Genomic DNA, 56,541 nt, shown 5'->3' on the forward strand with positions numbered 1-56,541 from the left:
GACAAGAACGAACAAGAACATGACGCGAACTCGATTGCTGCTGGCGCTTTGCGCCAGCTTTCTGCTCGCTGCCTGCGCGCAGGTCCCACCATCCGCGCCGCAGCAGCCGCATCAGGACGGACTCATCGACAAGACTTGCCCGCCGGCGATGGCGACCAAGGGGCTCTGCTGAGCGCGCGCAATGCGCTTGGGTCGTTGCTGCTGACGCCTTGTATCAGGACGCTTCGTAGCGTTTCAGGTCTTCCAGGGTGTTGATGTTGCGGAACGCGGCTTCATCATCGAAGCGCACCTGCGCCGCGTTTTCCTGCCTGAACCAGGCTTCAATCTTGCGCCCGCCTGCGCGCAGGTAAGCTTCAAGGCTGCGGTTGAGTGTGGCGCGCATCAGGCAGAACACTGGGTGCGATTGCTGCGTTTCACCTTCCCCGGTAACCGCATACGCCAGGTCCACGCGCGCATCCTCAAGCCCTTCGGCCAGTCGAGAGACCAGGTCTTCCGGCAGAAACGGGCTGTCGCAGGGGGCTGTGACCATGTACTCGGTCTCGCAATGCACCAGCCCGGTCTGCATGCCCGCCAGCGGGCCTTCGAAGCCGCCAATCTCATCGGGCCATACCGGCAGGCCGAAGGATTCATACGGCCCCAGGTTCTGGTTGGCGTTGATCATCATCTGGCCCACTTGCGGCTGCAGGCGCATCAGCACATGCAGCGCCATCGGCGCGCCGCGGAAAATCTGCAATCCCTTGTCCACGTGCCCCATCCGGGAACCGCGGCCGCCGGCCAGGATCAGGCCGGTGATTTCTGCGCTATCCATCTTGTCTTCCATCTCCAGTGCGAGGCATTGCCGTCATCGGATGACGGCGCGTGATTGTAATGCCACGCAGGCGACAGCCGATGGGGAATACCCAAGCGATGCGTATTTGCCGTACATAAGCGTGATGCGTCTGACGAATCAGGCAGTCGCTGGCGCAGGCTGTGTCGCACTCGTCGGCGGTCGTGCTGCTCCTGGCCAAGCGCTCAGCAATAGCATTTGCCTTTCGGCTCGCTGGCGGCGCGTCGCCTTTGCGCTGGCGCCTTCTGCGATAGCTCGATGCGCATCTCGCCAACGGAAACCGATTCGCCTTTTGGGTAGTTGGCGCCATTGATGCGCACGAAGGATACGGCGAAGGCATCCAGTTCGGCCTGCTCCAGCCCCGCCAGCACATGACTGGCGTCGAAGCGCAAGACCGCCTTGCCATGATGCTTTGCGCCAGCAATCTCAAACGGTCCGACCGTGCCGAGGAAATGCCGTTCGGGCGACGACGTCCCGCTTTCCGGAAGATTCAGGAACACCTGATAGAAGTAGCCGCCGAAACTGCCGAGATTGATCAGCGCGAGATCGTCGAGCACGACATGCATCGATCGATAGCCTTCCTTGCGCGATGGGTTCTCTTCGTCGATAAGCGCCGCGTGCAGCGCCCGAAGCGCATGGCGATGGCTGCCTCCCGGCGCGATGCCGGCGCTGAACGAGTCATCGCGCAAAGCGAAGCGCGCGCAGCCGCCGAGCGACAGGGCACCCGCCGAAAGCGCGCGCGGTGCGCTGCGTGGGAGCGCGGCCAGTGGCGGTCTTGCCTGCATGGCGGTAAGGGCTCCATTCGCTTCATGCGCAGGGCTGCTCACCTTGCGCAGCGTGGCCGACCTGGCCAATGGCGGCAGAGCGCTCGGCATCGACACGTCGCTGTAGTCATAGCCCAGCCTTCCGGGGTAATAGGTTTGGTCGCGTGGAATGCTCACACCGGCGCCATAGCGATGGCTGCCCGACCAATACGGATCAGTAGTCCAGGGCATGCCGCGGCCGTCGGGCAAGGCCCATGCATGCCAGAGGCGGTCGATGTTGCAGTGAAAGAGGTAGAAGATCGGGTCCAGCGGCGCGGACATGGTGATCATCGCGCCGCCAATGAAGTTGTGGCAGGTGTCGTGCGGCGCGGATTCCATCAGCGCTTCGAACGCATAGGCGGTGCCGCGGCCGAAGTTGTAGATGCGCGCTTCGAAGGGCATCAGCGACAGGGCGCCGCGAATGTCGAGGTTCACACGGCGTGTATACAGCGGGTTGCCGCTGGCCGGGTCGGTAAATTCGGAAGGCAATGTCGGCGACGCATACAAATCCCAGTACGGCAGCATCAGGGCATCGTTGCCGGAAATGATGCGCAGCTGCTGTTCAAACAGCGCGATGAAGCCGCGGTGCCAGGCGAGGAAGTACGGTACGCCATGCGGACAGAGCTGCGCATGCGCATTCGCCCAGAAGGCCAGTGAATTCGGGTCGTTCTGGTCGGACGAGGCGCGCATGCGGGCGATGGCGTCGATGTACGAGGCATAGCCTGAGGTATTGCGAAACTGTTGCCATTCGAGTCGCAGGCCGGGCGAGCTTTGCGCGAACGCTGGGCGGACCATCGTGCCCAGCGCGCCAAGTGCCAACCCGGATGCTGCGCCCTGCAGAAAGCGGCGTCTGCCGCACGGTGTAAGCGTGTCCGATGCCATGATTGCTCCCTGTTGTCGAGTTCCATGTTTTCCAGCGGGCACAAGGTAGCCGATTGGCGTGCCGGCCCAGGCACGGAAGGGAGGACTGTTGAGCTGCGCCAAGAAGCTGGAAAAAAGTGTGCGGCAGGCGCATTGCATGTTGAGGTCGCGCCACGCATGCGTGCTGGAAAATCTCCTCCCGGCCATAAAGTTTCCGTCGCTGGCGTCGTTAACCGTTCGTTCCGCGCGAGCCGGAAGCACTCACGGGCAGGAATGGCCACTACGGGCCGATGCCGTTTGGTTTAGACTTGCGGGATTCCATTCAGGAGAGTCAATTGAGCATCACTATCGAAGCGGTGAAGGCCGCGCTGTCGGGCGTCGTCGATCCCAATACCGGCCGCGATCTGGTCACTGGCAAGTCGGTCAAGAATATTCAGCTCGACGGCAATGACGTCAGCTTCGACATCGAGCTCGGCTACCCGGCGAAAAGCCAGATCGACGGCCTGCGCAAGAGCGCGATCGCCGCGGTGCGCACATTGCCGGGCGCCGGCAATGTCAGCGTGAACGCCTACAGTCGCATCGTTGCGCATGCGGTGCAGCGCGGCGTGAAGCTGATGGCCAATGTGAAGAACATCATCGCCGTCGCCTCGGGCAAGGGCGGCGTCGGCAAGTCCACCACCGCGGTCAATCTGGCGCTGGCGCTGGCGGCCGAAGGCGCGAAGGTTGGCGTGCTCGATGCCGATATCTATGGCCCGTCGCAACCGATGATGCTCGGCATCTCGGGTCGCCCGGAAACCCTGGACGGCAAGACCATGGAGCCGCTGGAAAACCACGGCGTGCAGGTGTCTTCGATCGGCTTCATGATCGATGCCGACGAGCCGATGGTCTGGCGCGGTCCGATCGTCACGCAGGCCTTGCAGCAATTGCTCGAGCAGACCAACTGGCGCGAACTCGATTACCTCGTCGTCGACATGCCGCCGGGCACGGGCGACGTGCAACTGACCCTGTCGCAGAAGGTGCCGGTCACCGGCGCCGTCATTGTCACCACGCCGCAGGACATCGCGCTGCTCGATGCGCGCAAGGGTTTGAAGATGTTCGAGAAGGTCGGCATCCCGATTCTCGGCGTGGTCGAGAACATGAGCATTCACATCTGCAGCAATTGCGGTCATGCCGAGCACATCTTCGGCACCGGCGGCGGCGAGAAGATCTGCCGCGACTATGGCGTGGACTTCCTCGGCGCGCTGCCGCTGACGATGGCTATCCGCGAGCAGGCCGACAGCGGCATGCCGACCGTGGTCGCCGATCCCGATGGCCAGGTGGCGCAGATCTATCGCGACATCGCGCGCAAGGTCGCGGTGAAGATCGCGGAAAAGGCGAAGGATATGTCGAGCAAGTTCCCCACCATCGTGGTCAAGAACGACTGAGCACAATGTCTGCATTTAACGCGATGCGAGCGGCAGCGGCGAGGGCCTGAACGGCTGGAAATCATGCAGACCGAATTTCTGATCGTCGGCGTCGTCATGCAGCGCCGGCTGCTGAACAATCCCTGGCAGCCGCATGCATGGCGGCCGATGGCGGTGCTCACTGACGCCGATCCCGCTGCCGGCATGCAGCACCTGCTGGACGAAGAGGCGGACGCGCGCTGGCTGCATCGCGGTTTCGAGGTGGGACTGTATCGCGATGAAGCCGAGGGCTATCACCTGAACGCGACGGCCCCGGCGCCATGCTGGTTCATCATGTGGCGCATCGAGGAAGTCGACGGCGCTGACATCGCGGTGCCCAAGCGCGTCACGCTGTCGTACAACGAAGCCGCGCGAATGATGGATGGCGGCGAGCAGGTCGACACGCTGCCGCTTGATACCGATACCCTGGCCGCGCTGTCGGACTTCGCCGCTGCGCATTACCGACCCGAGCCCAAAGGCAAGCGCCGTCGTCCTTCGTTCGAAGGCGGCGCCGCGGTGCAGCGCATGGCCGCGGATGGAGGGAACGATGAGCGCTGAGGACTTCTTCAGCCGCTGGTCGCGCAAGAAGCGCGAAGCAGCGCAGGACGAATCGCTTTCCGAGCAGGCACCCGCCAGGCCGGCAGATGCCGAGGCAGCTGCCGGCGCCGCGCTGCAGCCGGAACTCCCGCCGCCGACGATGGACGATGTCGACAAGCTCGATCGCGATTCCGATTTCTCGCGCTTCATGCGCCGCGACGTTGATGAATCGGTCAAGCGCAGCGCGATGAAGAAGCTGTTCGCCGATCCGCATTTCAACGTGATGGATGGGCTTGATATCTACATCGACGACTACAACAAGTTTGAACCGCTGCCAGCGGCAATGGTCGCGCTGCTCGAGCATGCGAAGCCGATTCTGAATCCACCGGCAGACCTGCGGCAGAGCGCGATGGCGATGCTTGATGCGCCCGGCGAAACGCTGGAGCCGGCGCCGCAGCCCAATGCGGCCGAAGCCTCTCAGGCTGCGGAAGAGCTTGCGGCGGACGAGGCAAAGGGGGGCAAAGCATCGTTTGCGGTGCAGGAGCCCGAGGCACAAGCGAGCGCAGACGAGCAGCCGCAAGACCAGGAGCAAGCCGACGCCATGGACCGTGTCCAGCCCGACGCACAGCACAACGCGGCGCAAGCCGCAAACCAATCACCAGCAGCACCCGAAGATGGCAACCCAATTCAAAGTCTGTAATTGCAATCGCACGATGCCGCTCGATCTGCGCGCCGGCGAACGCCTGGGCGCAGCGCTCGGCGACAAACCCTTGGCCGTAGCAACCGAGCTGTGCCGGCGCGAAGCCGGGCAGTTTCTGTCGGCGGTGGACGGCGTGGATGATGTCGTCGTCGCCTGTACCCAGGAGCGCGCGCTTTTTACCGAACTCGCCGAGACGCGCAACTCGGTCGCGCCGCTGCGCTTCGTCAATATCCGCGAAACCGGCGGCTGGGGCGCTGAATCAAAGGCAGCGCTGCCGAAGATGGCGGCGCTGCTTGCGGCCGCCGCGCTGCCCGATCCGGAACCGGTGCCTACCGTCAGCTACAAGTCGAACGGCCATGTGCTGGTCATCGGCCCGGCCGCGCGCGCGCTGCCCTGGGCGCGCCGGCTTGCCGATAACCTCGATGTCAGCGTGCTGCTGACCTCCGGCGGCGCGGCACTGCCCGACGAGCGCAGCTTCCCGACCTATTCCGGCAGCGGCATCAACATCGACGGCTGGCTTGGCGCCTTCCAGGTGAAATGGAAGCAGGCCAATCCGATCGATCTTGAGGTTTGCACCCGCTGCAATGCCTGTGTATCCGTGTGCCCGGAAGGCGCGATCGATTTGTCCTACCAGATCGACATGTCGCGCTGCACCTCGCATCGCGATTGCGTCAAGGCGTGCGGCGCGGTCGGCGCCATCGATTTCGCGCGCGACGATGTCGAACGCACCGGCGACTTCGACCTGGTGTTCGATTTGTCGGATGCGCCGATACTCACGCTGCATCAGCCGCCGCAAGGCTATTTCGCGCCGGGCGCCGATGCGATGCGCCAGGCCGAGGAGGCGCTGCGCTTGTCGCAGATGGTCGGCGAATTCGAGAAGCCGAAGTTCTTCCTGTACAAGGAAAAGCTCTGCGCCCATGGCCGCAACGGCAAGACCGGTTGCACTGCCTGCATCGATGTCTGCTCGGCCGAGGCGGTAAGCCATAACGGCAACGGCATCCGCGTCAATCCGAACCTGTGTGTGGGCTGCGGCGCCTGCACTACGGTGTGCCCGTCGGGCGCGCTCGGCTATGCGTATCCGCGCGCACCGGAAACCGGACGGCGCATCAAGACGCTGCTTTCCACCTATTTCAAGGCAGGCGGCAGCGAGCCTGCGCTCCTGATGCATGGCGAGGAACGCGGCGCCGAGGTGATCAACCGGCTGGGCCGTGCTGCGCGCGCAGGCGAGCGTCTGGCCGGCGTACCGGCGCGGGTGATCCCGGTGTCGCTGCATCATGCGGCAGCGACCGGCCTGGACCTGTGGCTGTCGGCACTGGCCTATGGCGCGACCAATGTCGCGGTGCTGATCACGGACCAGGAAGCGCCGCAGTATGCCGAGGCGCTGGCCGCGCAACTGGCGATCGCGCAGACCATTGCCTCGGGCCTGGGCTATGCCGGCACGCATTTCACGCTGCTACGCGCGCAAAGCGAGGCGGAACTGGACGCGCAGCTTGCGCAGTTGCGTCCGGGCCAGGCGCCACAGAACCGCGCGGCCTTCAACGTCGCCACGGAAAAGCGGGTGGCAATGGACTATGCGCTCGAGCACTTGCTGCGCCATGCGCCGCAGCGGCCTGAAAGCATCGCGCTGCCGCAGCGCGCGCCCTTCGGCGCCGTTAGAGTCAACAAGGATGCGTGCACGCTGTGCATGTCCTGCGTCGGTGCTTGCCCGGAATCGGCGCTGCAGGACAATCCCAGCCATCCGCAGCTGCGCTTTGTCGAGCGCAATTGCGTGCAGTGCGGCCTGTGTGAAAAGACTTGCCCGGAAAACGCGATCAGCCTGGAGCCGCGGCTGTTGCTGACCGAGAGCGCGAAACAGCCGCTTGTGCTGAACGAGGCCCAGCCTTTCCACTGCATCCGCTGCAGCAAGCCCTTCGGCACGTTGCAGATGATCGAAAACATGGTGAGCAAGCTGTCCTTGCACGGCGCCTTCGCCGGCAACATCGAACGGCTGAAGATGTGCGGCGATTGCCGTGTGATCGACATGATGGAAAACAAGCGCGAGATGACGGTCACGGACATCAAGCGCGTGCAATAAGCGCTCGTAGGTTGGGCTGGCAAGCCCAATATGGTCGCGGGCCGCGGACTTTCGATGTTGGGCTTGTCAGCCCAACCTACGCGGCCGCACAACACCGTAGGGTGGGCACAGCCCACGCGTCCCGGTTGATTGATGGCGCGCGTGGGCTGCGCCCACCCTACATGTATTCGCCATAAAAATTGAAACACCAGGGATTCCACCAATGAGCACTCCCCTCAAATTCGAAACCCCCGACAACGGCGAGGAAACCGCGCGCGCCGATCTCTACGGCCTGCTCGCCACGCTGTATGCCGCGCCGCCGTCGCAGGCGCTGCTCGACACCATCGGCAGCGCCGCCGCGGAAGGCGAGGGCATACTGCAGCAGGCCTGGGCCGATCTCGTCAAAGCCTGCCGGGGTGCGCGCGCCGAAGCGCTGAGCACCGAATACGACAGCCTGTTCATCGGCGTCGGCAAGCCGGAAGTGCTGCTGTATGGCTCCTACTACCTGGCTGGCTTCCTGATGGAAAAGCCGCTGGCCGAGCTGCGTGCCGACCTGGCGCGCCTGGGGCTCGAGCGGGCCGATGACATCAGCGAACCCGAAGACCATATCGCGATGCTGTTCGAAGTAATGCGCTACCTGATCGCCTCGCAAGACATCGAGCACGCCAGCATCCCCACCCAGCAAGCCTTCTTCTCGACCCATATCGCGCCCTGGGCAGCGCAACTGTTCGATGCAATCGACACGCACCGGCATGCCGCCTTCTATGCCACGGTGACCCGGCTCGCACGCGCCTTCATCGACGTGGAGACCCAGGCTTTCGACATGGCTTGAGATGCTGCCTACGATGCTGTCCAGGGAAGATGCGCGAGGCCGCGTGCATTGATAGACAACTATTGGGGAATTGATTAAAAAATTTCATTTCCACTCTTTAAAGTTTCTTCACTACAATGCCGAGCATTGCTCGTCCGTAACATTTGCTGTGCCGTTTCACCGATCGCCCGAAGGCCAAAGACGCATCCAATAACAAAGGCCGATCCACCTACCAGGGATTCAACATGTCAGAACAACAGAAAAAGGCTCGCCGGGGCTTCTTTGCCGGCATGGGCTTGCTGGCCGCTGCCGGCGTGGCCGTCAAGCTCTCTGCCAATGTGCAGACCGAAGCGCCGCAACAGGCGCAGGCGCAGGAGCCGGAAGGCAATGGTTATCGCCTGACCGAGCACATCAAGAAGTACTACCGCACCACCACCATTTAATTCTCGAGGTTCCCCATGCTCTTGACTCGCAAAAGCCAGTCAGGCGAGCGCTCGCGCACGCGTTTTTCCTCCAGCCTGGCAGATACCCTGTCGCGCGCCTTGCCGACCATGGACCGCCGCGCCTTCCTGAAGCGCTCCGGCATCGGCGTCGGCGCCGGCATCGCCGCCGCACAGCTAGGCATGATCCGCAAGTCGGCCGCCGCTGACGCTGGCGCGGCCAAGGATGGCCGCAAGATTGATGTGCGCCGTACCGTCTGCACGCATTGCTCGGTGGGATGTGCGGTGGACGCGGTGGTGGAAAACGGCGTGTGGGTGCGCCAGGAACCCGTGTTCGATTCGCCGATCAACATGGGCGCGCACTGCGCCAAGGGCGCGGCGCTGCGCGAGCATGGTCACGGCGAGTACCGCCTGAAGTACCCGATGAAGCTGGTCAACGGCAAATACCAGCGCATCTCCTGGGATGTGGCGCTGAACGAGATCTCCGCGCGCCTGCTCGAGCTGCGCAAGAGCAGCGGCCCGGACTCGGTGTTCTGGGTCGGCTCTTCCAAGCACAACAACGAGCAGGCGCAATTGCTGCGCAAGTTCGTCTCCTACTTCGGCTCCAACAACTGCGACCACCAGGCGCGCATCTGTCATTCGACCACTGTCGCAGGCGTAGCCAACACCTGGGGCTATGGCGCGATGACCAACAGCTACAACGACATGCAGAACGCCAAGGCGGCGCTGTATATCGGCTCGAACGCGGCAGAAGCGCATCCGGTGTCGATGCTGCACCTGCTGCATGCCAAGGAAAACGGGCTGAAGATGATCGTCGCCGATCCGCGCTTCACCCGCACCGCGGCCAAGGCCGATCAGTACGTTCGCATCCGTTCCGGCACCGACATCCCGTTCCTGTACGGCATGCTGTACCACATCTTCAAGAACGGCTGGGAAGACAAGCGCTACATCCATGACCGCGTCTACGGCATGGAAGCGGTGAAGGAAGAAGTGATGCAGTGGACGCCGGACAAGGTGGAAGAGGCCTGCGGCGTGCCCGAAGCCGAGGTCTACAAGGCCGCAGAGACGATGGCGCTGAACCGTCCTTCCACCGTGGTCTGGTGCATGGGCCAGACGCAGCACTCGATCGGCAATGCGATTGTGCGCGCCTCGTGCATCCTGCAGCTGGCGCTGGGCAATGTCGGTGTGTCCGGCGGCGGCACCAACATCTTCCGCGGCCATGACAATGTGCAGGGCGCGACCGACGTCGGTCCGAACCCGGATTCGCTGCCCGGTTATTACGGCTTGGCCACCGGCGCCTGGAAGCATTGGGCCAATGTCTGGGGCGTGGACTATGAATGGCTCAAGGGCCGTTTCGCCTCGCAGGCAATGATGGAAAAGAGCGGCACCACGGTGTCGCGCTGGATCGATGCGGTGCTCGAGAACAATGAGCTGATCGACCAGGACAGCAACGTGAAAGGCATGGTGTTCTGGGGCCACGCGCCGAACTCGCAGACCCGCGGCCTGGAAATGAAGAAGGCCTTCGACAGGCTCGACCTGCTGGTGGTGATCGACCCGTATCCGTCGGCGACCGCCGCAATGGCCGCAATGAAGGTTGAAGGCCAGGACTTGAATCCGAACCGCGCGGTGTACCTGCTGCCGGCCGCGACCCAGTTCGAAACCTCAGGCTCCTGCACTGCCTCGAACCGCTCGGTGCAATGGCGCGAGAAGGTGATCGAGCCGCTGTTTGAATCGCGCACCGATCACATGATCATGTATCAGCTGGCCGAGAAGCTGGGCTTCGGCAAGGAACTGGTCGCGCGACTGAAGCTGGTGCCGGGCAAGGGCGGCATGATGGAGCCCGAGGCCGAATCGATGCTCGAGGAAATCAACCGCGGCAACTGGACCATCGGCTATACCGGCCAATCGCCGCTGCGTCTGAAGGCGCACATGCGCAACATGCATCGCTTCGATGTGAAGACGCTGCGCTGCACCGCCGGCAAGGATGAACAAACCGGCTATGACCTGTCCGGCGATTACTTCGGCCTGCCATGGCCGTGCTATGGCACGCCGGAGATGAAGCATCCGGGCTCGCCGAACCTGTACGACACCAGCCGCCACGTGATGGATGGCGGCGGCAACTTCCGCGCCAACTTCGGCGTCGAGCGCGAGGGCGTGAGCCTGCTGGCGGAAGATGGTTCGCATTCGCAGGGCGCGGACATCACCACCGGCTATCCCGAGTTCGACCATGTGCTCCTGAAGAAGCTGGGCTGGTGGGACGACCTCACGGATGCCGAGAAGAAGGCGGCCGAAGGCAAGAACTGGAAGACCGACCTGTCCGGCGGCATACAGCGCGTGGTGATGAAGGTCCACGGCTGCCATCCGTTCGGCAATGCCAAGGCGCGCGCCGTGGTCTGGAACTTCCCGGACCCGGTGCCGAAGCACCGCGAGCCGCTGTACGGCACCCGCCCGGACATGGTGGCGAAGTATCCGACCCACGAAGACAAGAAGGCCTTCTGGCGCATGCCGACGCTGTACAAGACCGTGCAGCAGAAGAACGTGGAGAACAAGCTGTACGAGAAGTTCCCGATCATCCTGACCTCGGGCCGTCTGACCGAGTACGAAGGCGGCGGCGAGGAAACCCGCTCGAATCCGTGGCTGGCCGAGCTGCAGCAGGAGAACTTCGTCGAGATCAATCCGAAAGCGGCAACGGATCGCGGCATCCGCAACGGCGAATTCGTGATCGTGTCCACGCCGACCGGCGCGCGCCTGAAGGTCAAGGCGCTGGTCACCCCGCGTGTCGGTCCGGACACCGCTTTCATCCCGTTCCATTTCTCGGGCTGGTGGCAGGGCAAGGATATGAAGGAGTACTACCCGGAAGGCGCGCATCCGATTGTGCGCGGCGAGGCGGTCAACACCGCTACGACTTATGGCTATGACGTGGTGACGATGATGCAGGAAACGAAGACCACGATCTGCAACATCGAGAAGTTCGTGGCCTGAGGCCTTCGAGCGAGAGAGGAATACAAATGGCAAGAATGAAATTCATCTGCGACGCCGAGCGCTGCATCGAATGCAACAGCTGTGCGACCGCCTGCAAGAACGAGCATGAAGTGCCCTGGGGCGTGAATCGCCGCCGCGTCATCACCGTCAATGACGGCGTGATCGGCCAGGAAAAGACCATCTCGGTGGCCTGCATGCATTGCTCGGACGCGCCCTGCATGGCGGTGTGCCCGGTCGACTGCTTCTACCGCACCGACGAAGGCGTGGTGCTGCATGACAAGGACATCTGCATCGGCTGCGGCTATTGCTCGTATGCCTGCCCGTTCGGCGCGCCGCAGTTCCCGTCCAACGGCACCTTTGGCCTGCGCGGCAAGATGGACAAGTGCACCTTCTGCTCGGGCGGCCCGGAAGAACATGGCTCCAAGGCCGAGTTCGAGAAATACGGCCGCAACCGCCTGGCCGAAGGCAAGCTGCCGCTGTGCGCCGAGATGTGCTCGACCAAGGCGCTGCTCGGCGGCGACGGCGACGTGATCGCCGACATCTTCCGCAACCGCGTGATCAAGCGCGGCAAGGGTAGCGAAGTCTGGGGTTGGGGCACGGCCTACGGCAAGCCGAGCGCGCCACAGCCGATTTCCGCCACCACCGGGAAGAAATCATGATGCGCGCCACATCCTGCCTGGCGGCCCTCGCTGCCTGCGCCATGCTTGCCGGCTGCGGCGAGCGCGATCAGTCGCTGGCCACTGGCGCGCGCGGCGAGCCGCTGTACAAGGGCGCGAAGAACGAGTTCGTTGCCAAGGGCTACACGCCGGGCACCAGGGAAGCATGGGAAGCCCAGCTGCGCAGCCGGGCGCTGACGCAGAACGAGTACAACAAGACCAACTGATGTCGCCAGCGGGAGAGTCATCATGAAACGATGGATAGCCAGCCTCGGCCTTGGCCTGACCCTGGCCTTGCCGCTGGCCGCGAGCATGGCCGCGCCGCCGGACGCAGCCGATCTCGACGGCCAGATCAAGACCATGAATGGCGGCGTGGTAGTGAACCGCGCGCCGCAATCGCCGCCCGGCATCACCTCGGCGCCTAGTCCGGCGATCCCGGGCGTAGAGTCGGTCGACATCCTGAAGCAGGATCAGGCCGAACGTACCAGGGTCCAGCCCGGCAACATGGCGCCGACCTGGCGCGTGGTGAAGGAGGGCGTGAACAATTACTCGAGCCTGCCGGCGCCGGAAGCCGGCGTGCTGATCCAGCCGAAGGCGCAGTTTCCCGGCCAGGAGCGCGCTGTGACCGCCGGCCATGCGTGGCGTCAATTCCGTAATGGTCCGCTGACGCAGATCGGCGGCTGGCTGCTGGTGGCCGCGCTGCTTGGTCTGGCGATCGTGTACAAGGTCTTCGGTCAGATCCGGTTGAAGAAGGCGCCGACCGGTCGCAAGATCGAGCGCTTCACCGGCGTCGAGCGTTTCGTGCACTGGACCTGCGCGCTGAGCTTCGTGACGCTGGCGGCAACGGGCCTGGCGATTTTGTTCGGCAAATATGTGGTGCTGCCCGTGTTCGGTCATACCCTGTTCGGCTGGATTGCCTATGCTGGCAAAAACATCCACAACTTCGTCGGGCCGGTGTTCGCGGTCTCGGTGGTGGCGATGTTCTTTACCTTCGTCAAGGACAATATTCCGAAGGCGGTTGACCTGGTGTGGCTGCTGCGCCTGGGCGGTCTGCTCGGAAAGGACCATGCCAGCTCGCACCGTTTCAATGGCGGCGAGAAAGTCTGGTTCTGGGGCGGTGTTATACTCCTCGGCCTCATCGTCAGCGCCTCGGGCTTCGTGCTCGACAAGCTGGTTCCCGGCATGGCGTATTTCCGCGGCGACATGCAGATCGCCAACGTGATTCACGTTGTTGGCGCGGTGCTGGTGATGGCGGCGTCCCTTGGTCATATCTACATGGGCACGATCGGCATGGAAGGCGCGTATGACGCCATGCGCACCGGTTATGTCGACGATACCTGGGCCGAGGAACATCACGACCTGTGGTATCAGGATGTAGCGAGCGGCAAGATTCCCCGGGTACGCAGCCCGGAAGGCGCGGCCGGAGTCGGCGCGCAGACGAACACGCAAGGAGCGGCAGGATGAAGAAGGTATGGATTGCGATCGCAGGCATCGCATTTGCAGGCACGGCGCTGGCGAAATTGCCGGAGCCGAGCCCGGAAGCCAAGGCCAAGGCCGCTGAAGCCAAGGAAAAGGCCGCATGGACCGACAAGGTCGCCGCCTACCAGTTGTGCAAGGCGCAGGACCGCACCGCCGTCTACTACCGCAAGGACAAGAACGTGCAGCCGAAGGCCGATGCGCCGGCTTCGGCTCCCTGCCAGGATCCTGGCCCGTTCGTACCCGCGGCCGCGGCAACAGCAGCCGCTCCCGCAGCATCCGCGACTGCTGCAGCAACCACACCCACGACATCCGCCGCCAAGCCCGTCGTCGAAGCGAAGAAGTAAGCGGCCCCGCCGCTTTGCAGTCATGGCTTATCGTCCCGAGCTTTCCTCATCCAGCGCCGCGCTCACCCGTGAAGTCGAAGTCATGGATGAGCGCGGCCGCGTTTCCACGATCAACATCCCGGCCGAGCGGCCGCTGACGGTCTACGTCGACAAGCGCGAGCTTGTCACCCTGATGACCCTGGGTGGCGCGCCGGAGGCGCTCACGCTCGGCTACCTGCGCAACCAGCGCCTGGTGCGGTCGCTGGAAGACATCGTCTCGGTGCAGGTGGACTGGAGCGTGGACGCGGTTGCAGTCAAGACCAGGAATGGCATCGCGGATGTGGAAGAGCGCACCGCCAAGCGTGTGGTCACTACCGGCTGCGGGCAGGGCTCGGTATTCGGCGGGCTGATGGATGAGGTCGACAGCATCGTGCTCGATCCCGATGCGCGCCTTACGCAATCGGTGCTGTATCGCATCGTCGACACCATCCGCGTGCAGCAATCGGTGTACAAGCAGGCCGGCTCGGTGCATGGCTGCGCGCTGTTCTCCAAGGACGGCGAGATGATCTACTTCGTCGAGGATGTCGGCCGGCACAACGCGGTCGACGCGATCGCCGGCAAGATGTGGCTCGACGGCCTCGATGGCCATGACAAGGTGTTCTACACCACCGGCCGCCTGACTTCCGAGATGGTGATCAAGGGCGCGCAGATGGGCATTCCCTTCCTGCTGTCGCGCTCGGGCACCACGCAGATGGGCCATATGGTGGCCGAGAAGCTCGGCATGTCGCTCCTGGCGCGCTGCACCGGCAAGCACTTTCTGCTGTTGACCGGCAAGGAGCGGCTGATCTATGAACCCGGCCTCTTCGACGATGCGCGCCGCATCGCGTGAAGCCTGCGCGGCGGGCGCCGCGCGCTTTTCCTCCTGACTTTCGATGGCGCTGCTGGACGCCACCCGCGACGCATTCGTGTTGCTCTTCACCGGCGATGCCACGCTGTGGCAGGTCGTCTGGGTCTCGGTGAAGACGACCATCCTCGCGCTGGCCCTGGCCGCGCCGCTGGCCGTCGTCATCGGTTATGCGATCGCGACGCGGCACTTCTTCGGCCGCCGCCTGCTGATCTGGCTGGCGCAGGTCTCGCTATCCTTTCCCACCGTGCTGATCGGCCTCTTGCTGTACCTGATGCTGTCGCGCGCCGGTCCGCTCGGCACGCTCGGCTGGTTGTTCACGCAGACCGGCATCGTCGCCGGACAAATGCTGCTCGGCCTGCCGGTGCTGACCGCCTTCACCATCGCAGCCTTGCAGGCACTCGATCCGCGCCTTGCCGAAACCGCGATCACCCTTGGCGCGTCGCCCCGGCGGCTGATGCTCACGTTGCTGCACGAAGCGCGCTTCGGCGTGATGGCCGCGGTGATCAGTGGCTTCGGCCGCATCATCTCTGAGGTCGGCTGCGCGATGATGGTCGGCGGCAATATCGCCGGCTACACCCGCACTATCACCACAGCGATCGCGCTGGAAACCAGTAAGGGCGAATTTGCGCAGGGCATCGCGCTGGGCATCGTGCTGGTGGCCATTGCGCTGGTCATCAATGGCGGCATGATGCTGTTGCAGGGCGACGCGCACGCGGCGCCGGCGGCCCGATGACGATGCTGCTGCGGATCGACGGCCTGAAGAAGCGCTTCGGCGACAGGCTGCTTTTATCGCTTGATCGCTTTGTGATCGAGGCGGGCGCCGCTTATGTGCTGACCGGCGCGAACGGCGTCGGCAAGAGCACGCTGCTGCGCATCCTCGGCGGCCTGGAGCCGGCCGAGGCAGCGCGCTTGGCGTTCATGGAGCGCGAGCTGCCGCTGCATCCGTATCCGCAGGCGTTGCGCCGGGAAATCGTCTACGTGCATCAGCATCCGGTAATGTTCTCGACGAGCGTGGCAGCCAACATCGCCTATGGATTGAAGGCGCACCGCTTGCCGCGCGACGAGGTGCACACCCGTGTGGAGGAAGCGATGTCCTGGGCCAATATCGCAGCCTTGCGCGACAGCCCGACGGCCACTTTGTCTGGCGGCGAAAAGCAGCGCGTGGCACTCGCGCGCGCGCGGGTGCTGCGGCCGAAGCTGCTACTGCTCGACGAGCCGACCGCAAACCTCGATGGCGAGGCGCGGGAAGCGGTGATGGCGCTGATCCCGACATTGACCCATGCAGGCGCCAGCGTAGTGATGGCTTGCCATGATCGGGATCTGATCGGCTTGCCGGGAGTTCAGAGGATCAAGCTGCGCGAGGGAAGGCTGGAGATGCGCTGAACCGGGAAGGCTGCCCGGCCCGCGTCACGGACCTTGAGCTGCGGTACTTTTCGCGCTTGCGGACCGTGCAGTTCGCAGCGGCATGCGCAGCATCGTTGCCATTGCGCGCAGGCATCCCTAAGACATACGCTTTCTTTTTTGTCTATCTTGGGGTGTCCGATGCAAGTTTCAAAATGGGGAAACAGTCTCGCGATAAGGTTGCCGGCCGCAGTGGTGGAGGCGCTGGATCTGAAAGAGGGCGACGATGTCCAGATTCGCGTCGCTGGCGATCGCAGTGTCGAAATCGAGCGCACTCCGTCGCGGGCAGACATCATCATGCGGCTCAGGTCATTGCGCGGTTCCATACCCTCCGACTTCAAATTCGACCGGGCGGAGGCAACTGAGCGCTAGGACTTTTTTCGATACCAATGTGCTCGTCTACATCCTTCAAGGCAGCCAGCCGCGAAAGCAAGCGCCCGTGGCATCCTCCGAGCAGATGTGAACCTCGAGGCCGAGCTGATTCTTTCCCTCCTTGAGCGCAGTCGGGTCGGGCTCGGCGTCCAAGTCTTCAATGCATTGTGTAATGTGAGCCTGCGTCGCAGCTTCTCATGGACGGCGACCATGGCGCTGTTGCAAGGACTGGAAGAGCTGAGCAAGGAAATCGCGCCGCTCACGCATGCGACGCATCGGTTCGGCCTTGCGCTACGCCAGAAATACCGCCTGCAACCGTATGACAGCATGCTGCTGGCCGCGGCGCTGGAGGCGGGATGTTCGCTGTTCCTGTCCGAGGATATGCAGGATGGTCAGGCGATCGAAGGCACGCTGACGATACGCAATCCGTTCGCAAGCGGCAGCAGCCTGATGCCATGAATCGACGACAACTACCTGCGCGCGGCCACAGCGGAAGTCCGTTCAACCAGAGCCAGGTATAGCTGCTCCAGTTGCGGATCGCTTTGGCCCAGTGCCGCCGCATGCCGCGCCACGGTCTCCATGTCGCCGCGCGCCACCGGCCCGGACAGCGCCGCTTCCGGCCCATGCGCGAGCAGGTTGGCGAGCGTGTTTTGCATCAGCGGCGCAATCAACTGCAAGGCGTCTTCACGCGCGATGCCCGCGCCGGCATAGGCGGCGAGCGCGGCGTCTCCCAGAGTCACCAGATAGTTCGACGCGAACACCGCAGCAGCGTGATACAGGGTCTTGGCTTCGGGACGTATCGAAACGAGCTTCGCGCCCAGCCTCTCGAACAAGGGCGCGATTACGGCCAGCGCCACTTCGTCGCCTTCGATGCCGCACCAGGTACCGGCAAAGTTCTGCAGCACCTGCTCCGGCTGCGCAAAGCTTCGGATCGGATGGATGCTGGCTGTCTGCGCACCCACGACGCGAGCGGCGTCAAGAGCGCTTGAAGTCAGCGCACCGCTGCAATGAAACACGACGCTGTCGGGACCGAAGGCGCCATGTGCGGCGAGCGCGGCACAGGTCGATGGCAATGCGCCATCGGGCGTGGCGAGCAAGAAGAGATCGGCCTTGGCCAGCTTCTCGATCGCGCTGACTGGTCGGCCGGCGCCGATGAACGCTGCCGCTTCCTCGGCGCTGGCATCGCTGCGCGTGACGACATCACCGATGCGCAGCAGGCCGGCATCATGCCACAGCCGTCCCATCGTCCTTCCCAGGTGCCCGGCGCCGATGATGGCAAGCGTCTTCCTGCCGGCAGAATCTACGCGATCTGCTCCAGCGCTTCCTGCTGCTCCAGCCATGCCATCTCCACTTCTTCCAGTTCGCGGCCGCATGCGCCTTGCTCGGCGATCAGCGTCTTCAGCTCGTCCTTGTTCGCGGACTCATAGATCGCCGGCTCGGCCAGCTTCGCATCGATCTCGGCCTTCCTCGCCTGCAGCTTGCCCATGCGCTCCTCGAGCTTTTTGATGCGGGACTCGATCGGCTTCTTCAGCGTGGACAGCCGCTGACGTTCTTCGGCCTCGATCCGCTTCTGTTCGCGGCGGTCCACCTGTGGCGCAGAAGGCGCCGCGTTGGCCGTTGCTGCGGCCTGCGTTTCCTTCGCTGGCGACAGTCGCGTCTTGAACAGCCAGTCGCGGTAATCGTCGAGGTCGCCGTCGAAGGGCATCAGCTTGCCGTCGGCCACGATGAGGAAGGTATCGGTGGTCGCGCGCAGCAGGTGCCGGTCATGCGATACCAGCACCAGCGTGCCGTCGAATTGGGCCAGCGCATCGGTCAGGGCTTCCCGGGTTTCGAGGTCGAGATGGTTGGTCGGCTCGTCCAGCAGCAGCAGGTTGGGCCGCTGCCAGACGATCAGCGCCAGCGCCAGCCGCGCCTTTTCGCCGCCGGAGAAGGGCGCGATTGAACTGGTGGCCATCTCGCCGGGAAAGTTGAAGCTGCCAAGGAAATTGCGCAGGTCCTGCTCGCGTACGTCCGGCGCGAGCTTGGCCAGATGCCATAGCGGCGATTCATCGTGGCGCAGCATCTCCACCTGGTGCTGGGCGAAGTAGCCGATGACCAGCCCCTTGCCGAAGCGGGCCACGCCCGACAGTGGATCAAGCTCGGTGGCAATGGTCTTGATCAGCGTCGATTTGCCCGCGCCATTCACGCCCAGAAGGCCGATGCGCTGGCCAGTCTGCAGCGAGAAGTTGATGTGCTTGACGATAGTCCTTTCCGTGCTCGCACCGGTTGCTTCGTCTTCGACGCGATAGCCGGCGTTCACCGCCTCCAGCACCAGCAAGGGATTCGGCGCGCTCGCCGGCTCGCGGAATTCGAAGGAGAACTCGGCGGCAGCGCGCAGCGGCGCGGTTTCTTCCATGCGCGCCAGCGCCTTCATGCGGCTTTGCGCCTGGCGCGCCTTCGTGGCCTTGGCCTTGAAGCGGTCGATGAAGGATTGCAGGTGCGCGCGCTCGCGGGTCTGCTTCTCGATCATGGCTTGCGTCAACACCATCTGCGCCGCGCGCTGGCGTTCGAAGGAAGAGTAGTTGCCGCTGTAGCGCTTCAGTTTCCTGTCATCGATATGCACGATCACATTGACCACGCCATCGAGGAAGTCGCGGTCATGCGAGATCACCACCAGCGTGCCGGGATAGCGCTTCAACCAGTCTTCCAGCCACAGGATCGCGTCGAGGTCGAGGTGATTGGTCGGTTCGTCCAGCAGCAGCAGGTCCGAAGGGCACATCAGCGCCTGCGCGAGATTCAGGCGCATGCGCCAGCCGCCGGAAAAGCTGGATACCGGCCGGTTCATCTGCTGCTGCGAAAAGCCCAGGCCGGTGAGCAGGGTTTCGGCGCGCGAGCGCACGGTATAGGCATCGGCATCGGCAAGGGCCGCATGCAACTCGCCGATGCGATGGCCTTGCGCCGCATGATCGGGATGCGCCTCGGCCTCTTCGAGTTCGACCTGCAGGCGGCGCAGCGTCGCATCGCCATCGATGGCGTAATCGAGCGCGCTGCGTTCCAGCGCCGGCGTTTCCTGCGCCACGTGGGCCACGCGCCAGGCCGAGGGAAAATCGACATCGCCGCCATCGGCATGCAGCTCGCTGCGCAACAGCGCAAACAAGGTCGACTTGCCGGCGCCGTTCGCGCCGATCAGACCGATGCGCTCGCCGGGGTTCAGGGTCAGGTCGGCGTCTTCAAACAGCGGCTTGGTGCCGCGCATCAGGGACAAATGCTGGATGCGTATCATGACGGGCTTGCGCTCACTCCTGGGCCAGCTGTTCCGCGGTCAGCAGGAACACCATGTCGTCGCCGGCGCTGGTGGACAGCCAGGTCAGCTCCATGTCGGGGAAAGCCGCTTCGGCATGCTCGCGCTCGTTGCCTATCTCCACGATCAGCACGCCGCCCGGGTTCAATCGATCACGCGCGCCTTCAACGATTTTCCGCACCAGGTCCATGCCATCCGTGCCCCCGGCCAGCGCCAGTTCCGGCTCGTGCCGGTATTCCTGCGGCAGCCGCGCCATCGAATCGGCGTTGACATACGGCGGATTGGTGATGATCAGGTCATAGGTCTTGTTCGGAAGTGCAGAGTACAAGTCCGAGCGGACCAGGTTGATGCGGTGGGCGAGCGCATAGTCGTCGACGTTGCGCCGGGCAACTTCCAGCGCATCGGTGGAGATATCGACCGCGTCGATGCTTGCCGCTTCGAAGGCATCAGCCATCAGGATCGCCAGGCAGCCGGAGCCGGTGCACAGTTCGAGGATGTCAGTGACGTTGTCCGGGTCCGCGACCCAGGGCGCGAAATGCTCGGGAATGAGCTCGGCAATGAAGGAGCGCGGCACGATCACGCGCTCGTCGACATAAAACTTGTAGCCCGCGAGCCAGGCTTCTTTGGCGATATAGGCCGCCGGCACGCGCTCGACGGCGCGCCGCTCGATGATCTTCAGCAGCGCATCGATTTCTTCCGGCAGCAAGCGCGCATCGAGGAAGGGATCGAGCGCATCCAGCGGCAGCTTCAATGCCTGCAGCAGCAGGAAAGCGGCTTCGTCATAGGCATTACCGCTGCCATGGCCGAAGAAAAGGCCGGCGCCGTTGAAACGGGTGATGGCATGGCGCAGCAGATCGCGCAGTGTGAGGAATGGGGTTTGCATCGGGAAAGGACGGCCGCATCAACGCGCGGTCCGGGTGGTGGTTCGGAGTAGGCCGAAGGATACGCGAAAAAATGCCGCCGCGCCTCTTCAGCGACGGCTGACGCAGCGGCCTTTAGGAAGCAGGGCACGCGGAACCGGATTCGCGCGGCATGTGCTGCCCGGCCTGCGGCGGCACGCTCTGCGCTCGGGATGCGTCGATGACAAGGGATGGCGGGACATATTGAATAAGGCCGGACAGGACATTGACCGCGAGAGGCAGGCCATCGTCAGCGCGAATGCCGCAAGCGCAGTTCCGGTTGCGGCAGGCCAGGGGCGCAAAGCGGTGGCGCCTGTCGGCGGCAACGGCGCCGTCGCCGCGGCAACGCCGGCATGCTTGCGGCGACGCATCGCTTCATGGCCCTACTGCGCCGAGTCGCGGGTTTCGTTCTGCGACCCGCTCGGATGCGGCGGGTGCGTCAGTTCAGGCTCTTGCGTGGGAGAGGAAGACCGGCGAACAGGTGTTGGCGACGTGTTCGCCGCTTCAAGTGCCAATGCCAGGATGGATGGCGACACATGGACTTCAGGCAGCGACAGATAAGTCTGATTCAGCGCCGGCGTGCGGCTGGTGTCGCCATTGCGTAAGCGTTGTTGCGGATGCGCCATCGTGATTCTCCTGTTGGAGAGTTGACCAGCGCATAGGTATGCAAGCCGCGCCGGTCTGCCTGTGTTGATGGCTGCCGATGACGGTTTCGGATTCCTGCCGCGTATCAATCCGCAAGGCTGGGTTTGCTGATGCGGCGCAAGGGAACATACATCAGCGGCTGCCAATTGTGCGAGGTGCGCTCTGATTCGTACGTCAGCCGACATGAGGTTCTCTACCCCGCAGGAAGGCCGGCAACGCAAGCCTGTTTTTCATTCATGCGGCAAGGCAAGCGTGGACGGGTGGCGCTGTGAACCGACATGCGCAGGCGCCACGGTATTGTCCTATCCACGGCATTCGTGTAGCGGCTCTGTGCCAGCCGAGCCGAGCCGAAAAACTCAGAGCAGCAGGTTTTCCAGCGTGCGGCGATAGATGTTCTTCAGCGGCTCGACCTCGCCCACCGGGATGTTTTCATCGACCTTGTGGATCGTGGCATTGGTCGGCCCGAACTCGACTACCTGCGGGCAGATGCGCGCGATGAAGCGGCCGTCCGAGGTGCCGCCGGTGGTGGAGAGCTCGGTGTCGACGCCGGTCTCGGCGGCGATCGCGGCCGACAGCGCGTTGCTGAGCTCGCCGCGTGGCGTCAGGAATGGATGCCCGCTGATGGACCAGTCGAGCTGGTAGTCCAGGCCATGCCTGTCGAGGATCGCATGTACGCGCTGCTGCAGGCCTTCGACGGTGCTGGCGGTGGAAAAGCGGAAGTTGAAATCGATGACGACTGCGCCGGGAATCACGTTCGACGCGCCAGTGCCGCCATGGATGTTCGACATCTGCCAAGAGGTCGGCGAATAGTATTCGTTGCCTTCGTCCCAGACCTCGGCAGCAAGCTCGGTCAGGGCCGGCACGGCCAGGTGGATCGGATTTTTCGCCAGGTGCGGATAGGCGATATGGCCCTGCACGCCGCGCACCGTGAGCCGGCCGGACATGCTGCCGCGCCGGCCGTTCTTGATGGTGTCGCCGAGCGACTTTACCGAGGTCGGTTCGCCGACGATGCAGTAGTCGAGTTTCTCGCCGCGCCGCTGCAGTTCGTTGCAGACGATCACGGTGCCGTCGGTGGCCGGACCTTCCTCGTCGCTGGTGACAAGGAAGGCGATCGAGCCCTTGTGGTCGGGGTGCGCCGCGACGAATTCCTCGCAGGCCACGACCATCGCGGCCAGCGAGGTTTTCATGTCGGCCGCGCCGCGGCCATACAGACGGCCGTCGCGTACCACGGGTTCGAAGGGCGGCGTGGTCCATTGCTCGAGCGGACCGGTCGGCACCACGTCGGTGTGGCCGGCAAAGACCACGCATGGCGACGCGGTGCCGCGCCGCGCCCACAAGTTGGTGACCGCGCCAGACGCCATCGTTTCGCAGGCAAAGCCCAGCGGCCCAAGCATTTCGGCCATGCGCTGCTGGCAGCCGTTGTCTTCGGGGGTGACGGAGGAAAGCGCGATCAGGTCGCAGGTGAGGGTGAGGGTCTTGTTGTCGGTCATGGCGGCGTGATCCTGGCATGCGCGCTTTGCGCGGTATGGCATCGTCGTTCGGGAAAGACCGGGATTCTAATACGAGTCGCAGCACGCTTATGAACTCATGCCTCCGTTTTGTCACGAAGCGCCCGCCAAGGCCGGCACATCGAACAATTCTGCAGGAGCATGCATGCCCAAGGAAGCATCCACGGATCACGAGCCGGCGCGCGCCGCTGTTGTCGCTACCAGGATCGCGGCACTGCGCCTGGGCGCCGGATTCCTGCAGGGCCTGGCCCTGTCCTGGCTGTACCGGGCCGCCAGCGCTCATGTCTGGCCGGCGGACACGCCTTACCTGTTCCAGCCGCTGCTGCTCACGCTGTTCATCGTGCCGCTGCTGTTCATCACCGGGCTGGGTTATCTGCGCACCAGGCAACTGCTGCTGTGGCTGTCTGCTGCTACCGCCGTGCTCGTCCTGCTTGCGCTGTACGGACACTGGCGCGCAGGCGCGTCGAGCGCTCCTGCGATACCGGCATGGTCCGGCGGGCAGTTCCTGCTAACGCTGCTGACCACGGCATGCGCGGGCATGTTTGTCGCGCAGGCGCTCGTGCTGGCCGGCGCATGCCGCGGTAAGCAGCGCCGGCTGCTTGCGGATTACTGCAGCTATTTCGATGCATCCTGGAAGCTTGCAATCCAGGTCGCCGCGTCAGCCGTGTTCGCGCTGGCGTTCTGGCTGTTGCTGGTGTTGGGTGGGCAATTGCTGAAGCTGGTGAATATCGAATTTCTCCAGCGTCTCACCGGGCTATCCTGGTTCAACATACCGGCGTTCACCGCGGCCTTCGGCTGCGCGCTGCATGTGACAGATGTGCGTCCGGGCATTGTGCGCGGCATACGCAGTCTCGCGTTGTCGCTGCTGGCCTGGCTGCTGCCGATGGTGGCGCTGATCGTTGTCGGCTTTCTGCTGTGCCTGCCGTGGACCGGGCTGACGCCGTTGTGGGCTACGGGGCATGCGTCCCTGGTGCTGATCGGCGTGGCCTCGGCCTTGCTCCTGCTGATCAATGCCGCATACCAGGATGGCGATATGGACACGCGCTTGCCGCTGCTCATGCGCGTTTGTGTGCGGGCCGCAGCGCTGTGCCTGCCGCCGCTGGTGGCCATCGCCGCGCATGCCCTGTTTCTGCGGGTGCGGCAGTACGGCTGGACGACCGACAGGATTGCCCTCGCATGCTGCGTGCTGATGCTGGCGCTGCACGCTGCCGGCTATGCATACGGCGCGATGCGCGCGCGGGGCATGCGCGAGATCGCGCAAGTCAATGTGTTTTGCGCATTCGTTTTTCTCGGCCTGCTGCTTGCGCTGCTGTCGCCGCTGGCGGACCCGGCGCGCTTAGCGGTGGCGAGCCAGGTCGCGCGGCTCGAGGCGGGCAAGGTCGAGCCGGAGCGCTTCGACTTTGCTTATCTGCGCACGCATGGCGCACGCTTCGGCGTGGCGGCGCTGGAGGCATTGAGCCATCGGGAAGGCAGTGCGAAGGCAGCGCGCATTCGGCAGCGCGCCGAATCCGCGCTACAGGGCCCGTGCTGCGGCGCGCAGGCAGGCTCGGCCAAGTCCGGCAAGTTCGATGTCGCGGCGAACCTGCACCTTCTTCCCGAAGGGGCCAGCCTGCCGGCTTCCTTTCTTGCACAGAACTGGGCAGCGCTGCCGAGTGCCGCGCTGCTGCCGCAGTGTCTGACCCGGACCGATGCCAGTTGCGACGCCTTCCTGATCGATGTCAACGGCGACGGCAAGCCGGAAGTGCTGCTGCTGGGCACGCGGCACAATACGGGCAGCGGCGTGCTCGCCGAGGCTGCTGACGGGCGCTGGCGCCTGGCATTCACGCTGCCTTCGCAAGCCGCCGGCTGCAAGGCGCTGCGTGATGCCTTGGCGGCCGGCGACTTCAGCTTGCAGTCGAGCGCCTGGCGCAATCTTGAAGCGCTTGGCAGCCGTATTCCGCTGAAGGCGTTCGATGCCGACGAAGAGTTCCGTTGTCCGGACCCGGTGAAGTGAAGCGCGGTTTTCAGCGCGCGAAGATTTGCAGATATTGGTCCGCGGAGAAGCCGACATGCATGGCGCCATCCTTGTCGAGCACCGGCCGCTTGATTAACGACGGCGCCTCCATCATCAGCGCAATCGCGCTCGCGTCATCCACTACCGCATCCCTCCTTTCCTGCGGCAAGGCGCGCCAGGTCGTGCCGCGACGGTTGAGCAGGTCATCGCGGTCGAGCGTATGCAGCCACGCCTGCAGCAATTCGCGGCTCACGCCGGCCTTCTTGAAATCGTGAAAGTCGTAGGCGATGCCTTGCTCGGTCAGCCAGGTGCGCGCTTTTTTCACGGTGTCGCAATTCGGTATGCCGTAGAGGGTGATGCTCATCGATGCGCCTTGTCTCGCGGAAAAGCGCGGAGCATAGCATGCGCGGTTTCAGCGCCGGAACAGCCACAACAGCAACGACAGCACGATGGAGACGACGATGCAGGTGACGATGGGAAAGTGAAAGCTGAAGCCTTCGCGCACGATGCGGATGTCGCCCGGCAGCCGGCCCAATGGCAGGCGCGATAGCCAGGGCCAGAAAAGCCCGGCAAGAAGCAGAACGATGCCGGCGGTGATGAGCAGTCTTTGCATGAATCGAAGCGAAGGGACGCTGCAAGGGAGATGGGGTGCATGCTGCCGCAAATGCGCCGCGACGTCATCCGGCATGCGCCGTGTCGGCAGCGACCTTCACGAGACCCTTGTGCAAACCGTGGCGGTTTTCGCTGCCGCGCAACTTTCCCGCGGCGGCCGGATCACAACTCCTCCCTCTGGCCTGGCGCGCCGCTGTGCCCGCTTCGCCGAGCAACGCTAGGAGATTCGTCATGGCAAGAATTTCGCAGTCCGTTGAAATCAAGGCCCCGGTGCATGTGGCCTACAACCAGTTGACCCAGTTCGAGGACTATCCGCGCTTCATGGAAGAGGTCGAGTCCGCGCGTCAGACCGACGACACCCATGTGCACTGGACCACCCGCGCCGGCGGCGCCTCGCACGACTGGGACTCGGAAATCGTCGAGCAGCAACCCGACCGTTGCATTGCCTGGCGCAACACGGGCGGGCCGGTGTCCACCGGCCGCATGGAAGTCGAGCAGACCGGCGCGGATGCCTCGCGCGTGACTTTCACCATTGAAGCCGCTGTGGACGGTGCCGCGCAGGGAGCCGAGCAGGCGCTGGCGCAACAGATCGGCAGCGATCTGCAGCGTTTGAAGCAGATGCTTGAATCCAGCGGCGGCGATATCCAGGGCAACAGCGCTGGCACCGGTGAAGCGACCGAGTACGGTACTGCGCGCGTCGAGGGGGGGAGTGCGAACCCGGGTGCCAGCGCCGAAGGCTATGGAGACAGTCGGCTGACCAATACGCAGGGCGGGAAGTAGTAAACGAACGGTTCGCTGCAATCCATCGTGATGCGGATTGCGGCGCATGCTGGCCGGGCAGTTTTTTGTGACGGCGTGGCTTGTGCGTAGAGGCATGGACTCGCCGGGTGTGCAGCGCCTTGGTGCGAGCGATGAGCCGCGTGGACTGGCGCCCACCCTACGAGTCGCTGCGAGTCCCGATGATCAAGCCGTGATAACGGCCCCGCGCATGCTTTGCCAGCGTCGGCCGGCAGGCGGCCACCGCTACGCTCACAGGTTGAGCGTGAACTCGGTGAAGGTCGGCTCCTGCGGGTTTTCCTGCTTCTGCTGCTGCTCTTCCTGTTCCTTCTCGGCGTTGTGCAGCAGCCAGTACAGGTTGCTGGCCGAATCGGCATGGGCAAGCGCTTCCTCTTCCCCGATCACGCCTTCGCGAATCATCTGCATGAGCGCCATCTCGAACGTCTGCGAGCCGGCCGACAGGCTCTTTTCAATCGCCTCACGCACCTGCGTGAGCTCGGCGGCTTCGATCAGCTCGGCGACGTGGCGGGTGTTGAGCATGACCTCCACCGCAGGACGGCGGCCGCCGTGGGTCGCCGGTATCAGCCGCTGCGACACGATGGCCCGCAGCGTCGCCGCCAGATCCGGGTACAGCGCCTGGCGGCTTTCAATCGGATAGAAGCTGATGATGCGGTTCAGCGCCTGGTAGGAATTGTTCGCATGCAGCGTCGCCACCACCAGGTGACCGGATTGCGCATACGACAGCGCAGCCGACATGGTGTCGCGGTCGCGGATCTCGCCGATCAGGATGCAGTCCGGCGCCTGGCGCAGCGCGTTCTTCAATGCGATGTTGAGGCTTTCGGCATCGGTGCCGATCTCGCGCTGGTTGATCACCGAGCGGCGCGCGGTGAACTGGTATTCGATCGGGTCTTCCAGCGTCAGGATGTGGCCGGTGCTCATCGCATTGCGATGGTCCAGCATGGCGGCGATCGTGGTCGACTTGCCCGAGCCGGTCGAGCCGACCACCAGCAGCAGCCCGCGCTTTTCCATGATCAGCGAAGACAGCACCGGCGGCAGATACAGATCGTCGATCGCGGGAATCTGGTCCGGCACATAACGGAACACCGCCGAGATCGTGCCGCGCTGGATGAAGGCGGACAACCGCATGCGGCCCACGCCGGCAACCGGGATGCCCATGTTCAGTTCGCGCTCGCGCCGCAGCTCATCGATGCGCTGCAGCGGCACCACTTCGCGCAGCAAGGCTTCGATGTTCTGCGCATCGAGCCGCTGCTGGTTCACCGGCACCAGCACGCCGCCGATCTTGATGTGTATCGGCGAATCGACGGTCAGGAACAGGTCGGATGCGGCCTTGTCCTTCATCAGGCGGAACAGGCGGTCCATGGGCATGGCAGGTCTCCGAAGGGAAGCGCAGGGTGGGCGCAGCCCGCGCGCAGCATCGCTCACGCGCGAGCCGCGTGGGCTGCGCCCACCCTACAAGGCGCGATCAGGCGTCGCGCAGCAGTTCGTTGATGCCGGTCTTTGCGCGGGTCTTGGCGTCGACGCGCTTGACGATCACGGCGCAGTACAGGCTGTACTTGCCATCGGCCGAGGGCAGGTTGCCGGACACCACCACCGAGCCGGCCGGGATGCGGCCATAGCTGACTTCGCCGGTGGCGCGGTCGTAGATCTTGGTCGACTGGCCGATGTACACGCCCATCGAGATCACCGAGTTCTCTTCGACGATCACGCCTTCGACGATCTCGGAGCGCGCGCCGATGAAGCAGTTGTCTTCGATGATGGTCGGGTTGGCCTGCATCGGCTCGAGCACGCCGCCGATGCCGACGCCGCCGGACAGATGCACATTCTTGCCGATCTGGGCGCAGGAACCGACGGTGGCCCAGGTGTCGACCATCGTGCCTTCATCGACATAGGCGCCGATGTTCACATACGACGGCATCAGGATCACGTTCCTGGCGATGAAGCTGCCGCGGCGGGCTACGGCCGGCGGCACGACGCGAAAGCCGCCTTTGGCGAAGTCGTCGGCGCTGTAGTTCGCGAACTTGGTCGGCACCTTGTCGTAGAACTGCATGCTGCCGGATTCCATGGGCACGTTGTCTTCCAGGCGGAAGGACAGCAGCACCGCCTTCTTGATCCACTGGTTCACATTCCATGCGCCGTTCTGCTTTTCGGCCACGCGCAGGGTGCCGGCGTCGAGCTCGGCCAGCACATGGGTCACCGCGTCGCGCACTTCGGCGGGAGCGGACTTCGAGGAAATGGCGGCGCGGTCTTCCCAGGCCTGGTCGATGATTTGCTGCAGTTGTTGGCTCATGATCTTCCGGTTAACAAGTTGAGATTTGCGTAGGGTGGCCGCAGCCCACGCGTCCGGCCGTTCAACGACAGGCCGCGTGGGCTGCGCCCACCCTGCGGGGATTTATTTCAGGTTTCTGGTGAATTCGACGATGCGGCGCGCCGCTTCCAGGCACTCCTCGGTTTGCGCGACCAGGGCCATGCGGATGCGACGCGCGCCGGGATTGATGCCCTGCGCTTGGCGCGCCAGGTAACTGCCGGGTAGCACGGTGACGCCGGTTTCGGCATACAGGCGCCTGGCGAATTCGGTGTCGTCGATGTCGGCCAGCCGGTCCACGCGCGCCCACAGGTAGAAGCCGGCATCCGGCAAGGCCACATCCAGCACTTCCTGCAGCAGCGGCGTGACCGCGTTGAACTTGGCGATGTACTGGGCGCGGTTTTCGATGACATGGGTTTCATCGTTCCAGGCCGCGATCGACGCCGCCTGCACCGTCGGACTCATCGCGCCGCCGTGATAGGTGCGGTACAGCAGGAAGCGCTCGATGATCTTCGCGTCGCCGGCGACGAAGCCGGAGCGCATGCCCGGTACGTTGGAGCGCTTGGACAGACTGGAGAACGCGATCAGGCGTGGAAACCCGTCGCGGCCGAGCCGGTGCGCGGCTTCCAGGCCGCCGAGCGGCGGCGTGTCACCGAAATAGATCTCGGAATAGCATTCATCGGCGGCAATCACGAAGCCATAGCGGTCGGACAGGTCGAACAGCTCCTTCCAGTCTTCCAGGGACAGCACCGCGCCGGTCGGATTGCCCGGCGAGCAGATGTACAGCAATTGCACCCGCGGCCAGGCGTCGGCCGGGATGCTCTTGAAATCCGGCGCGAAATTGCGCGCAGGATTGGAATTGGCAAAGACGGGCGTCGCGCCAGCCAGCAGCGCCGCGCCTTCGTAGATCTGGTAGAACGGGTTCGGGCACACCACCAGCGCATCGGCTTTCGGGTCGATCACGGCCTGCGCCAGCGCAAACAGCGCTTCGCGCGAACCGTTGACCGGCAGCACCTGCCGCGCGGGATCGACGGCCGGCAGATCGTAGCGGCGCATCAGCCAGTTGGCGATCGCGCTGCGCAGCGCGTCCGAGCCATTGGTGGCGGGATAGACGGCCAACCCGTCCAGGTTCTGCGCCAGCGCTTCCTTGATCAGGGCCGGCGTCGGATGCTTGGGTTCGCCGATGCCGAGGCTGATTGGCGGAAAAGCCGGGTTCGGCGTCACGCCCGCGAACAGCTGCTTCAGCTTGGCGAACGGATAGGGCTGGAGTTTGTCGAGGAGCGGATTCACGGTGGCGGCGGTGGAATGCGAAACGGAGGCGGCATTATAGCTTGCCTGCAGGTCCCGCCGTCGAGGATGTATCTATACGGCAATGCTGCGCCGGGGCGCGCCGGTCAGGATGGTATGATTGCCGCCTTTTCGCGCGGCATGTTTCGTTTTTCCGCGCGGGCTCTCCATCGTGTTCGTGTAACGGTTCCATCGTGCGTCTAACTTCGATCAAACTCTCCGGCTTCAAATCCTTCGTCGATCCTGCCAACTTCCAGGTGCCCGGCAGCCTGGTCGGCGTGGTTGGCCCGAACGGCTGCGGCAAGTCCAACATCATCGACGCGGTGCGCTGGGTGCTGGGCGAATCGAAAGCCTCGGAATTGCGCGGCGAATCGATGCAGGACGTGATCTTCAACGGCACCACCAATCGCAAGCCCGCCGGCCGGGCCTCGGTCGAGCTGGTGTTCGATAACGGTGATGGCAAGGCCGCCGGGCAGTGGAGCCAGTACGCCGAACTCGCCGTCAAGCGCACGCTCACGCGCGACGGCACCTCGAGCTATTACATCAACAACCAGCCGGTGCGCCGGCGCGATATTCAGGACATCTTCCTCGGCACCGGCCTTGGTCCGCGCGCCTACGCGATCATCGGACAGGGCATGATTTCCCGCATCATCGAAGCGCGGCCGGAAGACCTGCGCATCTTTCTCGAGGAAGCGGCCGGCGTATCGAAATACAAGGAACGGCGCCGCGAAACCGAAAACAGGCTGTCCGACACGCGCGAAAATCTGCAGCGCATCGACGATATCCTGCGCGAGCTGAACGCCAATCTGGAAAAGCTGCAGGCACAGGCCACCGTGGCACGGCAATACCATGCGCTGCATGCCGAGCAGGGCGAAAAGCAGAAGCTGCTCTGGCTGGTGCGCCGCAACGAAGCGCGCGCCGAGCAGCAGAAGCTGTTCCGCGATATCGAACTGGCCCAGGCCGAGATGGAAGAGCAGGCCGGCAAGCTGCAAGAACTCGAGCAGCAGCTCGAAGGCATGCGCCAGCAGCACTATGCCGCCGGCGACAAATTGCATGGGGCGCAGGGTCACCTGTATCAGACCAATTCCGAGATCGGCGGGCTGGAAGCGCAGATCCGCTTCGTCGCCGAAACCCGCAACCGGCTGCAGACGCAGCTGATCACCCTGCGCGCGCAGCGCGAAAACTGGCAGGGCCAGCACGACCGGGCGCAGGAAGACCTGGCCGAAGCGGAAATCGGCCTGGAAGAGATGGCCGCCAAGGTGGGGGAGGCCGAGGAAGCGGCGCAGCGCCAGCAGGAATTGCTGCCAGGGCTCGAGAGCGCCTGGCGCGACGCGCAGACGCAGAGCGCCGAATCGAAGAGCCGCATCATGGCCGCGCGTCAGGGCATCGAACTCGAAGCGGCGCACCAGCGCAATGCATCGAACCAGCTTTCGAATCTGGCCGCGCGGCGCGAGCGGCTGAGTCAGGAAAAGAGCGGCCTGCAGGCGCCGGATGCGCAGGAGCTGGAAGAGGCGCGCTTGCAGCTCGAGGAAATCAATGCCGAGCTGGACGAGGCGCGCCAGCGTGCCGACGAAGCGCAGGAACGCCAGCCGCAGCTGGAAGCGGCGCAGCGCGAGAAGCAGGCGAAGGTGCAGTCCGAGGCGGCCGAAGCGGCGCGGCTGGAAGCGCGCCTGGGCGCACTGAAGCAATTGCAGGAGCGGGTGCAGGCGCAAGGCAAGGTCGCGCCCTGGTTGAAGAAGCATGGGCTGGATGGCTTGCCGCGGCTGTGGCAACGGCTTGATATCGAAGACGGCTGGGAAACCGCGTTCGAAGCGCTGCTGCGCGAACGCGCAAGCGCGCTCGAAGTGTCGAACATCGAATTGGCGCGCGGCTTTCTGGCCGATGCGCCACCGGGCAAGATGGCGCTCTACAGCCCTTCGGCTGCAGCAGGAACGGCGCTCGCGCCAGCGGCACCAGCCGGGTTGACGCCTGCAATTTCGCTGCTGCACGGCGGCGACGCCGGTCTGCGCGCGCTGATGACCGACTGGCTGGCCCATGCCTATCTCGCCGAGGATGTCGATGCCGCATTGGCGCAGCGCGCGGCCTTGCCGGTTGGGGGAGTCTTCCTGACCCGCGCCGGCCACATCGTCAGCGCGCACAGCGTGTCCTTCCATGCCGCCGATTCCGAACAGGATGGCATGCTTGCGCGTCAGCACGAGATCGACAGCATCGTCCGGCAGCTGAAAGCGCAGGCGATGCTGGCCGAAGAAGCGCGCGCCGCGGCGGTGGCCGCGGATGCGGCGCGCGGCGAGGGCGCGCGCGCGCTGCAGGAATGGCGGCAAAAGGTGCAGACGCTGACGCAAAAGGCGCATGCGCTGCAGATCGAAACCATGAAGGCTGCCGAGCTGCAGGAGCGCTTCCGGCAGCGCAGCGAACGCATCGCCGACGACCTGGCGGAAATCGCCGAGCAGGAAGCCGAGCAGAGCGCGATCAAGGCCGAGTCCGAAGCGCGGCTGGAAGAACTGGATCTGGAACTGGCCGAGCTGCAGGAGCGCGACGAAGACAGCCGCACCGGCCTGGAAACCGCTGAAGGCCGCTTGAATGATGCCCGCCAGCGGCTGCGCGAACTCGAGCGCGCGGCACAGGCGGCCGGCTTCGCCGAGCGTGCCGAGCGCAGTCGTATCGAAGAATTGCGGCGCGGCATCGCCACCGCGTCCGAGCAGCTGACGCAGCTTGCCGAAGCGATGCGCCAGGGCGAAAGCGAGCTGTCAGGGCTGGACGACGATGCCGCGCGAGAAGGCATGCAGGCGCTGCTGGACAGGCGCAGCGAGCAGGAACATCTGCTTGCCGACGCGCGCCATGAACTCGACGCGCTGACGCAGAAGCTGCGCCATCTCGAGGAAGCGCGCATGCGCATCGAGCGCGGCCTGCAGCCGCAGCGCGAGCGCATCACGGAACTGCAATTGAAGGAACAGGCGGCGCGGCTGGCGCAGGAGCAGTTTGCGCAGCAGCTGCTCGAAGCTGAAGCCGACGAGGCGGCCTTGTCGGAAAAGCTGGTCAACGAACCGAAGCCGTCCTGGCTGCAGGGCGAGGTAACGCGATTGACGAATGCGATCACCGCCCTCGGCCCGGTCAACCTCGCGGCGCTGGAAGAGCTGGAGCAGGCCACCGAGCGCAAGACCTTCCTTGATGCGCAGGTGGCGGATTTGTCCGAGGCGATTGCCACGCTGGAAGATGCGATCCACAAGATCGACCGCGAAACCCGCGAACTGCTGCAGGACACTTTCGACAAGGTCAACCATCACTTCGGCCTGCTGTTCCCGGCACTGTTCGGCGGCGGCAATGCGCGCCTGAACATGACCGGCGACGAGATCCTGGATGCGGGCGTGCAGGTGATGGCGCAGCCGCCGGGCAAGAAGAACGCGACCATCCACCTGCTCTCAGGCGGCGAAAAGGCGCTGACCGCGACTGCCCTGGTATTCGCGATGTTCCAGCTCAATCCGGCGCCGTTCTGCCTGCTCGACGAAGTCGACGCGCCGCTGGACGATGCGAACACCGAGCGCTTCTGCAACATGGTCAAGCGCATGTCGGCGCAGACCCAGTTCCTGTTCATCTCGCACAACCGCATTGCCATGGAGATGGCCGAGCAGTTGATCGGCGTGACGATGCAGGAGCAGGGCGTATCGCGCATCGTGGCGGTCGACCTGAAATCGGCCGCCAGTTTCGCGGATGAAGCCCGCGCCGCCTGAGCCCGATTGAGCCCGATCGGCCTGGTTTATGCGTTGCCGATGCGCTGCGACCTGGCCAGCGCCGCCTGCTTCTGATAGTAGGCGGCATTCTGTTGCGCTTCGCGGGCGCGGGACTGCTCGACATCGGCGCAGATCAGGTAGTGCGCCTCGGCGCGGCTCCACCACCATTTGCGCACCATGCTGACCACGGGATGAATCGTGAGCATCGTCAAGTCGTGCAGCTTGAAGGTTTTGGCATCAGACATGATCAACTCCCTTACCGTGCGGGAAAATTTCCCGGTCGCTCGTATGGACTTCTACGTATGACTGTTTTTTGCAGCGCCGGCATGCCGACGCTGCAAAAAACATTTTATGGTCAAAATGGCAAATAGTGTTGATGTTCGTCAACCTTGCGCACGCTCGGTGCGAAGGCTTGTCAAGCGCTTTAGCCAGACTGGCGACGAACGGTGGGGGCGGGTGTCTCGGCTTGACAACTTTACATGCGAGCACTTACGCTACCGCGGTTGACGATACGCCGCCCGGCGCGGCGCCTCTGGCCAGGAAAGCAGGTCCAATAACATCACGCAGCCCGTCAACTATCTGGAATCTACGATGACCCGAACCGTATCCCCCATCAGGGACGCACACCGCTACTGCCCGGCGCAAGCGGCGCTGGCCGCTGCCATCTCCTTCGGGGCGCATGCATGACTGATTTACAAGCCAGCCTGATCGCCATCGGCGGCGCAATCGTCGTCGGGGTGTTTTCCTATAACAAGTGGCAGGAATACAAGACGCGCAAGACGGTCGAACGCGCATTTTCGGACGACCAGCACGATGTGCTGATGCAGCCGGAACGGCCGAGCGGCGCGCGCATCGAGCCAGGCTTCGGCGAGGCGCTTGGTGCCCGCGCATCGGCCACGGCCACGGATGACGCGGACTTGGCTCCCGCGGCTGGCGCAGCGTTCACGGATACGCCGCATATGGAACACGTGCAGACTGCACCGGCCGCGCCGGCCACACCAGCGCGCGCCGAGGATAGCCATCCATCGCATCACCATTACCCGGATCTGCCTGTCGACCAGCTCATCGATTGCGCCATCCCGCTGCAGCTCGAGACGCCAATGCGCGGCGACCGCGTCCTGCCGGTGATTCAGCGCCTGCGCCACGTCGGCAACAAGCCGGTGCATTTCATCGGCCTGGCCGACGATGGCCGCTGGGAATCGGTAGCGCATGGCCGGCTGTACTCGATGCTGCAGGCCGGCGTGCAACTGGCCAACCGCGTTACCGCGCTCAATGAAATCGAATACTCGGAATTCGTCGCGCGGCTGCGCCAGGTCGCCGATGAACTCAATGCCGAATGTGATGTGCCGGACATGGGGCGCGTGGTGGCAATTGCGCGTGGCCTGCATCAATTCGTCAATGAATACGGTGCGCAGCTGTCGGTCAGCGTGCAGTCGAACCGCGCGCCGTGGCAGATTGGCACCCTGCTGGCCGCACTGGAACGCCAGGGTTTCGATCTGCGCCCGGATGGCCGGTTGGTCATGCCCGATGGCGACGGTGGCGTGCTGTTTTCGATCAGCACCAATGTCAACCAGGCGTCGGAAACCACCACCTCGCGCCTGACGCTGCTGTTGGACGTGGCGCTGGTGGCGGCGGCGCGCGATGGTTACGGCGCGATGATCGCCTGCGCCAAATCGCTTGCGGCGCGGCTGGACGGCACTGTGGTCGATGATTCCAATCAACCCCTGTCCGAAGCCACCCTGGCCGAGATTGCGACCCAGGTGCAGGCGTTTTACGCCGACATGGAAAGTTCGGAAATCCCGGCAGGTTCGACGCGGGCGCAACGCCTGTTTGCCTGATCGGCTCTCAGGCCCAATTCTTCCGACGCATGCCTCCCCAAGACACTGAACGTCCTTCCGACGAAGCGGCGCGCATCCGCGCCCTGCGCGCCGAACTCGCCCGGCACAACTACGCCTATTACGTGCTCGACAATCCGACGGTGCCCGATGCGGAATATGACCGGCTGTTCCGCGAACTGCAGGCGCTGGAAGCCGCGAACCCGGAACTGATCACGCCGGATTCGCCGACCCAGCGCGTAGGCGGCGCCGCGGCGGCCGGCTTCGAGCCGGTGCGGCATGCGGTGCCGATGCTGTCCATCAACAACGGCTTTGCCGATGAAGACATCGCCAACTTTGATCGGCGAGTGCGCGACGGCCTGGGCATCGATGAGGACGCGGAGCCGGTCGAATACAACTGCGAGCTGAAATTCGACGGCCTGGCGATCAACCTGCGCTATGAAGATGGTGTTTTGACCTGTGCCGCCACCCGCGGCGACGGCGCCACCGGCGAGAACGTCACCGCCAACATCCGCACCGTGCGCGCGATTCCGCTGCGGCTGCGTTGCGACAAGGCGCCGCGCATCCTCGACATCCGCGGCGAAGTGTTGATGTTCAAGGCCGATTTCAACAAGCTCAACGCGCGCCAGCGCGAGCTCGGCCAGAAGGAATTCGCCAACCCGCGCAATGCCGCCGCCGGCAGCCTGCGTCAGCTCGATCCGCGCATCACCGCCGGCCGTTCGCTGCGCTTCTTCGCCTACGGCATCGGCCAGCTCGACGGCGCGCCGCTGCCCGAATCGCATTCAGCGCTCCTGGATTGGTACCGCGACATCGGTGTGCCGGTTGCGGCCGAGCGCGCCGTGGTGCGCGGCGCGGATGGCTTGCTGGGCTTCTTTCGCGGTATCGGCGAAAAGCGCGCGCAATTGCCGTATGAAATCGATGGCGTGGTCTACAAGGTCAATCGCATCGACCAGCAGGCGCGGCTGGGTTTCGTGTCGCGCGCGCCGCGCTTTGCGCTGGCGCACAAGTTTCCGGCTGAGGAAGCCCTGACGGAGGTATTGGACATCGGCGTGCAGGTCGGCCGCACCGGCGCAATCACGCCGGTAGCGCGGCTGGCGCCGGTGTCGGTCGGTGGCGTCACGGTCACGAATGCCACGCTGCACAACGAAGACGAAGTGCGGCGCAAGGATATCCAGATCGGCGACACCGTCATCGTGCGCCGTGCAGGCGACGTGATTCCCGAAGTCGTGGCCCATGTGCCCGAGCGGCGCGGACCAAATGCGCGGCCCTTCGTCATGCCGACGCTGTGCCCGGTGTGCGGCTCGCCCATCGTGCGGCCCGAAGAGGAAGCGGTGGCGCGCTGTTCCGGCGGCTGGGTCAAGTGCCCGGCACAGAGGAAGGGCGGCCTGCTGCATTTCGTGTCGCGCCGCGCCATGGACATTGAAGGTCTCGGCGATCAACTGGTGGAGCAACTGGTGGACCGCGGCATCGTGCATACCGCCGCCGATCTCTACCGTCTCGGCGTCACCGCATTGGTGGAACTTGAGCGCATGGCGGAGAAATCCGCAAACAACGTGGTCAAAGCGATAGACAAGTCCCGATCCACCACGCTGGCGCGCTTCATCTACGCACTCGGCATCCGCCATGTCGGCGAATCCACGGCGCGCGAGCTGGCCAGCCACTTCGGCAGCATGGATGCGCTGATGGCGGCCGACGAAGCCCGCTTGCTGGAAGTGGCCGACATCGGCCCGGTGGTGGCGCGCTCGGTGCTGCAATTCTTCGCCGACGCCATGAACCGCGAGCTGGTGGCCCAACTGCGCGCCAACGGCGTGCACTGGGAAGAAACCGCGGGCGCGGCGCGGGCCGAGCCGGGCGCGTTCGCGGGCAAGGTCTTCGTGCTGACCGGCACGCTGCCCACGCTCACGCGCGAAGACGCTTCCGAGCGCATCCTCGCCGTCGGCGGCAAGGTCAGCGCCTCGGTGTCGAAGAAGACGAATTACGTCGTTGCAGGCAGTGATGCCGGCAGCAAACTGGCCAAGGCCGAAACACTGGGCGTGGCCGTGATCGACGAGGCCGAACTGCTGCGCATGCTGAGCGACGCCAACCCGGACAACCAGGAGCAGTCATGAGAAAGATCACCAAGGCAGTTTTCCCCGTCGCCGGGCTCGGCAGCCGCTTCCTGCCGGCGACCAAGGCCGCGCCCAAGGAAATGCTGCCCATCGTCGACAAGCCGCTGATTCAGTACGCGGTGGAAGAAGCGGTGGCTGCTGGCATTACCGAGATGGTGTTCATCACTGGCCGCAACAAGCGCGCCATCGAGGACCACTTCGACAAGGCCTACGAACTCGAAGCCGAACTCGAAGCCGCGGGCAAGACGAAGCTGCTGGAAATCACGCGCAAGGTGATTCCGTCGCATGTGAACTGCATCTTCATCCGCCAGTCCGAGCCGCTCGGCCTGGGCCACGCGGTGCTGTGCGCCAAGCCGGTGGTTGGCAACGATCCGTTCGCGGTGCTGCTGGCCGACGACTTCATGGATGCGCCCGCAGGCGAGAAGCCGGTGATGGCGCAGATGGTCGATGTGTTCGAGCGCGAAGGCTTGTCCATCCTCGCGGTGCAGGATGTGCCAAAGTCGGAAACCGGGTCCTACGGCATCGTCAGCGCCACCGAGTACCAGCCGGGCATCGAGCGGGTGAATGCCATCGTGGAAAAGCCCGCGCCGGAACAGGCGCCTTCGACGCTGGCCGTGGTCGGCCGTTATGTGCTGACCAACCGCATCTTTGAATGCCTGGAGAAGATAGGCAAGGGCGCCGGCGGCGAAATCCAGCTCACCGACGGCATCGCCGCGCTGATGCAGCGCGAAGCCGTGCTGGCCTACCGCTATGCCGGCACCCGCTACGACTGCGGCTCCAAGCTCGGCTACCTGAAGGCGACGCTGGAGATGGGCCTGAAACATCCCGAGACTGGCGCAGGTCTTGCCGCCTACCTGGAGGCGAGGAAGTGAGCGTTCGCGACATCCTGAAGATGGGCGACGCGCGCCTGCTGCGCGCGGCCGAGCCGGTCACCGTGTTCGATACGCCCGAGCTGCATGCATTGATCGCCGACATGTTCGACACCATGCACGCGGCCAATGGCGCTGGCCTGGCCGCGCCGCAGATCGGCGTGAACCTGCAACTGGTGATCTTCGGCTTTCGCCAGAACCCGCGCTATCCGGAGGCCGCGCCGGTGCCGGAGACGGTGCTGATCAATCCGGTACTCACGCCCATGTCGCAGGAAACCGAGGAAGACTGGGAAGGCTGCCTGTCGGTGCCGGGCCTGCGCGGCATGGTGCCGCGCTACCACCGGCTGCGCTATGAAGGCTTCGACCAGTACGGCCAGCGCATCGAGCGGGATGTCGACGGCTTCCATGCGCGCGTGGTGCAGCATGAATGCGACCACCTGGCCGGCATCCTGTATCCGATGCGCATACGCGACTTCACGCGCTTCGGTTTCACCGAGGTGCTGTTTCCGGGGTTGGATGCGTCGGACGACGATTAAGGCATCGCGAGTCGCGAGGCGAAGTACCGTCAGGCCGAAGCGGTGTCCCGCGATGATGTCCGCGCCTATGGCCCGTCACCTCAGGCGCGATCTCTACGCTTCAACAGCGCCAGCACCACCGCAATCAATTCACCTGGCTCGACTGGCTTGGTCAAATGCGCATCGAAGCCGGCCATCAGCGCCCGTTCGCGGTCGCGGCCGCGGGCAAAGGCGGTAACCGAAGCCGCAGGAATATCGCCCTGCGGACGGGGCAATTCGCGCACCCGCGCGATCAAGCCATAACCATCCTGGCCCGGCATGCCGATGTCGGACAACAGCACATCGAAGCGGTCGGCAGCAGTCAGCAATGCCAGCGCTTCGTCGGCATTGCGGGCGGTGTCCACCTGCGCGCCATACGCGCTGAGCACGCGAGACATGATCGCGGCAGTATCGGGATCATCATCCACGGCAAGCACGCGGATGCCGCGCAGTTCATGGTGACGGGCCTGCGCCTCGGCGCGGCGCTCGAAGCCGGCCACATCCTGCTCGCGCATCACCGCCACCGGTAGCAGCACGGTGAAGCTGGCACCCTGGCCGGGCCCGGCGCTCGTCGCCGCCACCGTGCCGCCATGGATTTCGACCAGGCTCTTGACTACCGACAGCCCGATGCCGAGCCCGCCGTGGCGCCGCGTCGGGCCGGATTCGCCTTGCCAGAAACGGTCGAACACATGCGGCAGCATCCCGGCGGCGATGCCCTCGCCATTGTCCTGCACGCTGATGCGCACCGATGAGCCGTGCCGGTCCAGGCCGAGCTGTACCAAGCCGCCTTGCGGCGTGAACTTGATTGCATTCGTCAGCAGGTTCAGCACCACCTGTTCCAGCCGCGGCGCATCGCCGCGCACTGGCGGCGGCGCGGGATCGAGCACCGAGGTCAGCGAGATGGTCTTGGCCGCCGCCAGCGGCCGCGCCGCGTCCAGCGCCGAGCGCAGCGACGAGAGCAGGTCGATCGGCCCCAGGTCGACGCGCAAGGTGCCTGAGACGATGCGCGACACATCGAGGATGTCATCGATCAGCTTGGCCTGCGCGCGGGCGCTGCGCTCGATGACGGCGAAGGCTTCCTTCTCCTGCTGGCGCGTGAGGCGGCCCATCTGCAACAGGTGCGCCCAGCCGAGGATGGCCGATAAGGGCGTGCGCAATTCATGCGATACCGTCGCCAGGAATTCATCCTTCAGATGACTGGCGCGCACCGCTTCGTTGCGCGCATGGCGTTCGCGTTCGAGCAGTTCAGCAACGTGCCGCGCGCTTTGCAGCGATTGAGACCGTGCCGCGGCCAGTGAAACCGCGTCGCGCACGGCCAGCGGCAGGCGCGCAAACTCGGCGCGCCGCTTGACCCGGTAATCAGCCAGGCCGGCCTTCATGGCTTCGGCGCAGACTTCCTCGCTGCCGCTATCAGTGAACATGATCACGGGCTGGTCGGGATGCGCATCCTGCAGGCGCCGCAGCAGCGTAAGCCCATCGCTCCAGCCGAGGCGGTAGTCGGTAATCACGCAATCATATTCTTCGGAGAGCCGCGCTTCGAAGTCGCGCAGCGTGGCGACCTCGGCAATACGCGCTCCCGGCAGCGCTTGCATCAGTGCGCGGCGCGCGAGTGCGCGGTCGTCGGCATTGTCATCTATGAGCAGGATATCGATACATGTCTCCTTTGCTGTTGTCGCTGGCGCGTGGGCTCTGCGCCGGACACGCCGATGCTGCGATACACGAAGAAGCAGCGTAGGTAGCGCGCATTACCGGGCGTGAGTGCGTTTCAGGTGCGGATATATTGCCGTCTCTGTGCCTGGCGGAAGTTGATCGCATTCGATAACGGGCTCTGCAACGCCTGTGCGCAGGCAAGGCTTGCTTCGAGGTGTCGAAGGAACCTGCGACGAGGTTGACGTCACTGATCGCGCTTTCAACGAGGGGAAAATCCATGGATCCATCCATCACCGGAGCTTTAGTGCAGTCGATAGACATATATCCGGAGCAACTGGTTTCGCATGAAGAGCAAGTTGGCGGCGCTCGCGTACCCGGCCTGCAGCCTCAGGAGCAGGGCGCAACGCTGCTGTCTACGCAGCCGCAGCCTGGAGCGGGAAGCGCGGTGGTGTCGATAACAGCGCCGCTGTTGTTGGATGCGGCTCCAGCCGGGAATGGCGTGGCGAGCATCGCCGTAAACACCGGAGCGACTCGGGGCTTGGATTGGTGCATGGGGCGGGCAGAACGCGGCGATGCGGGAGCGCAATTTGAACTGGGGATGTACTACCTGCAGGGCGAGCGCGTGCAGAAGAACCCTGAAACGGCGCTCTTGTGGTTTCACAAGGCCGCGCAGCAAGGCGATGCCCGTGCGCAGTATCACTTGTACTTGCAATACGAAAGCGGCGAGTCCGTCAAAAGGGATCATGAGAAGGCAATCGATTCGCTCATCAAGTCGGCGGTGGGAGGTAATCGCGAGGCGAACAAGCTGCTGAGCGAAAAGTATCGCAACGGCTGCGATGTAGACCGCGATCTCGAAAAGTCAGCCGTATGCCTGTTGCGTTCGGAAGACTGGCCGCGCTCGAAATCATCCACACTCAAGCTGCGTGGATCTGCAATTGACGACGCAATGCTCAAAGCCATCCTGGGGCTGCTGCGAAAACATCTTCAGAAGGAAACGCCGACGCAACCGCAGGTCCTTGAACTGCTTCTTGACCATAACGCCATTCGAGAAAAGGGCGCGACATATCTTGCCGAAATGCTGGTTCAGCACGTGGCACTGCAGATTTTGACCATGTCGGGCAACCTGATCGGCATTGCCGGTTTGGAGACAATCGAGAATGCTCTGCGCAGCAACACCTCGCTGTTGAAATTTGTCTGTAGGGGTTACGCAAAAGGTGGCATAAGCGCAAAAGCAGTCATTGACGCGATCTACGAGCAGATAGAGCGCAATGGACGCGTTTTCATGCTGACCAACTTGCGGAAACAGTGGAAGTTCAACAAATGGACAGGCATGGATCCGGACCTCATGCTGCAGCTGGAAGAGAGCCTGATCCTGCGCATGAGCAAGCTGGGCAACAGCAGCGCCACAGAGACCCTGAAAAGCCTGCTGGAGCTGCAGCTCTGCCTGTCGCTTCTGGAGAATGACTACAGCGCAAGACCGCAAGCGCAGTTGATGCGGAGCGACGAAGCTTGCTCCCCGTCCAGCGCAAGCAAGTCCGGGGAATGACGCATGCTGGTCGCCGCGTTCACAGCAACGGCAACGCCTGTGCTCAGAAGCCTTCTTCCGATCCGAGGTAGCGCCACTTGCCCGGCGGCAGATTGCCAAGCTTCACGCGGCCGATACGCACGCGCTTCAGGCCGAGCACCTTCAGCCCGACCAGCTCGCACATGCGCCGTATCTGCCGCTTCTTGCCTTCGCGCAGCACGAAACGCAATTGATCTTCGTTCTGCCAGCTGACCTTGGCCGGCAACAGCTTCTTGCCATCCAGCGACAGGCCATGGTTCAGCCGCTTCAGCTCGGCATCGGGCAGGCGCGGACCGCGCTGGTATTGCACACGCACCAGGTATTCCTTTTCGATGCTGGTGTCCTCGCCGATGAGCTGCTTGGCGATGCGGCCATCCTGGGTCAGCACCAAAAGACCGGTGGAGTCGATGTCCAGGCGACCGGCAGGCACCAGGCTCTTCAATTGCGAGCCGTGGAATTGCAGCGGCGCCTTGTCCTCGTCCCAGCGATTCTCGGGCGTGACCAGCACCACCGCCGGACGGTAGCCATCCTCGGCCTGGCCGCTGACATAACCCATGGGCTTGTGTAGCAGCACCGTGACGCGCTTGGCCTGCTGCGCGGCGGCCTGGCGTTCGACGGTGACCTTCTGATGCGGCAGCACCTTGCTGCCGAGTTCGGAGACTACCTGGCCATCGACCCGCACCCAGCCGCGCGCGATCCATTCATCGGCTTCACGGCGGGAGCACAGTCCCAGTTCGGACATGCGTTTGGACAGGCGCAGCGGTTCAGTCATGGCAATCGGAAATCGTTTGAAGATAAAAAGACTCAGGCCTGCAAGGCATCGAGCAGTTCGCGCTCGAGCTGGATCTGGCTGCGCGCATGCTGCAGCACCGGGCCATCGACGAGGAACACGTCTTCGACGCGCTCGCCCAGCGTCATCACCTTGGCCGCATGCAGGTTCACGCGGTACTTGGCCAGCACGCTGGCGACCGAATAGAGGAGCCCGTTGCGGTCGCCTGCGGAGATCGACAGCAGGTGATACTGGCCGCGCTCGTCGGGCCGCAGGTCCACGGTCGGGCTGACCGGGAAGCTGCGTGACAGCCGCGACAGCCGGCCCTTGCGCGGCGGCGGCGGCACCTCGGGATGCAACAACGCCTCGGCCAGCTCGTGTTCAATCAGCGTGATGATGTCGCGGTAGCTGTTGGCGAATGCCGGCTCGGTGACGAGGAAGGTATCGAGCGCATAGCCGTTCCTGGTGGTGTGAATCTTCGCATCGAGAATGCTGAAATTCTTGCGCTCGAAATAGGCGCAGATGCGCAGGAACAGGTCGGGCTGGTCCTTGACATAGACCGTCACCTGCAGGCCTTCGCCGATCGGCGCGAGCCGGCACTTGACGATGGGCTGGTCGGCATCGACGCGGGTGTAGAGCATGCGCGTCTGCCAGGCGATGTCGGAAGCGTCGTGGCGCAGGAAGTAGGCAGTGTCGAGCTGGTTCCACAGGCGCTCGTGCGCGCCTTCGGGCAAGCCGTAAAGCCGCAGCGTGCGCAGGGCTTCGTTCTGGCGGCTGCGCAGCTCGCGCGCGGCCGATGGCGCTTCGCCGCCGAGCGCGCGCAGCGTCATGCGGAACAGGTCTTCCAGCAGCTTGCCCTTCCACGCGTTCCAGACCTTCGGGCTGGTGCCACGGATGTCGGCAACGGTGAGCAGATACAGCGCGGTCAGATGGCGCTCGTCCTTGACCAGCGTGGCGAATTCGCGGATCACCGCCGGGTCCGACAGGTCCTGCTTCTGCGCCACATGCGACATCGCCAGGTGATGCTGCACCAGGAACACCACCAGCTCGGTGTCTTCAGTCGACATGCCATGGTCGCGGCAGAAGCGTTGCGCATCGCTCATGCCCAGCAGCGAATGATCGCCGCCGCGACCCTTGGCGATATCGTGGAACAAAGCCGCCACATACAGCACCCACGGCCGCTCGAAGTTGGCCATCAACTGGCTGCAGAACGGATATTCATGCGCATGCTCGGGCATGGTGAAGCGGCGCACATTGCGCACCACCATCAGGATGTGCTGGTCCACGGTGTAGACATGGAACAGGTCATGCTGCATCTGGCCGACGATCTTGCGGAAGTTGGGCAGGTAGCGGCCCAGCACCGACAGCCCGTTCATGCGGCGCAGCGCATGCAGGATGCCTTCCGGCTCCTGCAGGATGCGCAGAAACAGCGCGCGGTTGGCCGGGTCGCGCCGGAAGGCGGCGTTGATGCGGGTGCGCGCATGCCACAGCGCGCGCATGGCCCGCGCGGTCATGCCGCGCAGCTCGCGGTGCTGCTGCATCAGCAGGAAGATCTCGAGCATGGCCGAGGGCGTGGTCTCGAACACATTGTCGTGCGCGATGTCGATCAGGCCGTTGACCTCGTTGAAGCGCTGGTTGATCGCCAGCGGGCAGGCCGGCTGCGGGAACAGCTGGCCTTCGATGTTCTGCACCAGGATGGTGTTGAGCTGGGTCACCGCCTTCGCGGCCCAGTAGTAGCGCTGCATCAGGAATTCGCTGGCGCGCCGGCTCTCGGTATTGGCAAAGCCGAAGGACAGCGCCAGCGGCGTCTGCACATCGAATACCAGGCGATCCTCGCGCCGGCCGGCATGCAGATGCAGGCGCACGCGGATGTCCTTGATCGTGCGTTCCTGGCGCGCCAGCTGACGCGCTTCCAGCGGCGTGATCAGGCCGCGCGCGGCCAGCTTGCGCCAGGAGTCGCCCAGGCCCGCAGCCTTGGCGATCCACAGGATTACCTGCAGGTCGCGCAGTCCGCCCGGGCTTTCCTTGCAGTTGGGCTCGAGGCTGTAGGGCGTGTCCTCGTACTTTGCATGGCGCTGCTGCATCTCCAGCGTCTTGGCCTGGAAGAATTCCTGCGCGTCCATCGCCGCGAAGAAGCGGTCCTGCAATTGCGTGAACAGCTTGCGGCTGCCGCACACCAGGCGCGACTCCAGCAGGCTGGTCTGCACCGTGATGTCGGCCGCGGATTCGGTCAGGCATTCGTCGACGGTGCGTATGCTGTGGCCGATCTCCAGGCCAAGGTCCCAGAGCAGTTGCACCAGCGCCTCCAGCCGCTCCTTGGCCGTGCCGTCGGGCGCCGCCGGCAGCAGGATCAGCACGTCGACGTCGGAATACGGAAACAGCTCGCCACGGCCATAGCCGCCGACCGCGACCAGCGCGCTGTCGTCCGGCATGGCCAGCTCGCGCCAGGCGGCAGTGAGAATGCGATCGACGCATTGCCGCAGCTCGGTGGTCAGACGGTCCGGGTTGCGGTGGCTGTCGTAGGCGGAGATGGCGCTAGCGCGATCAAGCTTCAGCCTCTCCTTCAGCTCCGGCGCAAGCGTGGCCATGGCGATGCTCATGCGGTGACGGCTTGCGTGTCCTGCGATGCGATGAAGGCGGGCGGCGCCGGCATGCCGGGCGAGACGGTCAGCACTTCATAACCGGTCTCGGTGACCAGGATCGTGTGCTCCCATTGCGCCGACAGGCTGCGGTCCTTAGTCTTGATGGTCCAGCCGTCGGTCATCTCACGGATCTCGCGCCGACCGGCATTGATCATCGGCTCGATGGTGAAGATCATGCCCGGCACCAGTTTTTCGAGTGTGCCCGGTCGGCCGTAGTGCAGCACCTGCGGCTCTTCATGAAAGATCTTGCCGATGCCGTGGCCGCAGAATTCGCGCACCACACTGTAGCCGGCCTTTTCCGCGTGCTGCTGGATCGCATGGCCGATGTCGCCGAGATGCGCGCCCGGCTTCACCTTCGAAATGCCGATCCACATGCATTCATAGGTGATGTCGGCCAGGCGCCTGGCGAGGATGGAAGGCTGGCCGACGAGGAACATGCGGCTGGTGTCGCCGTGGTAGCCATCCTTGATGACGGTGACGTCGATGTTGAGCACGTCGCCGTTCTTCAGCGCCTTGTCGCCGGGGATGCCGTGGCAGATAACGTCGTTGACCGAGGTGCAGATCGATTTCGGGTAGGGCGTGTAGCCGGGCGGGCAGTAGTTCAGCGGCGCCGGCACCGTGCCCTGCACATTGACCATGTAGTCGTGGCAGAGCCGGTCGAGCTCGCCGGTGGTGACGCCCGGTTTCACGAACGGGGCAATGTAATCGAGGACTTCGGCGGCGAGGCGGCCGGCGACGCGCATGCCGCGGATATCCTCTTCGGTCTTGATGGTGATGGCAGCCATGGTGAATGCTTTGCTGGAAGTCGCCGGGGCGGCGAAGGGCAGGGACAAGGCGCGATTATAGACGAGGCTTTGCAACGACGTTTCCTGCGCGGTGGGGCCGCCGCCAGCCGCTGTTTCCGGTCCATGCGGATGGTATGCGCCTTGCCTCGGGCCCGCAAATCCGGTTAGAATCCGGGGTTCGCTTGACTGACCCAGTCGAGTTAACTTTCTTTCAATCGCGAATCCGGTTCCAAAAAGGGTGCCCGCTGTGCTTTTTGCTACGTGGGTGACTGACCGGATTCCAGACCCAACCCTGGAGAATTTCATGGCTGTTACCATGCGCGAAATGCTGGAAGCCGGTATCCATTTCGGACACCAAACCCGCTTCTGGAACCCCAAGATGGCTCCGTACATCTTCGGCCACCGCAACAAGATTCATATCGTCAACCTCGAAGTCACGCTCAACAAGTACAACGAAGCGATGAAGTACATTCGCCAGTTGGCTGCGAACCGTGGCACCGTGCTGATGGTTGGCACCAAGCGCCAGGCGCGCGACCTTATCGCCGCCGAAGCGCAGCGCGCAGGCGTGCCCTATGTCGACCAGCGCTGGCTGGGCGGCATGCTGACCAACTTCAAGACCATCAAGACCTCGATCAAGCGCCTGAAGGAAATGGAAGCCGCCGTGGAAGACGGTTCGGTGGAAAAGATGTCCAAGAAGGAAGCGCTGATGTTCCGTCGCGAAATGGACAAGCTGCAAAAGTCCATCGGCGGCATCAAGGACATGAACGGCGTGCCTGACGCGATCTTCGTCATCGACGTCGGCTACCACAAGGGCGCCATCACCGAAGCCGCCAAGCTGGGCATCCCGGTCATCGGCGTGGTCGACACCAACCACTCGCCGGACGGCGTGGCTTACGTGATCCCTGGCAACGACGACTCCTCCAAGGCCATCGCGCTGTATGCGCGCGGCGTGGCGGACGCGATCATCGAAGGCCGCAACAGCGCGGCGACCGACCTGGTCGAATCGATTCGCGGCGAAGCTGGCAGCGACGAATTCGTCGAAGTCAACGAGCAGGCATAATCTGCCTCGGTCCGCGGCCCGGCCGCGGGCGGGACGCAAAAAGGGGCAACATCGGTTCGCCCCTTTTTTTCGAGCCTCTTTTCGAGCCTCGATAACATCGCAGCAAACATTTCTGAATGATCGAGCGGCCGCCACGGCGGCCCTCCGCTAGCAAGGAGAACAAGATGGCAGCAATTACCGCAGCAATGGTTGGCGAACTCCGCGCCAAAACCGATGCGCCGATGATGGAATGCAAGAAGGCGCTGACCGAAGCCGCCGGCGACATGGGGAAAGCAGAAGAACTTCTGCGCGTGAAGCTCGGCAGCAAGGCTTCGAAGGCTTCCTCGCGCGTGACCGCCGAAGGCGTGGTCGCGGCCTATATCAATGGCAACGTCGGCGCGCTGGTCGAAGTCAATTGCGAAACTGACTTCGTCACCAAGAACGACGACTTCCTGAAGCTGGCCAGCGATGTCGCTCGCGTGGCCGCCGAGCAGAACCCGGCCGACGTCGCCGCGCTGTCCGCGCTGCAGAACGACGGTAAGACCATCGAAGAAACCCGCACCGAGCTGGTCGGCCGCATCGGCGAAAACATGTCGATCCGCCGCTTCAAGCGTTTCGAGGGCAGCAAGCTGGTCTCGTACCTGCATGGCACCCGCATCGGCGTGATGGTCGCTTATGAAGGCGACAACGAGCAGGTCGCGAAAGACGTGGCCATGCACATCGCCGCGATGAAACCGGTGGCGCTGGCGTCTTCTGACGTGCCGGCCGAGCTGATCGAGCGCGAGCGTTCGGTGGCGACGCTGAAGGCCCAGGAATCCGGCAAGCCGGCCGACATCGCCGCCAAGATGGTCGAAGGTTCGGTGCAGAAGTACCTGAAGGAAGTGTCGCTGCTGAACCAGGCTTTCGTAAAGAACGACAAGCAAACCGTCGAGCAGATGCTCAAGGCCAATAACACGACCGTGAAATCCTTCACGCTGTACGTGGTCGGCGAGGGCATCGAGAAGAAGGTGGACGACTTCGCCGCCGAGGTGGCTGCCCAGGTGGCTGCCGCCAAAGGCGCCTGAGTCGGGCGAAACAAAACGGGCCGAAAGGCCCGTTTTTTTAACGGGCGGGCAGGGACATTGCCCGCCTTCGTCCCGGAGTCGTGCGATGGCGCTGTAAAATGGCCGATTATCGAGCCATGTTCCGGGATGCAAGACAGTGTGTGAACAACCGGAATATCCATTGGAGCCAAATCTATGACTCAAGCAGCGTACAAGCGCGTACTCCTGAAGCTTTCCGGTGAGGCCCTCATGGGCGACGACGCCTACGGCATCAACCGCGCCACGATCGAGCGCATGGTGGCGGACGTTAAGGAAGTGGCACAGCTCGGCGTCGAGCTGGCCATCGTCATCGGAGGCGGCAACATCTTTCGCGGAGTCGCGCCTGGCGCGCAGGGCATGGACCGCGCCACCGCGGACTACATGGGCATGCTCGCCACTGTGATGAATTCGCTGGCGCTGGCCGATGCGATGCGCCAGCAGGGCATGACCGCGCGGGTGATGTCCGCCATTTCCATTGAGCAGGTCGTCGAGCCCTATGTGCGGCCGAAGGCGCTGCAGTATCTCGAAGAAGGCAAGATCGTCATCTTTGCCGCCGGCACCGGCAATCCGTTCTTCACCACCGACACCGCCGCCGCGCTGCGCGGCTCGGAAATCGGCGCCCAGGTGGTGCTCAAGGCCACCAAGGTCGACGGCGTCTACAGCGCCGATCCGAACAAGGATCCGAGCGCGACCCGCTACAGCAGCATCAGCTTCGACGAAGCCATCTCGCGCCATCTGCAGGTGATGGACGCCACCGCGTTCGCGCTGTGCCGCGACCAGAAACTGCCGATCCGCGTGTTTTCCATCGTCAAGCCCGGCGCGCTGGCGCGCATCGTGCTCGGCGAGGATGAGGGCACGCTGGTTCACGTTTAAGCCTTTGGCCACGTCTGATTTATCGAATATTCCAAGCAATACAGGAGAGCAGCATGACCATCGCTGACGTCAAGAAAAGTACCGAAGAAAAAATGCGCAAATCGCTCGAGACGCTGAAGAGCAATCTCGCGAAAGTGCGCACCGGGCGCGCGCATCCGGGCATCCTGGACCATGTGCGCGTCGACTATTACGGCACCCCGACCCCGATCAGCGGCGTGGCCAACGTCACCCTGATCGACGCGCGCACGATCGGCGTGCAGCCGTGGGAAAAGAAGATGGTCGCCGCGGTGGAAAAGGCGATCCGCGAATCCGACCTCGGCCTTAACCCGTCGACCCAGGGCGACATGATCCGCGTGCCGACGCCGCCGCTGACCGAAGAGCGCCGCAAGGAAATGGTGAAGCTGGTCAAGACTGAAGCCGAGGAAGGCAAGGTCGCGGTGCGCAATGTGCGTCGCGATGCCAATGAAGGATTGAAGAAGCTGGTCAAGGACAAGGCGGTTTCCGAGGACGACGAGCGCCGCGCGCAGGATGATGTGCAAAAGCTGACCGACCGCTATGTCGCTGAAATCGACAAGATGGTGGCCGAGAAGGAAAAGGAAATCCTGACGGTCTGAGGACGGTCGGTTTGATGCGCGGGTCGCTTTGCGGCCTGCGCCCATCCAACGAGACATAACTTCATGAAGCATACGAGTTCGACGCAGCAAATACCGATGACCGGCGTGGTGCCGCGGCATATCGCGATCATCATGGACGGCAACGGACGCTGGGCCACGCGGCGCTTTCTGCCGCGCGTAGCCGGGCATGCGAAGGGCGTTGAACGCGTGCGCGATGTGGTCGAGGCCTGCGTCGATCGCGGCGTCGAGTTCCTGACCCTGTTCGCATTCAGTTCGGAAAACTGGCGTCGTCCGCCCGAGGAAGTATCGGTGCTGATGCGCCTGTTCATGACCGCGCTGGAGCGCGAGATCACGAAGATGCATGTCAACGAAATCCGCCTGAAGGTGATCGGCGATCTGTCGCGCTTCGATGAAAAGCTGCAGCGCATGATCGCCAATGCCGAGCGGCGCACCGCGAATAACACGCGGCTCACCGTGACGATATGCGCGAATTACGGCGGCCGCTGGGACATCATGCAGGCGGTTAACCGCATGGTGGCCGAGCATCCGGGTGCGGGTAACTTCAGCGAAGAGCAGCTCGAGCCGTATCTGGCCATGGCCTATGCGCCCGAGCCGGATCTGTTCATCCGCACCGGCGGCGAGGAAAGGATCTCGAACTTCCTGCTGTGGCAGCTCGCGTACGCCGAGATGTATTTCACCGATACCTACTGGCCCGATTTCGGCGCCGCCGCGCTGGACGAGGCGATCGCCTCCTACCAGCAGCGTGAACGCCGCTTCGGCCGCACCAGTGAACAGCTGGTGGAAGCGAAAAAGGCTTCCTGATGCTGAGAACCCGCGTCATCACGGCGGTCTTGCTGCTTGCGGTGCTTCTGGCAGTGGCGTGGTCGGGTTCGAAGCTGCTGTTTTCGGCGGTGCTGACCGCATTCTTCGCGGCGGCGGCGTGGGAAAGCTTGCGCCTGTTCCGCAGTCCGCGGCCAGTCTTGTCAGCGGCGCTGTGGTGCCTGCCGCTGCTTTGGCTCCTGCTGCGCGCAGACGTCCGCACGCAGCACCTGCTGTTCATGCTCTCGGCCGCACTATGGCTGATCCGCTTCGCGCCGACGCTCAAGTTCGGTCTGCCCGAACTCAGTCGTCCAGCCAACCGGCTGATGTCCTGGGTCTACGTGTTGTCCGTGCTGGCCTGCTTCATCGCCATCGCGTTGCTGTACCAGCATTCGGCGCTGTATCTGCTGTCGGTGATGGCGATCGTCTGGATCGCGGATATCGGTGCTTATTTCTCAGGCAAGGCCTTTGGCAAGCGCAAGCTTGCGCCTTCGATCTCTCCTGGCAAATCCTGGGAAGGCGCCATCGGCGGCTGGCTCGCGGTGCTCGTGATCGCCTCCTTGTCCACTCGCCTGCCCATGCTTGCCGACACCTTTTCCACGCACATGCTGCATGGCTTTGGCTGGGGTGGACTGTTGCTGATCCTGACCGCGCTGGTGGCCATCAGTGTGGCGGGCGATTTGTTTGAATCCATGCTCAAGCGCCGCATCGGTTTCAAGGACAGCAGCAGCCTGCTGCCTGGCCATGGCGGCGTGCTCGATCGCATCGACGCGCTGATCCCGGTGATGCCGCTGGCTGCGCTCCTGGCGCTGTCGTCCCCTCTCTAGCTCATGCAAAACCTCACGATATTAGGCTCGACCGGGTCCATCGGCGTCTCGACGCTGGACGTGGTCGCGCGTCATCCGGATCGCTATCGGGTCCATGCCTTGTCAGCGCATACGCGGGTGCAGGAACTGGCGGACCAATGCCGGCGTTTCCGGCCGCGGGTCGCGGTTGTCGGCACCGAGGCAGCAGCCGCGCAACTGCGTGAATTACTCGCATCCGATGGCCTGGCAATCGAGGTGGCCTGCGGCGAGGCGGCATTGTGCGCCATCGCTTCCGCGCCCGAGTGCGATGCGGTAATGGCGGCCATCGTTGGCGCCGCCGGCCTCGCGCCCACGCTCGCCGCGGCCCGCGCCGGCAAGAAGGTACTGCTGGCCAACAAGGAAGCGTTGGTGATGTCCGGCCAGTTGTTCATGGATGCGGTGGCGACGAATGGAGCCACGCTGCTGCCTATCGACAGTGAGCACAATGCGATCTTCCAGTGCCTGCCGCAGGACTATGCGCGTACGCCGCAGGCGCACGGCATTGCGAAGATCCTGCTGACTGCGTCGGGCGGACCTTTCCTGAACCGCGCGGTGGAAACCCTGGGCGATGTGACGCCCGAAGAAGCGGTCGCGCATCCGAACTGGGTCATGGGGCGAAAGATCTCGGTCGACTCGGCAACGATGATGAACAAGGGCCTCGAAGTGATTGAGGCGCACTGGCTGTTCGGCGCTTCGGCCGATCAGATCGATGTGGTCATCCATCCGCAGAGCGTGATCCATTCCATGGTGTCGTATGTCGATGGCTCGGTGCTGGCACAGCTCGGCAATCCGGATATGCGCACGCCGATCGCGCATGCGCTTGCCTATCCCGAGCGCATCGCTTCCGGTGTCGCGCCGCTGGATCTGACCGCGTTTGCGCAACTGCGCTTCCTGCCGCCAGACTTCACGCGCTTTCCGTGCCTGCGGCTGGCGTATGATGCACTGCGCGCCGGCGGTTCTGCACCGGCGCTGCTGAATGCAGCCAATGAAGTGGCGGTCGAAGCCTTCCTCGCGGGGCGCATCGGCTTCCGCATGATCGATCAACTGATAGCGAGGGTGATGGACGCGCTGCCGCATGAGCCGGTGGCCGACATCGCGGCGGTGCTGGAACAGGATCGTCGCGCCCGCTCGCTTGCAACCGGATATCTCATCTCATGATGCTTCTCCAGACCCTGGTGGCTTTCGTGGTGGTGCTCGGCGTGCTGGTCGTGGTGCACGAACTCGGACATTACTGGGTGGCGCGCCTGTGCGGCGTCAAGGTGCTGCGCTTTTCCGTCGGCATGGGCAAGATCGTCTGGTCGCGCCGCTTCGGGCCCGATCAGACCGAATGGGCATTATCGGCGCTGCCGCTGGGCGGCTACGTGAAGATGCTCGATGCGCGCGAGACTGATGTGTCCGGTCTGTCGCGCGATGAACTGGCGCGCGAATACACCGCGCAATCGGTGTGGAAGCGCATCGCCATCGTCGCCGCCGGTCCGCTGGCGAACTTCCTGCTCGCCATTCTCGTCTTCGCCGCGCTGTATGTGCATGGCATCCCGGAACCGGCGCCGCGGCTGCGCGCGGTGGCGCAGGGCACGCCTGCGTATGCAGCCGGCCTGCGCGGTGGCGAGATGGTCACTGCAGTCGATGGCGAGCCGGTGCAGATCTGGTCCGACATGCGCTGGCGGCTGCTGCGCTCGGCGGTCGATCGGCATGCCGCGACCATTGAATACGAGCGCCAAGACGCCGCGCCGCAGGGCAAGACGCGTGGCCAGGCAGTGATCCCGGCCGAAGCCTTGTCTGGCGTGGATCTCGAAACCGATTTCCTGCCGACGCTTGGTCTCGATCTGGCGCGGCCGCCCGCGATGATGGGCAAGATCATGCCGGACAGCCCGGCGGCAAAGGCGGGGCTGCGTGAAGGCGATCGGATTCAAGCCGTGGATGGCAAGCCGGTGCAGGACGGCATGGCATTCATCGATCTCGTGCGCGCGGCGCCGCAGCGCGATCTCGAGTTGTCCGTGCTGCGCAATGGCGTGCCGCTCATGCTGACGGTGCAGCCCGAAGCAGTGGAGAAGAAGGGGCAGCGCGTTGGTCGCATCGGCGCGGAGGTGGCGATGGCGCCGGAGATGATCAATGCCAGCGCACCGCTGCACAAGGCTCTCCTGCGCGGTGCGCAGAAAACCTGGGACACGTCGGTCATGACGGTGCGCATGCTGGGTCGCATGCTCATCGGCGAAGTCTCGCTGAAGAACATCACCGGCCCGATTACGATTGCCGATTACGCCGGGCAGACCGCGCGCATCGGCATGGTCAGCTATCTGTCCTTCATCGCCTTCATCAGCATCAGTCTGGGCGTAATGAATTTGCTACCCATCCCGGTGTTGGATGGGGGGCTTTTGCTGTATTATTCGCTGGAAGTTTTGACCGGGCGCCCGGTTCCCGAAAGGTTCGGCGAACTGGCCCAGCGCGCAGGGATCGGTATCCTGATGACGCTGATGATCGTCGCGGTGTTCAATGACATCGTCCGGCTCATCTCCTGAGCCAAAAGCATCCCAGGGAAGTCGCCGCCGCCATGCATGAGCGGCGGCATCCATTACATAACAACAGCCAATGAAATTGAATTCAGAGCGCTCTCCTTTGCCTTTTTTTCCCCGCCGTCTGCTCGCCATTGCCGCTTTTGCCCTGTGTTCCGGCTACGCCTGCGCGATCGAGCCGTTCGTTGTGAAGGACATCCGGGTCGAGGGCATACAGCGCACTGAGGCCGGCACGGTCTTCAATTATCTGCCGGTGAAAGTTGGCGACACCTTCACCGATGACCGCGCTTCGGCGGCAATCAAGGCCTTGTATGCCACCGGCTTCTTCAAGGATGTGCGCATCGAGGCCGAGGGCAATGTGCTGGTGGTGACGGTTGAAGAGCGGCCCGCGATCGCGTCCATCGACTTCACCGGCATCAAGGAATTCGACAAGGACACCCTGACCAAGGCGCTGAAGGAAATCGGCCTGGGCGAGTCGCGCATCTATGACAAGGCGCTGCTCGATCGCGCTGAGCAGGAGTTGAAGCGCCAATACCTGTCGCGCGGCCTGTATGGCGTGAAGATCACCACGACCGTGACGCCCGTGGAGCGCAACCGGGTCAATATCAATTTCACCGTGGACGAGGGCGACGTCTCCCGCATTCGGCAGATCAACATCGTCGGCAACAAGGCCTTCTCCGACAAGGAGCTGCGCGATGTGCTCAAGCTCACCACGCCCGGCTGGTTCACCTGGTACACCAAGAACGACCAGTATTCGAAGCAGAAGCTGACCGGCGACATCGAAGCGCTGAAGTCCTACTATCTGAACCGCGGCTATCTGGAAATGCAGGTCGAGTCGACACAGGTATCGATCTCGCCGGACCGCAAGGACATCTACCTCACGATCAATATCACCGAGGGCGACAAGTTCACGGTATCCAACGTGAAGCTCGAAGGCGAAATGTTCGGCCGCCAGGATGAGCTGAAGACGCTGGTCGAGCTCAAGCCCGGCGATGTGTATTCGGGACAGAAGCTCACCGAAAGCATCAAGAAGATTTCCGACCGTCTCGGTGAATTCGGCTATGCATTCGCCAACGTCAATGCCAATCCGGAAGTCAATCGCGACAAGAAGGAAGTCGGCTTCACGATTCTGATCGACCCGGGCAAGCGCGTGTATGTGCGCCGCATCAACATCGGCGGCAATACCCGCACGCGCGACGAAGTGATCCGCCGTGAGATGCGTCAGGTCGAGAGCTCGTGGTACGACGCCTCGCGGATCAAGCTCTCGCGCGACCGTATCGATCGCCTTGGCTATTTCACCGAAGTCAATGTCGAGACGCCCGAAGTGCCGGGCACGACTGATCAGGTCGACCTGAACGTGAATGTCACCGAGAAGCCGACCGGCGCGATCTCGCTGGGCGCGGGTTTCTCGAGCAGCGAGAAGGTCACGCTGACGGGCTCGATCCAGCAGGCCAACGTCTTCGGCAGCGGCAATACGCTGGGCCTGGATGTGAATACCAGCAAGTACAACCGCACCATCGCGCTCACGCAGGTCAATCCATACTTTACCGATGACGGCATCAGCCGCAGTATCGAAACCTTCCTGCGTACGTCCACGCCGCCCGCGGTGAACACGGGCTACTACCGGATCCGCACCATCGGCGGCAACGTGCGTTTCGGCGTGCCATTCAACGAGGTCGACACCGTGTTCTTCGGCGTGGGTGTGGAACATACCCAGGTCGACGTCGATCCGACCAGCCCCTTGCTCTACCAGCAGTACGTCAGCGACTTCGGTTCGGGCACCAGCGCCAAGACGCTTGGCTTCCCGTTCACTGTGGCGTGGCAGCGTGACAGCCGAGACAGTTCCCTCGTGCCGAGCAAGGGCCGCTATCAGCGCGCGAACCTGGATGTCTCCACCTTCGGCGATCTGCGCTACTACCGCGGCACGTATCAGCAGCAGTATTTCAGGCCACTGTTCTCCACCAGCACCACGCTGGCACTGAACGGCGAGCTCGATTACGGCCATGCGATCGGCAGCCGGCCCTATCCGGTATTCAAGAACTTCTATGCCGGCGGTATCGGGTCGGTGCGCGGTTATGAATCCTCGTCGCTGCAGGTGAACCCGGTTACCGGGCAGGACGTCACCGGCGGCAATGCGCGCGCGTTCTTCAACGCTGAATTGCAGTTCCCGTTCCCGGGCAGCGGCACAGATCGTACGCTGCGCTGGTTCACCTTCGTCGACGGCGGCAACGTCTTCAACACCACGGCGGGCGAGCGCATTACGCCGGCCAACTTCCGTTATTCAGCGGGTCTGGGTATCAGCTGGGTATCGCCAATCGGGCCGCTGAAGCTGTCG

The 56,541-nt window shown here is 63.8% G+C and carries 52 protein-coding genes (1 of these 52 only partly in view); 34 read left to right on the forward strand and 18 right to left on the reverse strand.

Features of this window, described 5'->3' with window-relative positions; translation table 11 throughout:
• Positions 1–19: 19 nt before the first annotated feature.
• A complete protein-coding gene (locus JJB74_RS07760; protein WP_200591236.1) occupies positions 20–172 on the forward strand; it encodes a hypothetical protein in 153 nt (50 codons plus the stop codon).
• A gap of 42 nt (positions 173–214) precedes the next feature.
• On the opposite strand, the gene mobA is transcribed toward JJB74_RS07760, so the two are convergent.
• Positions 215–808, reverse strand: coding sequence for a molybdenum cofactor guanylyltransferase MobA (mobA, locus tag JJB74_RS07765; protein WP_200591237.1), 594 nt, complete (start codon positions 806–808; stop codon positions 215–217).
• A gap of 203 nt (positions 809–1,011) precedes the next feature.
• Positions 1,012–2,511, reverse strand: a complete 1,500-nt coding sequence (locus tag JJB74_RS07770) for a tyrosinase family protein (RefSeq protein WP_200591238.1) — start codon at positions 2,509–2,511, stop codon at positions 1,012–1,014.
• 314 nt (positions 2,512–2,825) lie between these two features.
• Here JJB74_RS07770 and apbC point away from each other — a divergent pair, with 314 nt between their 5' ends.
• The 16 genes from apbC (at position 2,826) to JJB74_RS07850 (ending at position 17,052) form a co-directional block, all read left to right on the forward strand.
• The gene (gene apbC / locus JJB74_RS07775; protein WP_200591239.1) at positions 2,826–3,914 is read left to right on the forward strand and encodes an iron-sulfur cluster carrier protein ApbC; all 1,089 of its coding nucleotides are present in this window, start codon (positions 2,826–2,828) and stop codon (positions 3,912–3,914) included.
• Between the two features lie 63 nt (positions 3,915–3,977).
• A complete protein-coding gene (locus tag JJB74_RS07780) occupies positions 3,978–4,490 on the forward strand; it encodes a DUF3305 domain-containing protein (RefSeq protein ID WP_200591240.1) in 513 nt (170 codons plus the stop codon).
• Positions 4,480–5,169 (forward strand): DUF3306 domain-containing protein, encoded by a 690-nt coding sequence (locus JJB74_RS07785; protein ID WP_200591241.1) that lies wholly within the window; start codon positions 4,480–4,482, stop codon positions 5,167–5,169. The genes JJB74_RS07780 and JJB74_RS07785 overlap by 11 nt, the downstream gene beginning before the upstream one ends.
• Complete coding sequence (locus tag JJB74_RS07790; RefSeq protein ID WP_200591242.1) at positions 5,144–7,243, forward strand: 4Fe-4S binding protein; 2,100 nt, start codon at positions 5,144–5,146, stop codon at positions 7,241–7,243. The genes JJB74_RS07785 and JJB74_RS07790 overlap by 26 nt, the downstream gene beginning before the upstream one ends.
• Before the next feature lie 202 nt (positions 7,244–7,445).
• Positions 7,446–8,054, forward strand: coding sequence for a TorD/DmsD family molecular chaperone (locus tag JJB74_RS07795; RefSeq protein WP_200591243.1), 609 nt, complete (start codon positions 7,446–7,448; stop codon positions 8,052–8,054).
• A 224-nt stretch (positions 8,055–8,278) separates the two neighbouring features.
• Positions 8,279–8,476, forward strand: coding sequence for a hypothetical protein (locus JJB74_RS07800; protein ID WP_200591244.1), 198 nt, complete (start codon positions 8,279–8,281; stop codon positions 8,474–8,476).
• Between the two features lie 15 nt (positions 8,477–8,491).
• The gene (locus tag JJB74_RS07805) at positions 8,492–11,455 is read left to right on the forward strand and encodes a formate dehydrogenase subunit alpha (protein WP_200591245.1); all 2,964 of its coding nucleotides are present in this window, start codon (positions 8,492–8,494) and stop codon (positions 11,453–11,455) included.
• 26 nt (positions 11,456–11,481) lie between these two features.
• Positions 11,482–12,114, forward strand: a complete 633-nt coding sequence (gene fdh3B / locus JJB74_RS07810) for a formate dehydrogenase FDH3 subunit beta (protein ID WP_200591246.1) — start codon at positions 11,482–11,484, stop codon at positions 12,112–12,114.
• Positions 12,111–12,338 (forward strand): hypothetical protein, encoded by a 228-nt coding sequence (locus JJB74_RS07815; protein WP_200591247.1) that lies wholly within the window; start codon positions 12,111–12,113, stop codon positions 12,336–12,338. The genes fdh3B and JJB74_RS07815 overlap by 4 nt, the downstream gene beginning before the upstream one ends.
• Before the next feature lie 22 nt (positions 12,339–12,360).
• A complete protein-coding gene (locus JJB74_RS07820; protein WP_200591248.1) occupies positions 12,361–13,575 on the forward strand; it encodes a formate dehydrogenase subunit gamma in 1,215 nt (404 codons plus the stop codon).
• A complete protein-coding gene (locus tag JJB74_RS07825) occupies positions 13,572–13,934 on the forward strand; it encodes a hypothetical protein (RefSeq protein ID WP_200591249.1) in 363 nt (120 codons plus the stop codon). Before JJB74_RS07820 ends, JJB74_RS07825 begins: the two co-directional genes overlap by 4 nt.
• A 22-nt stretch (positions 13,935–13,956) precedes the next feature.
• A complete protein-coding gene (locus JJB74_RS07830) occupies positions 13,957–14,802 on the forward strand; it encodes a formate dehydrogenase accessory sulfurtransferase FdhD (protein ID WP_200591250.1) in 846 nt (281 codons plus the stop codon).
• Between the two features lie 43 nt (positions 14,803–14,845).
• Entirely contained in the window at positions 14,846–15,553 is a 708-nt protein-coding gene (locus JJB74_RS07835; RefSeq protein WP_200591251.1) for an ABC transporter permease, read from the forward strand.
• Entirely contained in the window at positions 15,550–16,203 is a 654-nt protein-coding gene (locus JJB74_RS07840) for an energy-coupling factor ABC transporter ATP-binding protein (protein ID WP_200591252.1), read from the forward strand. Before JJB74_RS07835 ends, JJB74_RS07840 begins: the two co-directional genes overlap by 4 nt.
• Positions 16,204–16,362: 159 nt before the next feature.
• Complete coding sequence (locus tag JJB74_RS07845; RefSeq protein WP_200591253.1) at positions 16,363–16,593, forward strand: AbrB/MazE/SpoVT family DNA-binding domain-containing protein; 231 nt, start codon at positions 16,363–16,365, stop codon at positions 16,591–16,593.
• An 87-nt stretch (positions 16,594–16,680) separates the two neighbouring features.
• On the forward strand, positions 16,681–17,052 hold the full coding sequence (locus tag JJB74_RS07850; RefSeq protein WP_200591254.1) for a PIN domain-containing protein: 372 nt from the start codon (positions 16,681–16,683) through the stop codon (positions 17,050–17,052).
• Between the two features lie 11 nt (positions 17,053–17,063).
• Here JJB74_RS07850 and JJB74_RS07855 read toward each other — a convergent pair whose 3' ends face one another.
• From JJB74_RS07855 to dapE, 5 genes are all read right to left on the reverse strand, one after another.
• Positions 17,064–17,933: a Rossmann-like and DUF2520 domain-containing protein gene (locus tag JJB74_RS07855; protein ID WP_200591255.1), complete on the reverse strand. Its 870-nt coding sequence runs from the start codon at positions 17,931–17,933 to the stop codon at positions 17,064–17,066.
• The gene (locus JJB74_RS07860; protein WP_200591256.1) at positions 17,894–19,855 is read right to left on the reverse strand and encodes an ATP-binding cassette domain-containing protein; all 1,962 of its coding nucleotides are present in this window, start codon (positions 19,853–19,855) and stop codon (positions 17,894–17,896) included. The genes JJB74_RS07855 and JJB74_RS07860 overlap by 40 nt, the downstream gene beginning before the upstream one ends.
• A gap of 13 nt (positions 19,856–19,868) precedes the next feature.
• The gene (prmB, locus tag JJB74_RS07865) at positions 19,869–20,756 is read right to left on the reverse strand and encodes a 50S ribosomal protein L3 N(5)-glutamine methyltransferase (protein ID WP_200591257.1); all 888 of its coding nucleotides are present in this window, start codon (positions 20,754–20,756) and stop codon (positions 19,869–19,871) included.
• A 399-nt stretch (positions 20,757–21,155) separates the two neighbouring features.
• Complete coding sequence (locus tag JJB74_RS07870) at positions 21,156–21,398, reverse strand: hypothetical protein (protein ID WP_200591258.1); 243 nt, start codon at positions 21,396–21,398, stop codon at positions 21,156–21,158.
• Between the two features lie 375 nt (positions 21,399–21,773).
• Positions 21,774–22,907, reverse strand: a complete 1,134-nt coding sequence (gene dapE, locus JJB74_RS07875; protein WP_200591259.1) for a succinyl-diaminopimelate desuccinylase — start codon at positions 22,905–22,907, stop codon at positions 21,774–21,776.
• 163 nt (positions 22,908–23,070) lie between these two features.
• On the opposite strand from dapE, the gene JJB74_RS07880 reads away from it, so the two are divergent.
• On the forward strand, positions 23,071–24,918 hold the full coding sequence (locus tag JJB74_RS07880; protein WP_200591260.1) for a DUF4153 domain-containing protein: 1,848 nt from the start codon (positions 23,071–23,073) through the stop codon (positions 24,916–24,918).
• Between the two features lie 10 nt (positions 24,919–24,928).
• Here the strand turns inward: JJB74_RS07880 and JJB74_RS07885 are convergent, their stop codons facing one another.
• The 3 genes from JJB74_RS07885 to JJB74_RS07895 form a co-directional block, all read right to left on the reverse strand.
• A complete protein-coding gene (locus JJB74_RS07885) occupies positions 24,929–25,282 on the reverse strand; it encodes an ArsC family reductase (RefSeq protein WP_200591261.1) in 354 nt (117 codons plus the stop codon).
• Between the two features lie 48 nt (positions 25,283–25,330).
• On the reverse strand, positions 25,331–25,531 hold the full coding sequence (locus JJB74_RS07890) for a DUF2905 domain-containing protein (protein WP_200591262.1): 201 nt from the start codon (positions 25,529–25,531) through the stop codon (positions 25,331–25,333).
• A gap of 64 nt (positions 25,532–25,595) precedes the next feature.
• Positions 25,596–25,763, reverse strand: a complete 168-nt coding sequence (locus JJB74_RS07895; RefSeq protein WP_200591263.1) for a hypothetical protein — start codon at positions 25,761–25,763, stop codon at positions 25,596–25,598.
• Here JJB74_RS07895 and JJB74_RS07900 point away from each other — a divergent pair.
• Positions 25,762–26,310, forward strand: coding sequence for an SRPBCC family protein (locus JJB74_RS07900; protein WP_200591264.1), 549 nt, complete (start codon positions 25,762–25,764; stop codon positions 26,308–26,310). The genes JJB74_RS07895 and JJB74_RS07900 overlap by 2 nt on opposite strands.
• 249 nt (positions 26,311–26,559) lie before the next feature.
• Here the strand turns inward: JJB74_RS07900 and JJB74_RS07905 are convergent, their stop codons facing one another.
• The 3 genes from JJB74_RS07905 to dapC form a co-directional block, all read right to left on the reverse strand.
• Positions 26,560–27,693 carry a PilT/PilU family type 4a pilus ATPase gene (locus tag JJB74_RS07905; protein ID WP_200591265.1) on the reverse strand — a complete coding sequence of 378 codons (1,134 nt, stop codon included), beginning with the start codon at positions 27,691–27,693 and terminating at the stop codon, positions 26,560–26,562.
• Positions 27,694–27,790: 97 nt separating this feature from the next.
• A complete protein-coding gene (gene dapD / locus JJB74_RS07910) occupies positions 27,791–28,615 on the reverse strand; it encodes a 2,3,4,5-tetrahydropyridine-2,6-dicarboxylate N-succinyltransferase (protein WP_200591266.1) in 825 nt (274 codons plus the stop codon).
• Between the two features lie 102 nt (positions 28,616–28,717).
• On the reverse strand, positions 28,718–29,920 hold the full coding sequence (gene dapC, locus JJB74_RS07915; protein WP_200591267.1) for a succinyldiaminopimelate transaminase: 1,203 nt from the start codon (positions 29,918–29,920) through the stop codon (positions 28,718–28,720).
• Positions 29,921–30,111: 191 nt separating this feature from the next.
• Between dapC and smc the strand changes: the two genes are divergently transcribed.
• The gene (smc, locus tag JJB74_RS07920; protein ID WP_200591268.1) at positions 30,112–33,645 is read left to right on the forward strand and encodes a chromosome segregation protein SMC; all 3,534 of its coding nucleotides are present in this window, start codon (positions 30,112–30,114) and stop codon (positions 33,643–33,645) included.
• A 26-nt stretch (positions 33,646–33,671) separates the two neighbouring features.
• On the opposite strand, the gene JJB74_RS07925 is transcribed toward smc, so the two are convergent.
• Positions 33,672–33,890, reverse strand: coding sequence for a hypothetical protein (locus JJB74_RS07925; protein WP_200591269.1), 219 nt, complete (start codon positions 33,888–33,890; stop codon positions 33,672–33,674).
• Positions 33,891–34,328: 438 nt separating this feature from the next.
• On the opposite strand from JJB74_RS07925, the gene JJB74_RS07930 reads away from it, so the two are divergent.
• Genes JJB74_RS07930 through def form a run of 4 tightly spaced genes read left to right on the forward strand, consistent with a single transcriptional unit; the run spans position 34,329 to position 38,993 of the window.
• Positions 34,329–35,483 (forward strand): cell division protein ZipA C-terminal FtsZ-binding domain-containing protein, encoded by a 1,155-nt coding sequence (locus JJB74_RS07930; RefSeq protein WP_200591270.1) that lies wholly within the window; start codon positions 34,329–34,331, stop codon positions 35,481–35,483.
• Positions 35,484–35,512: 29 nt separating this feature from the next.
• Positions 35,513–37,588, forward strand: coding sequence for an NAD-dependent DNA ligase LigA (gene ligA / locus JJB74_RS07935; protein WP_200591271.1), 2,076 nt, complete (start codon positions 35,513–35,515; stop codon positions 37,586–37,588).
• The gene (gene galU, locus JJB74_RS07940) at positions 37,585–38,460 is read left to right on the forward strand and encodes a UTP--glucose-1-phosphate uridylyltransferase GalU (RefSeq protein ID WP_200591272.1); all 876 of its coding nucleotides are present in this window, start codon (positions 37,585–37,587) and stop codon (positions 38,458–38,460) included. Before ligA ends, galU begins: the two co-directional genes overlap by 4 nt.
• On the forward strand, positions 38,457–38,993 hold the full coding sequence (gene def, locus JJB74_RS07945; RefSeq protein ID WP_200591273.1) for a peptide deformylase: 537 nt from the start codon (positions 38,457–38,459) through the stop codon (positions 38,991–38,993). Before galU ends, def begins: the two co-directional genes overlap by 4 nt.
• Positions 38,994–39,073: 80 nt before the next feature.
• On the opposite strand, the gene JJB74_RS07950 is transcribed toward def, so the two are convergent.
• Entirely contained in the window at positions 39,074–40,741 is a 1,668-nt protein-coding gene (locus JJB74_RS07950; RefSeq protein ID WP_407672295.1) for an ATP-binding response regulator, read from the reverse strand.
• A 197-nt stretch (positions 40,742–40,938) separates the two neighbouring features.
• Between JJB74_RS07950 and JJB74_RS07955 the strand changes: the two genes are divergently transcribed.
• Positions 40,939–42,207 (forward strand): SEL1-like repeat protein, encoded by a 1,269-nt coding sequence (locus JJB74_RS07955; RefSeq protein ID WP_200591274.1) that lies wholly within the window; start codon positions 40,939–40,941, stop codon positions 42,205–42,207.
• A gap of 43 nt (positions 42,208–42,250) precedes the next feature.
• On the opposite strand, the gene JJB74_RS07960 is transcribed toward JJB74_RS07955, so the two are convergent.
• The 3 genes from JJB74_RS07960 to map are packed head-to-tail and all read right to left on the reverse strand — an operon-like array spanning position 42,251 to position 46,421.
• The gene (locus JJB74_RS07960; protein ID WP_200591275.1) at positions 42,251–42,997 is read right to left on the reverse strand and encodes a pseudouridine synthase; all 747 of its coding nucleotides are present in this window, start codon (positions 42,995–42,997) and stop codon (positions 42,251–42,253) included.
• Between the two features lie 32 nt (positions 42,998–43,029).
• Positions 43,030–45,582 (reverse strand): [protein-PII] uridylyltransferase, encoded by a 2,553-nt coding sequence (locus tag JJB74_RS07965; protein ID WP_200591394.1) that lies wholly within the window; start codon positions 45,580–45,582, stop codon positions 43,030–43,032.
• Between the two features lie 8 nt (positions 45,583–45,590).
• Positions 45,591–46,421 (reverse strand): type I methionyl aminopeptidase, encoded by an 831-nt coding sequence (gene map, locus JJB74_RS07970; protein WP_200591395.1) that lies wholly within the window; start codon positions 46,419–46,421, stop codon positions 45,591–45,593.
• A 304-nt stretch (positions 46,422–46,725) separates the two neighbouring features.
• On the opposite strand from map, the gene rpsB reads away from it, so the two are divergent.
• From rpsB to bamA, 9 genes are all read left to right on the forward strand, one after another.
• Complete coding sequence (gene rpsB / locus JJB74_RS07975; protein WP_200591276.1) at positions 46,726–47,481, forward strand: 30S ribosomal protein S2; 756 nt, start codon at positions 46,726–46,728, stop codon at positions 47,479–47,481.
• Between the two features lie 164 nt (positions 47,482–47,645).
• Positions 47,646–48,524 (forward strand): translation elongation factor Ts, encoded by an 879-nt coding sequence (gene tsf, locus JJB74_RS07980; RefSeq protein WP_200591277.1) that lies wholly within the window; start codon positions 47,646–47,648, stop codon positions 48,522–48,524.
• 174 nt (positions 48,525–48,698) lie between these two features.
• Positions 48,699–49,415: a UMP kinase gene (pyrH, locus tag JJB74_RS07985; protein ID WP_200591278.1), complete on the forward strand. Its 717-nt coding sequence runs from the start codon at positions 48,699–48,701 to the stop codon at positions 49,413–49,415.
• 53 nt (positions 49,416–49,468) lie between these two features.
• The gene (gene frr / locus JJB74_RS07990; protein WP_200591279.1) at positions 49,469–50,029 is read left to right on the forward strand and encodes a ribosome recycling factor; all 561 of its coding nucleotides are present in this window, start codon (positions 49,469–49,471) and stop codon (positions 50,027–50,029) included.
• 63 nt (positions 50,030–50,092) lie between these two features.
• Positions 50,093–50,851: a polyprenyl diphosphate synthase gene (uppS, locus tag JJB74_RS07995; RefSeq protein ID WP_200591280.1), complete on the forward strand. Its 759-nt coding sequence runs from the start codon at positions 50,093–50,095 to the stop codon at positions 50,849–50,851.
• The gene (locus JJB74_RS08000; protein WP_200591281.1) at positions 50,851–51,675 is read left to right on the forward strand and encodes a phosphatidate cytidylyltransferase; all 825 of its coding nucleotides are present in this window, start codon (positions 50,851–50,853) and stop codon (positions 51,673–51,675) included. The genes uppS and JJB74_RS08000 overlap by 1 nt, the downstream gene beginning before the upstream one ends.
• A 3-nt stretch (positions 51,676–51,678) precedes the next feature.
• Positions 51,679–52,851, forward strand: coding sequence for a 1-deoxy-D-xylulose-5-phosphate reductoisomerase (gene ispC / locus JJB74_RS08005; protein WP_200591282.1), 1,173 nt, complete (start codon positions 51,679–51,681; stop codon positions 52,849–52,851).
• Positions 52,848–54,212 carry an RIP metalloprotease RseP gene (gene rseP / locus JJB74_RS08010; RefSeq protein WP_200591283.1) on the forward strand — a complete coding sequence of 455 codons (1,365 nt, stop codon included), beginning with the start codon at positions 52,848–52,850 and terminating at the stop codon, positions 54,210–54,212. Before ispC ends, rseP begins: the two co-directional genes overlap by 4 nt.
• A 70-nt stretch (positions 54,213–54,282) precedes the next feature.
• A protein-coding gene (gene bamA / locus JJB74_RS08015) for an outer membrane protein assembly factor BamA (protein ID WP_200591284.1) crosses the window boundary here: on the forward strand, positions 54,283–56,541 show its 5' portion. 75 nt of this gene lie beyond the right edge of the window; 2,259 of the gene's 2,334 nt are visible here — the first part of the coding sequence; it begins with the start codon at positions 54,283–54,285; its stop codon lies off the right edge, out of view.

This window comes from Noviherbaspirillum pedocola (assembly GCF_016632335.1).
In the GTDB taxonomy this organism is placed as follows: Bacteria; Pseudomonadota; Gammaproteobacteria; order Burkholderiales; family Burkholderiaceae_D; genus Noviherbaspirillum_A; species Noviherbaspirillum_A pedocola.

What these genes read in the sequence shown, in the direction of transcription:
- JJB74_RS07760 (WP_200591236.1), top strand. Translation starts at nt 20, where the DNA reads ATGACGCGAACTCGATTGCTGCTGGCGCTTTGCGCCAGCTTTCTGCTC.
- mobA (WP_200591237.1), bottom strand. Translation starts at nt 808, where the DNA reads ATGGATAGCGCAGAAATCACCGGCCTGATCCTGGCCGGCGGCCGCGGT.
- JJB74_RS07770 (WP_200591238.1), bottom strand. Translation starts at nt 2,511, where the DNA reads ATGGCATCGGACACGCTTACACCGTGCGGCAGACGCCGCTTTCTGCAG.
- JJB74_RS07780 (WP_200591240.1), top strand. Translation starts at nt 3,978, where the DNA reads ATGCAGACCGAATTTCTGATCGTCGGCGTCGTCATGCAGCGCCGGCTG.
- JJB74_RS07785 (WP_200591241.1), top strand. Translation starts at nt 4,480, where the DNA reads ATGAGCGCTGAGGACTTCTTCAGCCGCTGGTCGCGCAAGAAGCGCGAA.
- JJB74_RS07790 (WP_200591242.1), top strand. Translation starts at nt 5,144, where the DNA reads ATGGCAACCCAATTCAAAGTCTGTAATTGCAATCGCACGATGCCGCTC.
- JJB74_RS07795 (WP_200591243.1), top strand. Translation starts at nt 7,446, where the DNA reads ATGAGCACTCCCCTCAAATTCGAAACCCCCGACAACGGCGAGGAAACC.
- JJB74_RS07800 (WP_200591244.1), top strand. Translation starts at nt 8,279, where the DNA reads ATGTCAGAACAACAGAAAAAGGCTCGCCGGGGCTTCTTTGCCGGCATG.
- JJB74_RS07805 (WP_200591245.1), top strand. Translation starts at nt 8,492, where the DNA reads ATGCTCTTGACTCGCAAAAGCCAGTCAGGCGAGCGCTCGCGCACGCGT.
- fdh3B (WP_200591246.1), top strand. Translation starts at nt 11,482, where the DNA reads ATGGCAAGAATGAAATTCATCTGCGACGCCGAGCGCTGCATCGAATGC.
- JJB74_RS07815 (WP_200591247.1), top strand. Translation starts at nt 12,111, where the DNA reads ATGATGCGCGCCACATCCTGCCTGGCGGCCCTCGCTGCCTGCGCCATG.
- JJB74_RS07820 (WP_200591248.1), top strand. Translation starts at nt 12,361, where the DNA reads ATGAAACGATGGATAGCCAGCCTCGGCCTTGGCCTGACCCTGGCCTTG.
- JJB74_RS07825 (WP_200591249.1), top strand. Translation starts at nt 13,572, where the DNA reads ATGAAGAAGGTATGGATTGCGATCGCAGGCATCGCATTTGCAGGCACG.
- JJB74_RS07830 (WP_200591250.1), top strand. Translation starts at nt 13,957, where the DNA reads ATGGCTTATCGTCCCGAGCTTTCCTCATCCAGCGCCGCGCTCACCCGT.
- JJB74_RS07835 (WP_200591251.1), top strand. Translation starts at nt 14,846, where the DNA reads ATGGCGCTGCTGGACGCCACCCGCGACGCATTCGTGTTGCTCTTCACC.
- JJB74_RS07840 (WP_200591252.1), top strand. Translation starts at nt 15,550, where the DNA reads ATGACGATGCTGCTGCGGATCGACGGCCTGAAGAAGCGCTTCGGCGAC.
- JJB74_RS07845 (WP_200591253.1), top strand. Translation starts at nt 16,363, where the DNA reads ATGCAAGTTTCAAAATGGGGAAACAGTCTCGCGATAAGGTTGCCGGCC.
- JJB74_RS07855 (WP_200591255.1), bottom strand. Translation starts at nt 17,933, where the DNA reads ATGGCTGGAGCAGCAGGAAGCGCTGGAGCAGATCGCGTAGATTCTGCC.
- JJB74_RS07860 (WP_200591256.1), bottom strand. Translation starts at nt 19,855, where the DNA reads ATGATACGCATCCAGCATTTGTCCCTGATGCGCGGCACCAAGCCGCTG.
- prmB (WP_200591257.1), bottom strand. Translation starts at nt 20,756, where the DNA reads ATGCAAACCCCATTCCTCACACTGCGCGATCTGCTGCGCCATGCCATC.
- JJB74_RS07870 (WP_200591258.1), bottom strand. Translation starts at nt 21,398, where the DNA reads ATGGCGCATCCGCAACAACGCTTACGCAATGGCGACACCAGCCGCACG.
- dapE (WP_200591259.1), bottom strand. Translation starts at nt 22,907, where the DNA reads ATGACCGACAACAAGACCCTCACCCTCACCTGCGACCTGATCGCGCTT.
- JJB74_RS07880 (WP_200591260.1), top strand. Translation starts at nt 23,071, where the DNA reads ATGCCCAAGGAAGCATCCACGGATCACGAGCCGGCGCGCGCCGCTGTT.
- JJB74_RS07885 (WP_200591261.1), bottom strand. Translation starts at nt 25,282, where the DNA reads ATGAGCATCACCCTCTACGGCATACCGAATTGCGACACCGTGAAAAAA.
- JJB74_RS07890 (WP_200591262.1), bottom strand. Translation starts at nt 25,531, where the DNA reads ATGCAAAGACTGCTCATCACCGCCGGCATCGTTCTGCTTCTTGCCGGG.
- JJB74_RS07900 (WP_200591264.1), top strand. Translation starts at nt 25,762, where the DNA reads ATGGCAAGAATTTCGCAGTCCGTTGAAATCAAGGCCCCGGTGCATGTG.
- JJB74_RS07895 (WP_200591263.1), bottom strand. Translation starts at nt 25,763, where the DNA reads ATGACGAATCTCCTAGCGTTGCTCGGCGAAGCGGGCACAGCGGCGCGC.
- JJB74_RS07905 (WP_200591265.1), bottom strand. Translation starts at nt 27,693, where the DNA reads ATGCCCATGGACCGCCTGTTCCGCCTGATGAAGGACAAGGCCGCATCC.
- dapD (WP_200591266.1), bottom strand. Translation starts at nt 28,615, where the DNA reads ATGAGCCAACAACTGCAGCAAATCATCGACCAGGCCTGGGAAGACCGC.
- JJB74_RS07925 (WP_200591269.1), bottom strand. Translation starts at nt 33,890, where the DNA reads ATGTCTGATGCCAAAACCTTCAAGCTGCACGACTTGACGATGCTCACG.
- JJB74_RS07930 (WP_200591270.1), top strand. Translation starts at nt 34,329, where the DNA reads ATGACTGATTTACAAGCCAGCCTGATCGCCATCGGCGGCGCAATCGTC.
- ligA (WP_200591271.1), top strand. Translation starts at nt 35,513, where the DNA reads ATGCCTCCCCAAGACACTGAACGTCCTTCCGACGAAGCGGCGCGCATC.
- galU (WP_200591272.1), top strand. Translation starts at nt 37,585, where the DNA reads ATGAGAAAGATCACCAAGGCAGTTTTCCCCGTCGCCGGGCTCGGCAGC.
- JJB74_RS07955 (WP_200591274.1), top strand. Translation starts at nt 40,939, where the DNA reads ATGGATCCATCCATCACCGGAGCTTTAGTGCAGTCGATAGACATATAT.
- JJB74_RS07960 (WP_200591275.1), bottom strand. Translation starts at nt 42,997, where the DNA reads ATGACTGAACCGCTGCGCCTGTCCAAACGCATGTCCGAACTGGGACTG.
- JJB74_RS07965 (WP_200591394.1), bottom strand. Translation starts at nt 45,582, where the DNA reads ATGGCCACGCTTGCGCCGGAGCTGAAGGAGAGGCTGAAGCTTGATCGC.
- map (WP_200591395.1), bottom strand. Translation starts at nt 46,421, where the DNA reads ATGGCTGCCATCACCATCAAGACCGAAGAGGATATCCGCGGCATGCGC.
- rpsB (WP_200591276.1), top strand. Translation starts at nt 46,726, where the DNA reads ATGGCTGTTACCATGCGCGAAATGCTGGAAGCCGGTATCCATTTCGGA.
- tsf (WP_200591277.1), top strand. Translation starts at nt 47,646, where the DNA reads ATGGCAGCAATTACCGCAGCAATGGTTGGCGAACTCCGCGCCAAAACC.
- pyrH (WP_200591278.1), top strand. Translation starts at nt 48,699, where the DNA reads ATGACTCAAGCAGCGTACAAGCGCGTACTCCTGAAGCTTTCCGGTGAG.
- frr (WP_200591279.1), top strand. Translation starts at nt 49,469, where the DNA reads ATGACCATCGCTGACGTCAAGAAAAGTACCGAAGAAAAAATGCGCAAA.
- uppS (WP_200591280.1), top strand. Translation starts at nt 50,093, where the DNA reads ATGAAGCATACGAGTTCGACGCAGCAAATACCGATGACCGGCGTGGTG.
- JJB74_RS08000 (WP_200591281.1), top strand. Translation starts at nt 50,851, where the DNA reads ATGCTGAGAACCCGCGTCATCACGGCGGTCTTGCTGCTTGCGGTGCTT.
- ispC (WP_200591282.1), top strand. Translation starts at nt 51,679, where the DNA reads ATGCAAAACCTCACGATATTAGGCTCGACCGGGTCCATCGGCGTCTCG.
- rseP (WP_200591283.1), top strand. Translation starts at nt 52,848, where the DNA reads ATGATGCTTCTCCAGACCCTGGTGGCTTTCGTGGTGGTGCTCGGCGTG.